Here is a 57,671-nt window from a genome sequence, read left to right as displayed (position 1 = left end):
GATGGGCAAACGCGCGCACCGCTTCGTCCGGGGTCTCGTAGGTCGGCACGCGGTGCGCGGTGAAGCTGCGGCGGGCATCGGCGACCGCGCTTTCGCCCATCCAGCAGGTCAGCACCGGCGCGCGGGGGCGCAGGGCGAGGGCGGCGATCACCGCTTCCGCCGCCTGGCCGCTGTCGGCCACCGCATTGGGGCTGTTGAGCACCAGCGTCGCGTCGGTGCCCTCGTTCTCCATCAGAACGGCGAGGGCGTCGGCATAGCGCTTGCCGTCGGCATCGGCGCCGATGTTCACCGGATTGGCATGGGACCAGGCGCGCGGCAGGCAGGCGTCGAGCTTCGCCAGGGTCTTCGGGTCGAGCGTGCCCAATTGGCCGGGCATGTCCTCCAGCGTGTCGGTGGCGATGATGCCGGCGCCCGCGCTGTTGGTGAGCACGCCCACCCGTTCGCCCCGCAGGCGGATGCCCGAGGAGAGGGTGGAGACCGCCTCGAACAATTCCCGCAATTCGTGCACCCGCAGCATGCCGGCGCGGCGGAAGGCGGCGTCATAGACCATGTCGGAGCCGGCGAGCGCGCCGGTGTGGGAGAGCGCGGCCTGCGCCCCCGCCGCGCTGCGCCCGGCCTTGATGACGATGACCGGCTTGGAGCGCGCGGCGATGCGGCCCGCCGACATGAATTTGCGCGCGTCCGTCAGGCATTCCACATAGAGCAGGATGGCGCGGGTGGAATTGTCCAGCGCCAGATAGTCCAGCAGGTCGCCGAAATCCACGTCCGCCTTCTCGCCCAGCGATATGACGTGGGAAAAGCCCAGCCCGCGCGCATGGGCCCAGTCCAGCACGGCGGTCGCCATGGCGCCGGACTGGCTGACGAAGGCGATATGGCCGCGCGCCGGCATCAGATGGGCGAAGCTGGCATTGATGCGCGGGCCGGTGGAGATGAAGCCGAGGCTGTTCGGGCCGATGAGGCGCAGCAGATGCGGCTTGGCCGCGTCCAGCACCTGCTGGCGCAGCGCGGCATCATAGATTCCGTCGGCCACGTCATAGCCGGCGGTGGTGATGATGGCGGCGCGGCAGCCCTTGGCACCGAGGTCGGCGATCGCCTGCGGCACCTTGCTCGGCGGGGCGACGATGACGGCAAGGTCCACCGGGATCGGCAGCGCCTCGATGGTGGGATAATTGAGCGAGGAGCGGATCGCCCGCTCGCCGGCCTTCACGGTGAGGATCGGCCCGTTGAAGCCGGCCTCGAACAGATTGCGGGCGATGACCGTGCCGATCGATCCGGCCCGGCTGCTGGCGCCCACCAGCGCGATGGCGGCGGGCGCGAACAGGGCGTCGAGATTGCGCATCGTCATGGGCGGGACCTTTGGGCAGGAACGCGGACAGAGCGATGGACGTTCGCGCCGATCATGACGCATTCCCGCGACGACCGGGAGACGGCGCGTGCGGGTTTGGACTGTGCGGCTCCAGATTGCGATGCGGCGTCAGGCGCCGCGGGCGAGGCTTTCGCGCACCGCATCGCTCAAGGCATTGCTCAGCAGCGGTTTTTCGATGATCGCGACACCGGCCGAGGAGGCGCGGCGCCGCACGTTGTCGGCGGGGTTGGTGGTGATGAGAATGGCGGGAAGGGAGACGTGACGGGCCTTCAGCTTGCCCAGCAGCTCCAGGCCGTCCTGGCCCGGCAGGTAATAATCCACGACGATGCAGCCGCGGCTCGGCAGGTCGGCGGCCAGAATCTCCTCCGGTCCAGCGAAGGTGCGCACATCGAAGCCTTCCAGCTCCAACGCGAACTTCAGCGAACTGCGGATCGCCGGATCGTCGTCCACGAGCAGAACCACATTGCCGGGAACGACCCGCATGTCCTGGTTTTCACCGGCCATCAACACCGCTATGCGCCTCTTCCATGAGACTCGTCAGCCGCGGCGACGGGCCCGTACCTCGCACTGTCGGCGGGTGAAGTATTCGGTATGGCGGCTCAAGGGCCTTGAGATAGATCAAGGCCGGGCGATGTCGCGCGCAGCCGGTTCAGTCCACCGCACCGCCGACCCCGGCGAGCAGCGCCATGCGAACCAGCTCGGAGAGGCTGGCCGCCTTCATCTTGGTCATCACATTGGCGCGGTACACCTCGACCGTGCGCGGACTGATGCCGAGATCGTGGGCGATCACCTTGTTGGCATGGCCCACCAGCAGCAGCTCCAGCACCTGCCGCTCGCGCTGGGAGAGCGCGGCGATGCGCTCCTCCACCTCACCGCGCACGGTATCTTGGTGCTGGTGCAACGCGGCCTGGGTGAGGCAGGTGCGCACCGCGGCGAGCAAAGCGTCGTCGTCGAACGGCTTCTCCAGGAATTCGGCGGCGCCGAGCTTCATCGCCTCGACCGCCAGCGGCACGTCGCCATGGCCGGTGACCACGATGACAGGGATCTTCGAGCCGCGCGTGTTGAGATATTGCAGCAGCTCCACCCCGCTGAGGCCGGGCATGCGCACGTCCGTGATGATGCAGCCGGCGGTCGCGGGCACGCCGCCGTCGATGAAGGCGCCGGCGGAGGTGTGCGCTTGCACCCTCAGGCCGGCGCTTTCCAGCAGGAAGCAGAGCGAATCGCGCACCGCGTCGTCATCGTCGATGACATGGATCGGCAAGGCATCCTGGGGAAAGGATTCAGGCATTGCCGACGGTCTCCTCTTGCACGGCGCGCAGGGTGAAACGGAAGATGCTGCCGCCCTCGGGGTTCGGTTCGGCCCAGATGCGGCCACCGTGCGATTCGATGATGGTACGGGAAATGGAAAGCCCCACCCCCATGCCATGCTGCTTGGTGGTGATGAAGGGCATGAACAATTGGTCGGCGATCTTCTTGGAGATGCCGTGGCCGGTGTCGGACACGGAAACGGCGACCATGTCGTCTTCCTCCGGGCTGGTCTGCACCATCAGCATGCGCCGCGGCGACTCCATCATCGCTTCCATGGCGTTGCGGATCAGATTGAGCAAGACCTGCTGCACCTGCACCTTGTCCGCCAGCACCAGGTCGCAGGACGGATCGAACCTGAAGCGTACCTCGATGCCATATTCCTTGGCGCCCACCAGGGCGAGGGCGCTCGCCTCTTCCACCATTTTCGACAGGCTTTCCACCCGGCGCTCGCTCTCCCCGCGTGAGACGAAGTCGCGCAGCCGGCGAATGATGTTGCCGGCCCGGAGCGCCTGTTCCGCCGCTTTGTCCAGCGCGCCCTGGAGCTGCGGCAGGTGCTGGGATCCGTCCTGCTCCAGCAGGCGCCGGCAGCCCTTGATGTAATTGGCGATGGCGGACAAGGGCTGGTTCAGCTCGTGCGCCAGGGTCGAGGCCATCTCGCCCATGGCGGTCAGGCGCGAGATGTGCACCAGCTCGGCCTGCAGTTCCTGAAGCCGGGCCTCGGTGGCCTGGCGCTCGGTCAGGTCGCGGATGAAGCCGGTGAAGAACCGCCCGGAGCCCGAGCGCATTTCGCCCACCGACAATTCCATCGGGAAGGTGGAGCCGTTCTTGCGCAGTCCCACCACCACGCGCCCGATGCCGATGATGCGCCGCTCCCCGGTGGTGAGGTAGCGTTCCAGATAGCCGTCGTGCGCCGCCTTGTGCGGATTGGGCATGAGCACCGAGACGTTGCGGCCGATGGCGTCGGACGCGGTATAGCCGAACAGGCGCTCGGCGGCGCTGGAGAAGGATTGGATGACGCCGCGCGCGTCGATGACGATCATGGCGTCGGGCACCGTGTCGAGGATCGAGGAGAGATGCGCCTCGCGCGCCAGCAGCGCCCGGTCGCGCGCGGCGGCATCGAGCTTGGTGCGCCGCAGCCGCTCGCCGAGCACGCTGGCGCACAGCCCGAGGAGCGCGAACAGCAGCGCCGCCGGGAGCGCCGCCGGGGCGGTGCTTGCGCCGGTGGAGGCCAGGGCCGCCTGCGCGCCGAGCGCGATCGCCACCGCCGGCAGGCTGGCGGCAAGGCCGCGCCCGCTGACCAGCACCACCGCGATGCCGCAGGCGAGCAAAGCCGCCGGGCCGAAGGCCGGCCAGCCCAGGAGGTCGCCGGCCACCACGGCGACCATGACCGTGAACGCGCCGGCGAACAGGCTGGTGAGCGCCTCGCCGGTGAAGCTGGCCATCTGGCCACCGCTCCGCGGCGGCGCCTCCGCGTGGGAGACAGGTTCGGTCTCGTTCTGGCTGGTCATCCCGCCCGTGGGTACCTCAGTTCGGAGCACCGCCGCGCGCCACGCGCCTGCCCGCTACCGCCGCCGCTTACATGCACTTTGGCCCACTCCGCGCCTCCGGGAAATCCCTTAGGGAGCCCTACTTAAGGGTTCGATCCGAATTTATTGATCGAGAGCAAAGACCTAAGCCTCTACTCGACCTTTTGGAGGCCTGTTCGATGTCCGCCACCGCCGCTGCTATCGTCGCGAACCGCGCCTTTCCCGCCCCCTTGCCCGCCGCCATCCGGGAGGAAGAAGACGTGCTCAACCCCGCCGCCGCCGTGGCGCGCATGGGAACCGTCGTCAGTTTCGCCCGCAATGCCGAGATTTTCGGCGAGGATGAGCCCGCCGACCACGTGTTCGTGGTGCTCTCGGGCGTCGTGCGCATCTGCAAGCTGCTCGGCGACGGGCGGCGCCAGATCGAGACCTTCTGCCTGAAGGGCGATGCCTTCGGCTGGGAAACCGCCGAGCGCACCCGCTTTTCCGCCGAGGCGGTCAGCGAATGCCGTCTGGCCCGCGTGAAGCGGTCGCTGCTGTTCAGCCGGGCCACCGACGACAGCGTGCTCGCCCGCGCCATCTGGAACCTCACCTTCACCGAATTGCATCGCGCGCAGGATCATCTGCTGCTTCTCGGCCGCAAGACCGCACAGGAGCGCGTGGCGACCTTCCTTCTCGACCTTGCCCGCCGCTCCAGCCCGACCGATGTCAGCGAAGTGCACCTGCCCATGTCGCGCCAGGATATCGCAGACTATCTCGGGCTGACCATTGAGACCGTCTCGCGCACCCTGACCCAGCTTGAGGGTTCGGCGACCATCGCCCTGCCGTCCTCCCGCTGCATCGTGCTGCGCGACCGCAATGCGCTGCGCCGCCTCGACAGCTGAGGCGGGGGACTTTCGCTTCCGCCGGAAAGGTGTAAGTTCGGCGCCAAGCTTGAGCTTGAGTTCGCCATATTGCCCCGCCGCCGTCTCGGCGGGACGCCGTGCATCAAGCATCGCTTTCTTCCCCGGGCGCGTCCCGGCAATCTGAGCCGCCTCGGGCACCGGGCCTCGCCGGCCGGCTGTCCGCCAGCGCTGGCGGGATGGCCGGGACACGCACGGGGATGGGGCGCTTGCACCGAACAGGCGCACGCGGGCGTTCCCGCTCTGGGGCCGCTCCCCCTTCAGGGGCCTGCGCGCGCCCGGCAGGGCATCCTTCTGCGCCGTCCCGATCCGTGCATGCATGCGGCACCGAGGGTGCCCGCCGATGGCCAGGACGTGGCTCTTCATTACGATCCCGACCGAAGAAATGGCACGCCCACCTGATTTCCGGTGCACCCGTGCGAATGACGATCCACCTCGGCCCTCACACCGCCGCCGCATGCCGGCGCGGCGGCGCGGCGGCGTCCGCCTGCGGGGCGAGATAGGCGTCGAACACTGCGCACACCGTGCGGGTGAAGGCCCGCGCGGGCTCCGGCACACGCACGCAGGCGCCATCCCGCACCGCCAGGCCGTCGGCGATCAGGGGATCGAGCGCGGCAAGTTCACCCGCGAACATTCCGGCCTCTGCGCCATGGGCCGCGCACACGGCATCCAGATCCACCGCGAGATCGCACATCAGCCGCTCGATCACCGCCCGCCGCAGCCGGTCGTCTGCCGTGAGGGCGCGCCCACGCGCAATCGGCAGCTCTCCCCGGGCGATCGTCTGGTGCCATTGGGGGGTCGCCGGCAGGTTCTGCACATAGCCCTGGGGCAGGGCGCCGATGGCCGAGGGGCCGAACCCCAGCAGCACCGGGGCGTCGTCGGTGGTGTACCCTTGGAAATTGCGCTTCAAGGTGCCGGCTTCGGCGCGGCGCGCCATGGCATCGTCAGGGCGGGCAAAATGGTCGAGGCCGATGGATACATAGCCGGCTTCATTCAATAGGCGCGCGATTGTTTCCGCCTGTTCCAATCGTGCGGCGGGGCCGGGCAAGGCGGCTTCCGGGATCAGCGACTGGTGCTTCTTCATCCAGGGCACATGGGCATAGCCGAACACCGCGATGCGGCTCGGCTCAAGGGCCAGAGCATCACCGAGGGTGCGTGTGACGGAGGCGACGGTCTGGTGCGGCAGGCCATAGATCAGGTCGAGATTGATGGCGTTGATGCCGGACTTGCGTAGGGCATCAGCGACGGCGGCGGTTTCGGCGAAACTTTGCCGGCGACCGATCGCCTCCTGCACCCGCGGATCGAAATCCTGCACCCCGAGGCTTGCCCGGTTGATGCCGGCGGCGGCGAGCGTATCCACCTTGGACTGATCCATCACGCGCGGGTCGATCTCGATGGCGATCTCCGCATCGGGCCGGAGCGCGAAGCGCTCACGCAGCAGCGCCATGATGCGCAGGAGGTCGGGATTGCCAAGCATGGTCGGCGTGCCCCCGCCCCAATGCAGGTGCCCCACCTTCAGCCGGCCCGGCAGATGCGCGGTCACGAGCTCGATCTCCTCGATCAGCCGCGCCGCATAGGCGACCAGCGGCGTCATGCCCCGCGCCACCGTGGTGTGGCAACCGCAATAGAGGCATAGCTCCGCGCAGAACGGCACATGCAGGTAGAGCGAGGCCGGCGTCTCTGCCGGGATCGCGCCAAGCCACCCGGCATAGGTGGCGGCATCGACCTCGGGGCCGAAATGGGGGGCGGTGGGATAGGAGGTGTAGCGCGGCACCGGGCGGCCGGCGCGCGCGAGCAGGTCTGCATTCATGATGCAGGGATCGTGCGCGAAATGCCGGCAAATCGCTTTGATTCACCGCAAGAGCACCCGGCGTGCCGGTCGCGCCGAAGTGCCACCGGAAAACGTGTGCCGAAAAGCGCGGAAATCGCTCCGGACCGTACGGAGAAGGCGCGGAGAAAGGCTCCTCCGCGCGATTCGTCAGTGCTTGAAATGGCGCACGCCGGTGAACACCATGGCGAGGCCGGCGGCGTCGGCGGCGGCGATCACCTCGGCATCGCGCATCGAACCGCCCGGCTGGATGACCGCCGTGGCGCCCGCCTCGACGGCGGCTAACAGCCCGTCCGCAAAGGGGAAAAAGGCATCGGAGGCGACCACGGAGCCCTTGGTCAGCGGCACCGTCAGCCCGGCCGCCTCGGCGGCGTCCTGGGCCTTGCGGGCGGCGATGCGGGCGGAATCCACCCGGCTCATCTGGCCGGCGCCGATGCCCACCGTCGCGAGGTCCTTGGCATAGATAATCGTGTTTGATTTCACATGCTTAGCCACGCGGAAAGCGAACCGCATGTCGGTCAGCTCGGCCTCGGTCGGCTCCCGGCGGGTGACCACCTTGAGGTCCAAATCGTCGATGGAGGCATTGTCCCGGCTCTGCACCAGCAGCCCCCCGGCGACGGTGCGCACATTGAGGCCGGGGCTGCGCGGATCAGGCAGGCCACCGGTCAGCAGCAGGCGCAAATTCTTCTTTGCGGCTATGAGGTTAATCGCTTCGTCGGTGGCGTCGGGAGCGACAATCACCTCGGTGAAGATCTCCACCATCGCCCGCGCCGCCTCGGCATCCAGGGTCCGGTTCACGGCGATGATGCCGCCGAACGCCGAGACCGGATCGCACGCCAGCGCCTTGGCATAGGCCTGCGCCAGCGAGCTTCCCTCGGCCACCCCGCAGGGGTTGGCATGCTTGACGATCACCACCGCGGCGGTACGGGCGGGGTGGAACTCCGCGACACACTCGAAGGCCGCGTCCGTGTCGTTAATATTGTTGAACGACAATTGCTTACCCTGCACCTGCCGGGCGGTGGCAACGCCCGGGCGCTGCTCGGAGGTGGCGTAGAAGGCCGCGCTCTGGTGCGGATTTTCGCCATAGCGCAGGGCCTCGATCAGCTTGCCGCCGACCGCGCGATAGGTGGGCGCCTCGGCCTTCACCTGGACCGCGAACCAGTTGGAAATGGCCGCATCATATGCGGCGGTGCGAGCATAAGCAGTCTGCGCCAGCTTCCGGCGCAGGGCGAGGGTGGTGCCGCCATGCAGCTCGATTTCCGCCAGCACGGCGGAATAGTCGGAAACATCGACCACCACCGCCACGTCATTGTGGTTCTTGGCTGCGCCGCGGATCAGGGCCGGGCCGCCGATGTCAATGTTCTCAATGGTTTCATCGAAGTCGGCGCCGCGCGCGACCGTGGCTTCGAAGGGGTAGAGATTGACCACCACAAGATCGATGGGGGGAATGCCGTGCTCGGCCATGGAGGCCTGATGGCCGGGATCGGTGCGGATCGCCAGGATGCCGCCATGAACGCGCGGATGCAGGGTCTTCACCCGCCCGTCCATCATCTCCGGGTAGCCGGTCAGCTCCGCCACATCCATCACGGCAAGACCCGCGTCCGCCAGGGCCTTGGCGGTGCCGCCCGTGGAGACCAGTTGCACCCCGGTCTTCACCAGCGCGGTGGCGAAGGGGATCAGGCCCGCTTTGTCGGACACCGAGATCAAGGCACGGGTGACGGGGCGCACGTCGGCGGGCATGGGGCAACTCCGGATCTGAATTGCGCTCGCCCTATCACGGAGTGGCGGTCGCCGTCACCGGGTGCGGGCGGAAGAGCTGCCCCCCACAGGAAGCGGGGGTTGGCGCTCGCGCGTGCGCACCAGGGTCCACAGCACGCGTCCGGTCTCGGCCAGAGATCCGGAAATCACCAGCTGGACCGTGCGGCGCGGGCCGTCCGGGGCCGCGAGATAAATGCTCTCTTCCAGCAGAACGCTTTGATTGGGCGCGAGAAAGGCCCAGGCTTCGCCACCGGGGAGGGCGAGCAGCACGGTGCTCGGATCGTCAAGCCGCTCCACCGTCACACTCGGGTGCAGGTGGAAGCGGATGGCGAAGGGCGTGGCGGGCAAGGTGGCCGGCGCGCCTTCCGCCGGCTTGAACAGATCCTCGCCATCGAGCCGCGCCCCCTCGCTCGCAAGGCGGAACGAACGCTGGTGGATAATGCCGAAGCTCGCGGCGTAGCCATCATGGCTTGCGCGCAGCATGAGGGCATCCTCCCGCTTGCCCCGTTGCACCGGCACCGCCGTGGGACCCGAGACGATGGGGAAGCCCACCAGCCTTCCGAGCCATTTCCATTGCAGGAACCGAGCGGAAGATGTGTCGCCGATCACAGCGGTGCAATGGGCGGCGGTGGCGCGCGCCACTTGCCACCAGGTCTCGCGGTTCATCGCGGTCATCCCGCAATTGACGAAGATGCGATTGCGCCCGCTGGAGAATTCAAACGCGAGGCAGCTCGCGTGCGCCTCCCAGCCGGCGGCCAGCGGCGGGGCGATACCAGTATCGGCAATCAGCACGCTGCCCTTGGCGTCGAGCCGCTGGAAACCGGAATGGGGCGCATTGGCGACCGGCGCGCCGCGCGCATCGTCATAAGCGAGAATGGTCGCCAGCTGGTCGGCGGCGGTGTGGCCCATGCCGTGGAAATGGGCGAAGGCACCGTCTCCATGCCGGAAGAAGCGCAGCATGGGCATCATGCGGTCGATGGCGTTCATCAGCGCCTGCGGGGCCGGCTGGTTGCGCGCGGCGAAGGCATGGCGCAGGGGCAGCAGGTCCAGCAGCAAAGCGATGAGGCTGTCGGGATTGCGCGTGATGATGCCGCCGTCCGGCAGGATCTGCCGGTCCAGCTCTTCTTCCAGGCGCCGCTGGGAGACCTTGAGCAGCCGGCTCTGGTCCGACATGCACAGGCCGGCGAACACCAGGGCGATCGCGGAGATGAGGCGCGGATAGCCATCCGGCGCGGCGATCGCGCTGCGCCGCAGATGGCGCACCTGCCGGGCGAGGCTGCGCATGAAGCGCCGATAGAATTCGTGGTCCGCATCCTGAAGGATGAACGGCGCCTGGGTGAGCCAGGAGATGATGCGGCGGGCCGTCACTTCCGGCTCGGCGGCGATGGCGCGGGCTTCACCGGGATTGCGAATCCAATCCCCGACGATGGCGCGGGCATTGGCGCGGGCGATGGTGGTGCTGGCCGCCCGCAGATGGCGCAGCCAGCCGAAGCCGTGCAGCGTCTGCGCCCATTCGTGCGAGGGCGGCTCCAGCTCGAACGGTGTGCGCCCGTCCAGCAGGGCGATCTTGCCGGCGAAGGCGAATCGCCCGGCATAAATCTCGCTGGCGCGGGTGGCGTCGCCCGTGCGCAGGTCTTGCGGCGCTATGAGCAGGCGCTCGGGCACCGGAATGCTGACGCGGCCGATGGACAGCGGCAGGCCGGGCAGGCGCGCAAGGAACATGCGCCAGCCCTGCCCCGCGACGAAGGCCGCGAGGCGCATGCGTTCTGCCAGGGCTCCGCGGGTCATGCCTGGTGACTACCCCCGACGGCGCGTGCCGCCTTTCACTATCCGTGCGGCAAAGAAGCCGTCGAGGCCGGACCGTTCCGGCTCTCCCCGCACCCAATCACTGGGCAGAGTGCGCAAATCACCTTGAGGAGTGATGAACGCGGCGATGCCCGGCACATCTTCTGGTGTCAGCGGGACTCTTTCCGCGTCGGGACGGGTGGAAAGCAGGCGGGCGATCTGCGCTTCGCCTTCCTCCGGCTCCAGCGAGCAGGTGGAATAGACCAGCACGCCGCCGGGTTTGAGCAGGTCGAGCGCGTGGTCCAGCAGCCGGCCTTGAAGCTCGGCGAGGCCGGCGATATCTCCCGGCCTCTTGTTCCAGGCGATATCCGGGTGACGGCGCAGGGTGCCGGTGGCGGTGCAGGGCGCATCGAGCAGGATCGCGTCATAGGGGCCGCCGGAAAATTCCGCCGCATCCGCCTCGACGACGTCGGCCGAAAGCTTCAGGCGCGCCAGATTCTCCGACAGGCGCATCAGGCGCTGGCCGGAGCGGTCGAGCGCGGTCACGCGGGCGCCTGCCGCGACGAGCTGGGCGGTCTTGCCGCCGGGCGCGGCGCAGAGGTCCAGGACATTCAGGCCCTTCACATCGCCAAGCAGCCGGGCGGGGAGGGCGGCTGCGGCGTCCTGCACCCACCATTCGCCATCCTCATAGCCGGGCAGGGCGCGCACCGGGCCGGCATGGAGAATGCGCACGGAGCCGGTGGGCAGCACCTCGCCGCCGAGTTTCTGCGCCCAGCCTTCGGGATCGGATTTCACCGTCAGATCAAGGGCCGGCTCGTGCGCGTGCATGGCGCAGATCGCGGCGGCGCGTTCGACGCCATAGGTCTTCGTCCAGCGCTGGCGCAGCCAATCGGGCGTGTCGGCCGCGAGGGCGTCAATCGCCGCGAGGCGCTCGGCGCCCTCTCGCGTCAGGCGGCGCAGAACCGCATTGATGAGGCCCGCGAAGCCCGAGGTGGTGCCGTCGCCGCGTGCGATCTCCACCGAGAGGCCGACTGCCGCGTGATCGGGTACGTCCATGAACAGGATCTGCGCCGCGCCCACCAGAAGCACGGTTTCGACCTTGGGCGCGGATTTCGGAAACCCGCGGTCCAGCATGGGGCCGACCACCGCGCGCAAGGTGCCGAGGCGGCGCAGGGCGGTGGCGACGATGCGGAAGGCGAGCGCCCGGTCGCGCGGTTCCAGGCCGGCGGCATTGTCGAGCGCGTCTTCCAGTGCGGTGCCGCCGCGCAGCACCCGGTCCAGGGCGTCGGCCGCGACCAGACGGGCGCGCAGGCCGGCAGCTTCCGGCGGGCGCCGCTCGGGCGAGCGGGGGGCGGTTCGGGTGGCGGATCTCGGGCGGGACGGGGTTTTCATTGCGCGCACCTAGAACCATGCGGCGCGCTTGGCAACCGTTCCAATGGTTTCCGTACCTTTCGAAGCGTCAATTCTGCCTGAATCGGGTGTTTCGACCCCGCCCCGTCACCCCCAGGGCCCGCGACGCTGCGCGCCGCCCCAGGGCCCACGCGGTGTGCCGCCAGCGGGCGCAGCGGCGGGTGCGCTCGCGAAGCTGCGGGAGCCCATCTCCTGCGCCAGCTGCCGCAGGGCGGCGATGCGGTTCTCGGTGGCCGGGTGGGTGGAGAACAGATTGTCCATCCGCTCGCCTGAGAGGGGATTGATGATGAACATATGGGCGGTGGCGGGGTGGCCCTCGGCCTCGTAGTTCGGAATCTGATGCGCGGCGCCGGAAATCTTGGCGAGCGCAGCGGCGAGCGCCATGGGATGGCCGCAGATTTCCGCGCCGGTGCGGTCCGCCACATATTCGCGCGAACGCGAAATGGCCATCTGCACCACCATGGCGGCGATCGGAGCCAGGATCGCCATGAGAATGGTGCCGACCATGCCGAAGGGCGAATTGTTCTCCCGGTTTCCGCCGCCGAAGAACAGCCCGAAATTCGCCAGCATGGAGATGGCGCCGGCGAACGTGGCGGTAATCGTCATGGTCAGCGTGTCGTGATGCTTCACGTGCGCCAGCTCGTGCGCCATCACGCCGGCGACTTCCTCGCGGGTGAGCATCTGCAACAGGCCGGTGGTGGCGGCGACCGCGGCATTCTGCGGATTGCGCCCGGTGGCGAAGGCGTTCGGCTGGGGATTGTCCATGATATAGACCTTGGGCATGGGCAATTGCGCCCGCGCCGCCAGCTCGCGCACCATGGACACCAGTTCCGGCGCGGTGCGATCGTCCACTTCCCGCGCGCCGTACATGCGCAGGACCATCTTGTCCGAATTCCAATAGCTGAACACGTTCATGGCGGCTGCCACCAGGAACGCGATGAACATGCCGCTGGTGCCCCCGAGGGCGAAGCCGACGGCCATGAACAGAGCGGTCAGGCCCGCCAGCAGGATCGCCGTCTTCAGATAATTCATTCTCTCCTCCGCGAGGCGACCCAGCCGCCTCTTCAACTCGTCCATAGGATGGGAATGGCCGCCATCTCCCGCAAGGTCATCAGGCTTAAGGGGAGAACAAAAGCATATCGGACGGCGGCAGCGATTCGGCCCCGGTTCGTTCGCTTCGCGTTCCGATCTGCCGCATGGGACCATCCCGATTTGGGACCCGCCCTTTTCGTTTGCCGCGCCACACCTTATCTTAGGGCCATATAAGCGGCTCTGCCGCGCCCCTTTCCCGCAAGGATGCGACCGATGTTTATCCAGACGGAGCCGACGCCCAATCCGGCGACGCTGAAGTTCCTGCCGGGCCGCGATGTGCTCGGCGAGGGCACGCTCGATCTGAAGACCTCCGACGAGGCCGGCCGGTCTCCGCTCGCCCAGCGCCTGTTCGACGTGGACGGCGTGGGCGGCGTGTTCCTCGGCTCGGATTTCATCACCGTGACCAAGACCGGCGGGGATTGGGCGCATCTGAAGCCCGCGATCCTCGGCGCCATCATGGAGCATTTCATGTCCGGCGTGCCGGTGCTCGCCGATGGCGCGGCGGCGGACGGCGACGATGCGGACGAATTCTTCGCCGAGGCGGATACGGACACGGTCGCGACCATCAAGGAGTTGATCGAGACGCGGGTGCGCCCGGCGGTGGCCAATGACGGCGGTGACATCACCTTCCGCGGCTTCAAGGAAGGCGTCGTGTTCCTGAACATGAAGGGCTCGTGCTCGGGTTGCCCGTCTTCCACCGCGACGCTGAAGAACGGCATCGAGAACCTGCTGCGCCACTTCGTGCCCGAAGTGGTCGAGGTGCGCCCGGTCTGAACTGTGCCCCGCTAATTTGCGGCGCGGACGGGGATTTGCCACTATCCCCTTCCGTCAGATGCGTTTTCGATGGATTGTGAGCGCGGGATTCGGGCGTCCACAATCATCATGCTAGTTCTTGCCATAGATACCGCACTGACCGCCTGCTCGGTGGCCGTGCTGGACGCGGAAAGCGACACCATTGTCGCGGGCGATTCGCTGCTTATGGAGCGCGGCCACGCCGAAGCGCTTATTCCCATCGTCGAACAGGTGATGGCGGACGCCGGTCTGGATTTTCCGAACCTCGACCGCATCGCCGTCACCGTGGGGCCTGGCAGCTTCACCGGTTTGCGGGTGGGGCTTTCGGCCGCGCGAGGGTTCGGGCTGACGGCGCGCCGCCCGGTGGTCGGTGTCACCACATTGGCGGCGCTCGCGGCGCCGTTCCTCGCCATGGACGACAGCCTTCCCGTGGTAAGCGCCATCGATGCCCGCCACGGCCATGTGTTCCTGCAGATGTTCGGTGCGGGCGGGCGCACCTTGATCGCGCCACGTATCATGGCGGCGAAGGATGCGGCCCGCTCCGCCGCGATCGGCGCCATCCGCCTCGTCGGCTCGGGTGCAGCATTGGTGGCGGAGACCTGGCCGCCTGGCGAGACGGCGCCGTTCAGCGTCGATGTGCAGCCGGCGCCCGATGTCGCCTGGGTGGCGCGGCTCGGCGCCGTGGCGGACCCGGCGCGGGCCGAGCCGCGCCCGCTGTATCTGCGCGCGCCCGACGCGAAGCCCCAGGACGGGGCGCGGATCGCACGCCGGTGAACCTGTTGGGCCTGTTCTCGCGGCGAACTCGGCCGCCTTATATCCGCGCCGCCGAAGCACGGGATAGCGAGCATCTTGCCCGCATCCATGCCGCCTCCTTCCATCGCGGATGGGGTGTGGACGAGTTCGAGCGGCTGCTCAGCGAGCGCGCGGCACGCGGACACCTGCTGTGCGCCGCCCCGAAAACGCCCCCGGTCGGCTTCGTCCTGTCCCACGTGGTGGCGCCGGAAGCGGAGATTCTCTCGGTCGCCATGCTGCCGTCCGCGCGGGGCAAGGGATATGGCGCGCTGCTGCTGGACCACCACTTGCGGCGGCTGGTCTGCGAGGGGGTCACGGTCTCCCACCTGGAGGTGGAGGAAAGCAACCAGCCCGCGTTGCGACTTTATCGTGCCCTCGGCTATGTGGAGCAGGGCCGCCGCAAGGGCTATTATGCCGGTGGGACGGATGCCTTGGTGATGCGCCGGGATCTGTGACCCAGGGTTGCAGGGGCGATCTCCGCCTTGCGGGGGCGGTCGCGGGCGGCGATAAGAGCGGCGATTTGAGTGAGGATTGGCTCTTGAGCGACACCATCAGTGCCATCGAGCACGCTTGCTCCGCCAAGGGCATGCGCATGACCGATCAACGCAGGGTGATCGCGCGCGTGCTGACGGCGGCGGAGGATCATCCCGACGTTGAGGAATTATATCGCCGCGCCAGCGCCATCGACGACAACATTTCCATTTCGACCGTCTATCGCACGGTCAAGATGTTCGAGGATGCCGGCATCATAGAGCGTCACGAGTTCGGCGACGGTCGCGCCCGCTACGAGCCGGTGCCCGAGGAACATCACGACCACCTCATCGATTTGCGCAGCGGCAAGGTGATCGAGTTCCGCTCCGAGGAGATCGAGCGGCTGCAGGAAGAGATCGCCCGTCGGCTCGGCTATCGCCTCGTCGGACATCGCCTGGAACTGCATGTTCTGCCGCTGGACGAGGAGCCGTCGTGACCGCTTCCAAGGATGACGGAAATATCTTCGATGAGCTGGCCGGCGGCCGCGCGAAGCGCCCGCGCAAGCAGCGCTCGTTCTTTGGGCATTCGGCAGAACCCATGCAGCGCTCCAGCTTCGATGCGGAGCCGATGCCGGATCTTGGGCCGGATCAGCCGCGCCTCGGCCGCTTCTTCGATACCGTGCGTGTGGGCGTGATCCTGACGCTGGTCGGTCTGGTCACGGCGATCGGCATTCCGCTCCAACGGCTTTCGCTGAAGCTGCATCTGCCCAGCCGACGCTCGATTCCCCTGCTTTATCATCGCATTGTCCTGTTCCTGATCGGCGTGCGCTGCCACGTGAGGGGCGCCCCCGCTGCGGGTCGTCCCCTGCTGCTGCTGTCAAACCACGCCTCCTGGCTCGACATCTGCGTTCTGGGTTCGCTGACGCCGCTGGTCTTCGTCGCCAAGAGCGAGGTTTCGCGCTGGCCCCTGATCGGCCTGCTGGCGGCCTTCCAGCGCACCATCTTCGTCGATCGCCAGCGCCGCCATGCCACCGGAAAAGTGAATTCTGCCATCGCCGCGCGCCTTTCGGAGGGCGATCCCGTGGTGCTGTTCGCGGAGGGCACATCGAGTGATGGCAACCGGATCCTGCCGTTTCGCTCGGCGCTGGTGGGCGCGGTGCGCGAGACCTTTGAGGCCAATGGGAAGGTGCTGGTTCAGCCCGTGTGCGTGGCCTATGTGAAGATTCAGGGCATTCCTATGGGCCGGTCGCACCGGGGCGTCGCCGCTTGGTTCGGCGACATGGACCTCGCGCCCCATCTGCTGGAAGTGCTGCGGCAAGGGGCCATCGACGTGGAGATCACGTTCGGTGAACCTGAGGATCTCGACGGCGCTGCGGATCGCAAGGCCGTGACCAGGGCGAGCGAAGAGGCCGTGCGCCGGCTCAGCGAGACGAGTTTGATGGGCCGTGCACCTGCGGTCTGAGTTCCCAAAACGCCAATTTGCCGGTAAGACGAACGTTCCAGGTTTTCAATCGGGGGCGGACTGCGCAGGCGTCACGGGAGCGTCGCGCCCATGCGCGATGGTGGAGTTGGCAGAACGCGAAACATGCACGAACCCCGCAAGCTTTATGTGAAGTCCTTCGGATGCCAGATGAACGTCTACGATTCCAATCGTATGGCCGACACGCTGGCGAACGAGGGCTATGTGGAGACGAACGATCCGGCCGATGCCGATCTCGTCATCCTGAACACCTGCCATATCCGCGAGAAGGCGGCTGAAAAGGTCTATTCCGAGCTGGGGCGCCTGCGCAAAGCCAAGGCCGAGGATGGTCGCGATACGCTGATCGCCGTCGCCGGCTGCGTCGCCCAGGCGGAAGGCGCCGAGATCATGCGCCGCTCGCCGGTGGTGGATCTCGTGGTGGGACCGCAGAGCTATCACCGCCTGCCCGAGCTGCTGGCGCAAGTGAAGGCCGGCGCGCGGGCGGTGGACACCGAATTCCCTGTCGAGGACAAGTTCGACCACCTTCCCGCGCCGAGCGATGCCGCCACCCGCAAGCGCGGGCCGACCGCCTTCCTCACGGTGCAGGAAGGCTGCGACAAGTTCTGCACCTTCTGCGTGGTCCCCTATACCCGCGGCGCCGAGGTCTCCCGGCCGGTGGCGAAGATCCTGGCGGAGGCGCAGCGCCTCGCCGACCAGGGCGTGCGCGAGCTGACGCTGATTGGCCAGAATGTGAACGCCTTCCACGGCCCCGGCCCGGATGGCGCCGTATGGACGCTGGCGCGCCTCGTCTATGCGCTGGCCGAGATTCCGGGCATCGCGCGGCTGCGCTACACCACCAGCCATCCGCGCGACATGGGAGAGGATCTCATCGCCGCCCATCGCGACCTGCCCGCGCTGATGCCCTATCTGCACTTGCCGGTGCAATCGGGCTCGGATCGGGTGCTGGCGGCCATGAACCGCAAGCACGGCAAGGACGTGTTCCTCGATATCGTCGCCCGCATGCGCGCCGCGCGGCCCGACATGGCGCTCTCGACGGACTTCATCGTCGGTTTTCCCGGCGAGACCGATGCGGAGTTCGAGGAAACCATGGACCTGGTGCGCGACGTTGGCTTCGCCGGGGCCTATTCGTTCAAATACAGCCCGCGTCCCGGCACGCCCGCCTCCGATCTGGAGGGCCAGGTGCCGGAAGAGGTGAAGACCGAGCGCCTCGCCCGCCTTCAGAAGGCGCTGGAAGCCTCTAAGCGCGCCTTTGATCGCTCGTGCCTCGGCCGCACCCTGGATGTGCTGCTGGAAAAGCCGGGGCGCCAGGAAGGCCAGTTCATCGGCCGCTCGCCTTATCTCCAGTCGGTGGTGGTGAGCAACCCGCCGGCCGGCATCGGCGATTTCGTCACCGTCACAATCACGGACGTGGGGCCGAACAGCCTCGCGGGCCGCGTCATTGCTGTTCCCTCGCCCGCGCACGCATCCGCGTTCGCTGCCATGGAGGCTTGAGCATTGCGAAGATCAGGCGCCGATAAAGACCGTCCTTCTCCTTCGGCGCAGGCCCCCGCGCGGGCAGCCATCAGCGATCCCTGGGCCATCAATGGCGAAGATACCCCCGCCCAGGTGGTACTCGCCTTCGATGATAACCGCTTGGCGACGCTGCTGTTCGGCCATTACGGGCGCAACCTCGCGCTGATCGAGCGCAAGCTCGGCGTGAAGGCGGATTCGCGCGGAAATCATGTCAGCCTGGAGGGCGGGCGCGAGGGCTGCGAGCAGGCGCGCAAGGTGCTGGAGCATCTCTACGAAACCCTCAAGCGCGGCCGCGACATCAGCGTCGGCGATGTGGAGGGCGCCATCCGCGAGGCGGTGGCTCAAGGCTCGCTGTTCGATTTCGACCCCGCCGAGGGCCAGGCGTTCGACGAGATCCAGCTGCGGCGCCGCCCGGTGCGGGCGCGCACGGCCGCGCAGGATGCCTATATCCGCGCCCTGAAGCGCAACACGCTGAACTTCGGCACCGGCCCGGCCGGCACCGGCAAGACCTGGATCGCCGTCGCTTACGCCGTCCACCTGCTGGAGCGGCGCATGGTGGATCGCATCATCCTCTCGCGGCCGGCGGTGGAGGCGGGTGAGCGGCTCGGCTTCCTGCCCGGCGACATGAAGGAGAAGGTCGATCCCTATCTGCGCCCGATCTATGACGCGCTCTACGACCTGATGGACCGCGCCTTCGTCGAGCGGGCCTTGCAGACCGGCGAAATCGAGATTGCGCCGCTCGCCTTCATGCGCGGGCGAACGCTCTCCAACGCGGCCGTGATCTTGGACGAGGCGCAGAACGCCACCTCCATGCAGATGAAGATGTTTCTCACCCGATTGGGCGAGAACTCGCGCATGATCGTGACCGGCGACGCCAGCCAGACCGATCTGCCCATGGGCCAGACCTCGGGCCTCGCCGAGGCGGTGCGGTTGCTGGAGGGGATCGAGAGCGTCGGCATTACCCAGTTCAAGGCCGCCGATGTGGTGCGTCACGAATTGGTGGGCCGCATCGTCGGCGCCTACGAGGCCCATGAGGCGGCGCGCATCGCCGCCAAGGCGGGCTGAGATGGCGCGCGCCGCATCGATCGCACCTGCGCCGGCGCCGGACCGGTTCGCCGTCGACGTGCTGGTCGAGGATCAGCGCTGGGATGGCGTACCGGACGCACCGGTGCTGGCCGAGCGGGCCGCCCAGGCGGCGCTTGCCGCCTGCGGGGATGCGTTCGAGCGTGCGGCTGAGATGAGCGTGACCCTGACCGACGATGCGCGCATCCGCGTGCTCAACCGGCAATGGCGCGACAAGGACAAGGCGACCAACGTTTTGTCCTTCCCCGCCGCCGAAGTGCCGGAAGATGTCACGCCGGAGCCATTGGGCGATGTCATCGTGGCGCTGGAGACGGTGCTCGTGGAGGCGCAGGCGGAAGACAAGCGCCCGCAGGATCATCTGGTGCATCTCGTCGTGCACGGCACGTTGCATCTGCTCGGCTTCGACCATGAGGACGACGCCGAGGCGGAAGAGATGGAAGAAATGGAGCGTGGCATCCTGGAGGGGCTCGGCATCTCCGACCCCTATGCGTTGCCCGCGGAAACTTGAGGCCGACCCCAAAGGGAGACCATGTCCAACATCGACCAGTCGAGCGACCCCGCCTCAGCGGAGCCGCAGAGTTTCATCGATCGATTGCGTGCCCTCCTCGGGACGTTCCGGCCCCATGGCTCCTTGCGCACCGACCTCGTCGAGGTGCTTGAGGAGGCAGGCGGAAGCTCCGGGGAGGTGAGCGAATTTTCGCCATCCGAGCGCAAGATGCTGCGCAATATCCTCCATCTGAAGGAGGTCGGGATCGGCGATATCATGGTTCCGCGGTCCGAGATCGTGGCGATCCAGAAGGACGTGTCGCTCGGCGAATTGATGGTGGCCTTCGCCAACGCCGCCCATTCCCGCCTCGTCGTGTTCGATGACGATCTGGACGACCCGGTCGGCATGGTCCACATCCGAGACCTTCTCTCCTTCATGACGGGTCCGCTGCCGGACGGCGCGGAAGACCATCCTGCCGACAAGGAAATCGACCTTTCGAAGGTCGATCTGCGCCAATCGCTGACCGACGCCGGCCTCGTCCGGCGGCTGCTTTATGTCCCGCCGTCCATGCCGGCGGTGGATCTGCTGGTGTCCATGCAGGCGGCGCGCACCCACCTCGCGCTGGTGATCGATGAATATGGCGGTACCGATGGACTGGTCTCGATCGAGGATGTGGTCGAGGAGATTGTCGGCGAGATCGAGGACGAGCATGACGACGAAGCCGCGCTGATTCAGCGCCAGGCCGACGGCAGCTTCGTCACGGATGCACGCACCCCGCTCGAGGATGTGCTCAACGTGCTGGGGGAGGACTTCGCCCCCGCCGACGTTGCAGATGAAGTGGACACCCTCGGTGGCCTCATCGTCACTCTCGCCGCGCGGGTGCCGTCCGTGGGCGAGATCATTTCCCTGCCCGGCGGCCACAGCGTCGAAGTGCTCGATGCCGACCCGCGCCGGGTGAAGATGCTGCGTATCATTCCGCCCGCGCACGAGGGGAACAACGTGGCAGAGGCTTCGGACGGCGAGCAGGCGTGACGCGCCTTGCCCTGACGCTCGACCACCTCGCCCGGAGGGTGAGCGCGCTTGAGGGGTGGCGCCGCCTTGCCGTGGCCTTTGCTGCCGGCGCGCTTGCCGCGCTCTCCACGGCGCCATTCGGCCTGTGGCCGGTGCTCGCGGTGAGCTTTCCCGTACTGGTGCTGCTGCTGGACGGAACACGGCGCGGCACGCGACGTCCCTGGCGCGTCTCGGCGGCCATCGGCTGGTGGTTCGGCTTCGGCTATTTCCTGTGCTCGCTATGGTGGATCGGTGCGGCCTTCCTGGTAGACGCCGATGTGTTCGCCTGGCTTTTGCCGGTAGCGGTGGTGTGCCTGCCAGCGGGCCTCGCCCTGTTTCCCGCCCTCGGTCTTCTTGCCGCGCGCCTCCTGTGGTCGCGCGGCCCGGCTCGCCTGTGCGCCCTTTCCGCCGGCCTCGGTGGCGCCGAATGGCTGCGCGGCCATGTGCTGACCGGCTTTCCCTGGAACACCTTCGGCTATGCCCTGGCGGAGAACCTCGCCCTGGCGCAGAGCGCGGCGCTCATCGGCATCGGCGGGCTGACATTTGTCACCATCCTCCTGCTCTCGGCGCCCGTGCTGGCATTTTCCGCAGCGATACGCCCGCGCCACCTGGCCTTTCTCGCTGTGGCGGTGATCGCGCTGGGTGCGATGTATGCCGGCGGCAGCCTGAGGCTTGCCCGCACCCACGTCGGCTCGGTGCCCGGCGTCAACCTGCGGGTGATGCAGCCGGCCCTGCAACAAGATGAGAAGTTCGCTTACGGTAGGCGCGAGGCGATCCTGGACGATTACCTGGCGTTGAGCGCCCAAACGAGCGCGAGATACCCCGGCGGTCTGACGGACGTCAGCTTGTTGATCTGGCCAGAATCCGCCTTTCCCTTCCTTTACGAGCGCGAACCCTGGGCGGCCCGTCGAATCGCCGAGAGCTTGCCGCGCAATCTGGTCCTGGTCACCGGCGCTGCGCGGTACGGCGCCCCGCCCGAGGGGCAGATCTCGCCCTATTTCAATTCCATCCGGGTAATCGCGGCGAACGGCACCGTTTTGCAGAGCGTCGACAAGGTTCACCTCGTCCCGTTCGGCGAGTACCTGCCGTTCCAAGCGTTTCTGGAGCGCATGGGGCTGGAGCAACTGACCCGGGTGAGGGGAGGCTTTTCGGCCGGGGACTCGCTGCGGGCGCTGAATATTCCCGGGGCGCCCCTGGCCGGCCCGCTGATCTGCTACGAGGCGATCTTTCCAGGCGCGGTCATTCCGCAAGGTCCACGCCCTGGTTTCCTGCTCAACGTGACGAATGATGCCTGGTTCGGTGAGACGCCCGGCCCCCACCAGCACTTTTTGCAGGCGCGTATTCGCGCGATCGAGGAAGGCTTGCCCCTGGTGAGGGCGGCAAATACGGGCATTTCGGCAATTATCGACCCACTGGGACGGATTGTCGCATATTTGGGATTGGACATTCGTGGCGTGGTGGATGGATACCTGCCTCAAGCCTTGGAGAATCCGCCACCCGCTGCGCGCGCCGGTAGTTCCATCGTCCTATCCATATTTCTTCTGATTCTTATACCCGCCGTCCTCAGTGTCGAAGGCTTGCGGATCCTGCAAGCTGCACGCAAAAGTTGATCGACGCGCCAACCATGTATGCGTATCTTCGCGCCGTCAGGGCAGCCTTCGCTATGCGAAGTGTGACACATTTCCGATCCAGCCGGAGAGAACATGGCCAAGAAGGCGCCAAATCCTATTGATAAATACGTAGGTAGCCGTGTGCGTATGCGACGCATGATGGTTGGGATGAGTCAGGAGAAGCTTGGTGAGAGCCTCGGCATCACCTTCCAGCAGATCCAGAAGTACGAAAAAGGCACGAATCGGATCGGCGCAAGCCGATTGCAGCAGATTTCCCTCGTACTCAGCGTGCCCGTCGCCTTCTTCTTCGAGGGCGCCCCATCCCTAGCCACCGACTCCGAAGGTTTCGGAGAAGCGCACTCGCCTGCCTATGTCTCGGATTTCCTCGCGACATCCGACGGCCTCGTCCTGACCCGCAATTTCATGCGCATCACCGACGCCAAGATCCGCCGTCGAATCGTGGAACTGGTGACCGCGATCGCTGGCGAGGAGGAGGCCGCGGAGCGGCCGGTCTGATCGTGCCAGATCTGCGAGCCGGTCTTGACCGGCTCGCGGGCCTTTGACACAAGGACCGCGAGCTCCGTCGGTGGGCGAGAGGAAGCAAATGTCGCGTCAATCCTATTTGTTCACCAGTGAGTCCGTGTCCGAAGGCCACCCCGACAAGGTGTGCGACCGCATCTCGGACGAGGTCGTCGATACCTTCTTCCGCGTGTCGGAAGAGCAGGGCTTCGATCCCTCCCAGGTGCGCGTGGCGGCTGAGACGCTTGCCACCACCAACAAGGTCGTGATCGCCGGCGAGACCCGCGGCCCCTCGACCATCACCAAGGACCTGATCGCGCACAAGGCCCGCCTTGCCATCAAGGACATCGGCTACGAGCAGGACGGCTTCCATTGGGAGAAGGCCGATATCGAAGTGGTGCTGCATGCGCAGTCCGCCGACATCGCCCAGGGCGTCGACATCGACGGCAACAAGGACGAGGGCGCGGGCGACCAGGGCATCATGTTCGGCTATGCCGTGCGCGAGACCCCCGAGCTGATGCCGGCTCCCATCTTCTATGCCCACAAGATCCTGAAGACGCTCTCGGAAGCGCGCCGCTCCGGCGAGACCCGCGCCCTCGGCCCGGACGCCAAGAGCCAGGTGACCGTGCAGTATGAGAACGGCAAGCCGGTCGGCGTGACGCAGATCGTGCTCTCCACCCAGCATCTGGACGAGCACCTCACCTCCCACGACGTGCGCTCGCTGGTCGAGCCCTACATCACCAAGGCCTTGCCGGAAGGGTGGATTTCGCCCGAGACGGTGTGGCACGTGAACCCCACCGGCAAGTTCGTGATCGGCGGACCCGATGGCGATTGCGGCCTCACCGGGCGCAAGATCATCGTGGACACCTACGGCGGAGCGGCGCCCCATGGCGGCGGTGCCTTCTCCGGCAAGGATCCGACCAAGGTGGACCGCTCGGCCGCCTATGCCGCGCGCTATCTGGCCAAGAACGTGGTTGCCGCCGGCTTGGCCGATCGCGCGACCATCCAGCTCGCCTATGCCATCGGCGTGTCGGACCCGCTGGCGGTCTATGTGGACCTGCACGGCACCGGCCAGGTGGAAGAAGCCAAGCTGGAGAAGATCTTGCGCGAGGTGGTGAACCTGCGTCCGCGCGGCATTCGCGAGCATCTCGGGCTCAACAAGCCGATCTATGCCCGCACCTCCGCCTATGGCCATTTCGGCCGGGCGCCGGATGCCGATGGCGGCTTCTCCTGGGAGCGGACGGACCTTGTGGATGCGCTGAAGTCCGCGCTCTGAGGTTTCACGTGAAACATTTTCGGTCGGCAGGCGGGGCGCTTTTCCCGCCTGCCGAACGCGTTTTTTCGGCACGTTTCGGCATGATCTCCGTCGGGTTTCTGGCCTTTTCTGCGTGAATTCGGCCGAATCTTTTTCCCGAACTTCGGCGCGGGGGTAAAATCCTGCCGCACCACCGCCGGTTTCAGAACGAAGACCATGATTGCCGATTATGACGAGAAGGGCGCCTTCTACGGGAGGCGGGTGGGCAAGCCGCTGCGGCCCAACCAGGCGGCGGCCCTGCGCGATGTTCTTCCGCGCTATCTGATCGACCTCGATACCATCGCCCCCGATATGTGCCTGCGCGATCTGTTCGCGGGCGCGGTGGATGAGGTGCGGCTGGAGATCGGCTTCGGCGGCGGCGAGCATCTGCTGGCCCGGGCGGCCGAGGCGCCGCGCACCGGCTTCATCGGCGTGGAGCCCTTTCTCAACGGCATGGTGAAGGCGGTGACGGTGCTGGAGGCGGCGCCGCGCGCCAATGTGCGCCTGTTCGATCGCGACGCGGCGCTGCTGCTGGCGCGCGTGGGGGAAGGATCACTCGCCGGCGCGAGCCTGCTTTATCCCGACCCCTGGCCCAAGCGCCGCCACTGGAAGCGCCGCTTCGTGCGCGCCGACAATCTGGACCTTCTGGCCCGCGCGCTCCCGCCGGGCGGCACCTTCCGCTTCGCCAGCGACGTGCCGGATTATGTGGACTGGACCCTGCGCGAGATCCGCGCCCACGGCGCCTTCACCTGGCCCGCCCGCACGGCGGACGATTGGCGCAAGCCCTACACCGGCTGGCCCGGCACCCGCTACGAGGCCAAGGCGCTTAGGGAAGGGCGCGTGCCGACGTATCTGGAGTTTGTGCGGGGGTAGGGGGGCTTTTGCGCTCGCTTATGTGCATTGACCTGCAACCGGGAGCGCATAAATTGTGTTCACGAATGTGCTCACATTCGCGCTGAGACCCAGGTGCCGTGATGACCGAGCATGATCTCAAGGAATTTCTCGACGCGATGAAGCGCGTGCGGGCGGAGCATGCCACCACCCCCAAGAAGGCGCGCAAATTCCTGATGAAGGAAGGCGTGGTCGATAAAGACGGCGAGCTGACGGGTCATTATGCCCGCAAGAACCGGCTCCGCCGCAAGAGCGCCGCCTGAGTGCATCGGCTGAATACCTCTTTTGTGCTGGGGTATCACGGCTGCGAACAAGCTGTCGCGGATCAGCTTCTTGCGGGTAATCCCTTTACGCCCAGCACGAATGCTTATGACTGGCTCGGACACGGCATTTATTTCTGGGAATCCAATCCCCAGCGCGGGCTGGAATTCGCCCGCGAGCGGCCGGGCCGCGCCTCCGCCGCGAGCGCGCCAGCCGTGGTGGGTGCTGTGATCGACCTCGGCTATTGCCTGGATCTTCAGTCTTCGACGGGCATCGCGGCCATTTCCGCCGCCTACGGGGATTATCTCGACTATTCGGAGCGCTCGGGCAGCAAGGTGCCGCAGAACAGAGGCGGCGAGGATTCGCTGATGCGGGACCTGGATTGCGCCGTTCTCAACCATCTTCATGCCGTGCGCGCGGCAGGCAAGCTTGAGCCCTTCGATACGGTGCGGGCGGTGTTTCTGGAGGGCAAGCCGCTCTATCCCAAATCCGGCTTTCGCGAGAAAACCCACATCCAGCTTTGCGTGCGAAATCCTAGCTGCATCAAAGGAGTTTTCCGGGTGGGAGTGGCTTGGGCTTAAGGGCAAGGGTGCGACCGCTGGCTTGCGCAATCTACACTTCCGGCGCCTTCACGTGGACCGCTCGCGCAGCGGACGATTGCGGAAGTCCTATGAAGACTGGCGGGCATAGGCTACGAGCCAAAAGCGCTTAGGGTCGGAGGGGCGCCGACCTACCTCGGTTTGCTTTGGGCGAATCTCTTTATTTTTGCACGCTATTACGAGGGCGGTAATGCACCTCCCTACCGCATCGCGATCACGATCATGATTTTACTGGATGGACGGATATAGGGATATGATACAAACTTATTCCCTTAGAGCTCTGTCCGGAAATTAAAAGATGGCGCGGCCTCGCATTTTTGTAAGTTCTACTTATTATGATCTGAAGCATATTCGGTCATCTCTTGAGCTTTTCGTCGAATCTCTGGGTTATGAGCCAGTTTTATCAGAAAGGGGCGACGTTACTTATCATCCGGATGTTGCATTGGATATTTCCTGCTATAGGGAGGCATCTTCAGCCGATATATTTGTTTTGATCATTGGAGGAAGATATGGATCTGAAATCAGTACGCCTGACTCGCAACGAGCAGATGTCCGTATTGGATATTATGAAAGTGTTACAAAAAAAGAATATGAGAGTGCGTGTAATTCCGACGTCCCAATTTTTATTCTGATTGAAAATTCAGTTTATACTGAATATCAGACATACTTAAAAAATAAAGAACACGAAAATATCTCATATGCCCACGTGGAGTCGATAAATGTATTTAAATTAATAGAGACTATTGTCTCAAGACCTCGCAATAATCCAATATTTTCTTTTGAAAGATCGTCGCAGATCGAGACGTGGTTGCGGGAGCAATGGGCTGGGCTATTTAGAGAAATGTTAAAAGCAAGGGCTCAGCAAAAGCAAATTGCGGCGCTGTCTGAACAGGTTTCTGATCTCAGATTAACAAATGAAACTTTAAAAAACTATCTAGAAGCCCTGATAAAAAAGGTGGATCCGGAGGAGTCTGGCCAGCTTTTCGCGAAAGAGACTGCCAGGTTTGAAGAAAATAAGCAAAATATTTTGCTAAAATCGAATAATTGGTTTTCATTCTTGCGCACTACATTCGACATCAATGAGCTTGATGCGGAGTCAATAATACGAAACTCAAATACCACAGATAATATAATTATCAATATTAAAAAATATTGCAAAAATAAAGAGGATCTAGATAAAAAAATATCTATCGTTGAAGACTTACTTCTTACCTCACTCGGTGCAAAGAGTGACTTTGATGATGCCCGGCGCGCTCTGGGGCTTCCGGCATTATTCGCAGACGTAGCCAAGCCAAAGTAGCGGCCCATTCACGATTCGCGAATCCGATGAATTGAAATGGTCTCTCTGGAGTCGATCCCCCATCCCCCGCCCTTGCATCCCCCGCCGTTCCGTCTATATTAGCGCTGTCCCCCAGTGGGGATACCTCAGAGCCATCGTCGTCGAAGGTGATGAGAGTGGGCCCCCGCCGGGACCCGCTCGATTTTCGTTTACGCGATCGTCCGCGGGGCGCACAAGGCGCCGCACGGTTGCGGTTTCGAAACGCTTCGATCTCGTCCGCGTCGCCGCCGCCTTAAGGTTGGCCGGTGCGGGGTGAAGGCGGCGAAAAGGCCAAGGTTCGGCGCCCACGCGCCGCACGACAAGGAAGGCGCAGATGCGCCGGTAAAAATTCGGCGCATCCGCGCCACAGGAAAAGAAAGACGTCCCGGAGGGACATGACCGATACGCAAGCGACCCACGGTGTGGACACCGCAGACCTGAACGAGCCCCGCCTCATCATCGAGACGGGTGTGGCCGCGCGCGTCGCCGGCATCGTCGGTCCCGTGCTCGCCGGCCTCGGCATGCGGCTGGTGCGCGTCAAGCACACGGCCCGCGACGGCGGCACGCTGCAGATCATGGCCGAGCGGCCCGACGGCTCCATGACCATCGACGATTGCGAGCTGGTCTCCCGCGCCATCTCCCCCGTGCTTGATGTGGAAGACCCCATCGCCAGCGCCTATCGCCTGGAAATCTCCTCCCCCGGCATCGACCGGCCTTTGGTGCGCCTCACCGATTTCGACCGCTGGTCGGGCCATGAGGTGAAGGTGGAAATGGCCGTGCCGCTGGACGGCCGAAAGCGCTTCCGCGGCATCCTGCTCGGCACCGAGGGCGGCCTGGCCCTGGTGCGCCGCCCCGATGCGCCCGCCGGCGAAGATCCGGTCTCGCGCCTGCCGGTCGCCGATATCGGCGATGCCCGCCTGATCCTCACGGAAGACCTCATCACCGAGGCGCTGCGCCGGGCGAAAGCCGCCGGCCGCGCGATGGAGGATGCGGACGAGGAATTGGCCGACGGCGCGCTCGACGATCTCGCCGCCGAAGCCGCCGAGGCTTCCGCCCCCGCCAAGGCGGCCAAACCCTTGCAGCCGCGCAAGCTCGCGAAGCCCAAGGCCGACAAGTCCCAATCGAAGCCGTCCGCCCGCAAGGCGAAGGGCGGCAATGCCAAAGCGAAGGAGACGCACTGATGGTTGCCGTCAGCGCAAACCGGCTCGAGCTTCTGCAGATCGCCGAAGCGGTCGCCCGCGAGAAGACGATCGATCGCAGCATCGTCATCGCCGCCATGGAAGATGCCATCGCCAAGGCCGCGCGCTCGCGCTACGGCCAGGAGACGGACATCCACGCCGACATCAATCCCAAGACCGGCGAATTGCGGCTCGCCCGCCATCTGCTGGTGGTGGACGAGGTGGAGAATTTCGCCACCGAGATCACGCTGGATGGCGCGCGCCGGCACAATCCCGCCGCCCAGGTCGGCGACACCATCGCCGATACGCTGCCCCCGTTCGATTTCGGCCGCATCGCCGCGCAGAGCGCCAAGCAGGTGATCGTGCAGAAGGTGCGCGAGGCCGAGCGCGATCGCCAGTATGACGAATACAAGGACCGCATCGGCGAGGTCTCCAACGGCCTCGTGAAGCGGGTGGAATACGGCAATGTGGTGGTCGATCTCGGCCGCGGCGAAGCCATCCTGCGCCGCGACGAACTGCTGCCGCGCGAAGTGGTGAAGACCGGCGACCGCGTGCGCGCCTATATCTACGACGTGCGGCGTGAGCCGCGCGGGCCGCAGATATTCCTCTCGCGCACCCATCCGCAGTTCATGGCGAAGCTGTTCGCCCAGGAAGTGCCGGAAATCTACGACGGCATCGTCGAGATCAAGGCGGTCGCCCGCGACCCCGGCTCGCGCGCCAAGATCGCGGTGATCTCGCGCGACCAGTCGGTGGACCCGGTCGGCGCCTGCGTCGGCATGCGCGGCTCGCGCGTGCAGGCGGTGGTGAACGAGCTGCAGGGCGAGAAGATCGACATCATCCCCTGGAACCCGGATATCGCCACCTTCATCGTCAATGCGCTCGCCCCGGCCGAAGTGGTCAAGGTGGTGCTGGACGAGGAGCGCGAGCGCATCGAAGTGGTGGTGCCCGACGCCCAGCTCTCGCTCGCCATCGGCCGGCGCGGACAGAATGTGCGCCTCGCTTCCCAGCTGACCGGCTGGGACATCGACATCATGACCGAGGCGGAAGAGAGCGAGCGGCGCCAGAAGGAATTCGCCGAGCGCACCACCATGTTCGCCGAGGCCCTGGACCTCGACGAGATGATGGGTCAATTGCTCGCGTCTGAAGGCTTCGCGAGCGTCGAGGAAATCGCCTATGTGCCGATTTCCGAACTCGCCTCCATCGAGGGCTTCGACGAGGAGACCGCCGGCGAATTGCAGGCGCGCGCTCTGAAGCATCTCGCGGACGTGGAAGAGGCGCTCGACAATGAGCGCAAGGAACTGGGCGTGGAAGACGCCCTCGCGACCGTGCCCGGCGTCACCTCCAAGATGCTGGTGGCGTTCGGCAAGCACGACATCAAGACCGTGGAAGACCTGGCCGGCTGCGCCACCGACGATCTGACCGGCTGGTCCGAGCGCAAGGACGGCGAGACCACCCGCTTCCCCGGCGCGCTCGACGGCTTCGAAGTGAGCCGCGAGGACGCGGAACACATCATCATGCAGGCCCGTGTCGTGGCCGGCTGGATTTCGCAGGACGATCTCGACACCCCCGCCGATGGCGCGGATGACGAGGACCCGTCCGACGAAGCCCAGACCTGAGAGAAGTGGAGATGACCCGGCGTGCTGGCAGCGAGTTTGATCGAGGAAGAGACCGATGGGGGGCCGCGCGGGCTTGTGTCCGCGCGTGCGCCGCTGGCGCGTCTGTGCCTCGCGACGCGCGCCGTCACGCCGGTTTCGCAGATGATCCGCTTCGTGGTGGGGCCGGACGGCACCATCGTCCCGGACCTCGCCGCTAAGCTTCCCGGCCGGGGCGCCTGGGTCACCGCGACCCGCGCCGCCCTCGCCGAAGCCTTGAAGCGCAAGGCGTTCGGCCGCGCGTTCAAGGGCAAGGGCACGATTGCCCCGGATTTGTCCGACCTCATCGAATCCCTGATGCTGACCGAAGTCCGCAGCGCCCTGTCCATGGCGAACAAAGCGGGCCGCGTCATCACCGGCACCACCAAGGTGGATGCCGCCCTCCATGCGGACCCTGTGCGCGTGCTGCTGCATGCTGCCGACGGCCGTCCGGACGGGAAACGCAAACTCGACGGCATCGCCCGTCAGAGAGAAGCCGCCGGCATGAGCCCGGTGGACATCGTCGACTGTTTATCGGGCCTCGAATTGGACTTGGCGCTCGGGCGGTCAAATGTGGTACACGCTGCGCTGCTCGCGCATCCGACGACCGCGGGATTTCTCGCGCGCTGCCGAAAGCTCGAGCGCTGGCGGATGGGAACATCCGCCCGCGCACCGGACGGGCATGGCCTGACGCTCGACCGGATGCCAGGAACGGATACGGAATGAACGACACTAAGACACCCGGCGACAAGACGCTCCACCCTGCCACCGGCAAGACGCTGACACTCAAGCGACCCGTGGAGCAGGGCACCGTGCGCCAGAGCTTCAGCCATGGCCGCTCCAAGGCGGTCGTGGTGGAAAAGGTGAAGCGCCGCGTCTTCGGCCCAGGTGACGCAGCGCCGGCGGGTGCAACTCCGGCTGCGCCGGCGGCCCCTGCGCCGCGCCCGGCCGCGCCTGCTGCGCCCGCCGCCTCTGCCGGAACCGCTCCGGCGGCGCCGCGCCCGGCTGCGCCTCCTGCGCCGGCCCCGGTTCGCGCCGAAGCGCCCGCCGCCGCGGTGGAAGCCAAGGCGCCCGAGCCGACCCCGGTTGCGCCCGCCGCTCCGGCGGCCAAGGCCCCGGCTGCGAAGGCACCTGCCGCTCCGGCCGAACCCGAGGCTGCGGCTCCCGCTCCGGTCGCGGCGCCCGCGGTCGAGGCCAAGGCGCCGGTTGAACCCGCTCCTGCCTCTAAGGCAACCCCGGAACCCGTCTCGCAAGCAAAGCCGATGGACGCAAAACCCGCCGAGGCAAAAGCCCCCGAATCGCGTCCCGCCGAGACGCGCCCCGCCGCTCCGGCCCGGACCGGCGAAGGCCGCACCGGTGCGTCCGGCTCCTCCTCGCGCCCTGCCGGCGCGTCCGGCGCCGGTGCCAACCGCGCGTCCGGCGCACCCCAGCGCGGCGGCCAGTCGGCCTCCGGCCAGGCCCAGCGCACCGGCCAGGGCGCGCCCCAGCGTGGCGGTGCCGCGCCGAGCGGCGAGCGCCGTCCCGGTACCGGTGGCGCTCCGGCCGGGCGTCCCGGTTCCAACCGCCCCGGCGGATCGGGCGTGGTGCTGCGCACCCTGACCGATGAAGAACGCAACATGCGCGCCAGCGCCCTCGCCGACGCCCGCGTCCGCGAAGTGGAAGAGCGGCGCATGGCGGAAGAGCGCCGCATCGCCGAGGAAGAGGCGCGTCGCCGCGCCGAGCGCGAGCGCATCGAACGTGCCGAGCGCGACGCCGCCGAAGCCCGCAAGCGCGAGGAAGAAAGCCGCCGCGCCAACGAGGACGAGAGCAAGCGCCGCGCCGAGCAGGAGGCGCGCAAGCGCTTCGGCGGCGAGGACCAGAGCGGCGCCGCCGCGCGTTCCGGCACCGCCACCCCGGCATCCACCACCACCGCCCGTCCCCTCACCGCGCGTCCCGCCGGCACCACCGCCACGGAGACGAGCGAGGAGGACGAGCGCAAGGGTGCAGCGGTCCGCCGCGGTCCCGCCGCGCCGCGTCCCGCCCCCCCGGCCAAGCTGCCCAAGGGCCCCGGCGCCGAGAAGAGCCGCGGCCGCCTGACCCTCGTGACCGCCTTGTCGGGCGACGAGGAACGCCAGCGCTCGCTCGCTTCGTTCCGCCGCCGCACCCAGCGCATGACCGGCCACCGGGTGCAGGAGACCAAGGAAAAGATCAGCCGCGAGGTGATCCTGCCCGAGACCATCACCATCCAGGAACTCGCCAACCGCATGTCCGAGCGAGCGGTGGACGTGATCCGCATGCTGATGAAGCAGGGCCAGATGGTGAAGATCACGGACGTGGTCGACGCCGACACCGCCCAGCTGATCGCCGAGGATCTCGGCCACACGGTGCGCCGCGTGTCGGAATCGGATGTGGAAGAAGGCCTGTTCGACACCGTCGACGCGCCGGAAAACCTGCAGCCGCGCCCGGCCGTCGTGACCATCATGGGCCATGTCGACCACGGCAAGACCTCGCTGCTGGACGCGATCCGCAAGACCGCCGTGGTCTCCGGCGAGGCCGGCGGCATCACCCAGCATATCGGCGCCTATCAGGTGACTTCGCCCTCGGGCAGCAAGATCACCTTCATCGACACCCCCGGCCACGCCGCCTTCACCGCCATGCGCGCCCGCGGCGCCAAGGTGACGGACATCGTGGTGCTGGTGGTGGCGGCCGACGACGGCGTGATGCCCCAGACGGCGGAAGCGATCGCCCACGCCAAGGCGGCGGGCGTGCCGATCATCGTCGCCATCAACAAGATCGATAAGCCCGACGCCAAGCCCGAGCGGGTCCGCAGCGAGCTGCTCCAGCACGAGATCCAGGTGGAAAGCCTGGGCGGTGAGACCTTGGAAGTGGAAGTTTCCGCCACCAAGAAGCTCAATCTCGACAAGCTGCTGGAGCTGATCGCCCTGCAGAGCGAACTGCTCGATTTGACCGCCGATCCCACCCGCCCCGCGGAAGGAACGGTGGTCGAGGCCAAGCTGGATCGCGGTCGCGGCCCGGTGGCCACCGTGCTGGTTCAGCGCGGCACGCTGCATATCGGCGAGATCGTGGTGGCGGGTGCCGAATGGGGCCGCGTGCGCGCCCTCATCAACGACACTGGCGCGAACGTGGACGAAGCCGGCCCCTCGGTGCCGGTGGAAGTGCTCGGCTTCAACGGCACCCCGGAGGCGGGCGACCGCCTCGCGGTGGTGGAAAACGAAGCCCGCGCCCGCGAGATCACCGATTACCGCCAGCGCCAGAAGCGCGAGAAGGCGGCGGCTCGCTCCGCAACCATGCGCGGCTCGCTCGAACAGATGATGAGCCAGGTCAAGTCGACCGGCCGGAAGGAATTCCCGCTCATCATCAAGGGCGACGTGTCGGGCTCGGTGGAAGCCATCATCGGCGCGCTGGAAAAGGTCGGCAACGACGAGGTTCAGGCCCGCGTGATCCACGCCGGTGCCGGCGGCATCAACGAGAGCGACGTGACGCTGGCGGAAACCTCCGGCGCCGCGATCATCGCCTTCAACGTGCGCGCCAACAAGGAAGCCCGCGATGCCGCCGCACAGGCCGGCATCGAGATCCGCTACTACAACATCATCTACGACCTGGTGGACGACGTGAAGAAGGCCATGAGCGGCCTGCTCGCCCCCATCAATCGCGAGACGATGCTGGGCAATGCCCTCATCCTGGAGATCTTCGCGGTCTCCAAGGTGGGCAAGGTCGCGGGTTGCCGGGTCACCGACGGCACGGTGGAGCGCGGCCAGCATGTGCGCCTGATCCGCGACAATGTCGTGATCCACGAAGGCAAGCTCGCCACGCTGAACCGGTTCAAGGACAGCGTGAACAGCGTGGTCGCGGGCCAGGAATGCGGCATGTCGTTCGAGAACTACCAGGACATGCGCGCCGGCGACGTCATCGAATGCTACCGCGTCGAGGTCATCCAGCGTTCGCTGTGATGATCGCCTGACACGGCCCGCGCTTTCGGCCTCCTTCCCCGTCCGGGGCGGGAGGCCGTGCGCGTCCCCGCCGGCCGGCGCCACGCGTTCGCCGGGTTTTCGGGGTTGATTGCCATCGAGGCCGGACGGTCCAAGCCCGCCGGCCTCATGTTTTCAATGGCGCTCAAGATCCGCGCAAAGCGGCGCGCCGAGAAGGTTTCGACAATGAAGACTCAAACTCGTTCTGGACCGGGCTCGGGCCCGAGCCAGCGCATGCTGCGCGTCGGCGAACTGGTGCGCCACGCCTTGGCCGACGTGCTCGCGCGCGGCGATGCGGTGGTGGACCCGGTGCTCTCCGGCCGCATCATCACGGTGCCGGAAGTGCGCATGTCGCCGGACCTGAAGATCGCCACCTGCTATGTCATGCCGCTCGGCGGACAAGACATCCAGCCGGTGCTGAAGGCGCTGGCGGCGCACCAGAAGGTGCTGCGCACCGAGGTCGGCCGGCGGGTGGAGCTGAAATCGGTCCCCTCCCTGCGCTTCATGAAGGACACCTCGTTCGAGGAAGGCGCGCGCATCGACGCGCTGCTGCGCAAGCCGGAAGTGCTGCGCGATCTGGAACACGAGCCCTTCACCCTCGACGACAAGACCAAGACGGAAAACGAATGATGCGGATCGAGGATGAAGCCGGCGCGGCGACCCTGGACGTGACCCTTGGCCTGAACCAGAACCCGGTCGCCGGCCCGCTGGTGAGCGAGGCGGATGCCCGCCAGAGCGAGTTCGGCGGCCGCGCTCCGCGCGAGGGCGAGCGCCCGCGCTACAAGAGCGCCGATCCGCGCCCCCGCACGCCGCGCGCGCCGGAAGATCCCCAGCGCCCGCGCCTGCCCAAGCGCGATATCGACGGCTGGGTGCTGCTGGACAAGCCGGTGGGCATGACCTCCACCCAGGCGGTTTCGGTGGTGAAGCGCCTGTTTAACGCCAAGAAGGCGGGCCATGCCGGCACGCTCGATCCGCTCGCGTCCGGCTGCCTGCCGATCGCCTTCGGCGAGGCCACCAAGACCGTGCCCTATGTGATGGACGGGCAGAAGACCTATCGTTTCACCGTGCGCTTCGGCACGGAGATGGACACCGACGATGCCGAGGGCTCGCCGGTCGCCACCAGCGACGTGCGGCCGAGCGACGACAACATTCTCGACGCGCTGGAGCACTTCCGGGGCGAGGTGATGCAGGTGCCGCCCGCCTATTCCGCCCTGAAAATCGCCGGCGAGCGCGCCTATGATCTCGCCCGCGAGGGTGAGCAGGTGGTGCTGGAGGCCCGCCCGGTGGTGATCCACCGGCTGGATCTGGTGGATCGGCCCGATGCCGATCACGCGGTGCTGGAAGCGGAATGCGGCAAGGGCACCTATGTGCGCGCCATCGCCCGCGACCTCGGCCGCATCCTCGGCACGCGCGGGCATGTCTCCATGCTGCGCCGCGCGGCCGTGGGGGCGTTCCTGGAGGAGCAGCTGGTGACGCTCGACGACCTGCGCGCCCGCGCCGATGCCGGCGAGGGGCCGCTGTTCGAGGCGCTCGACCCGGTGGACTGCGCGCTGGAGGAACTGCCGCAGCTCTCGCTTTCGCCGCAGGATGCCCATCGCCTGCGCTGCGGGCAGAACGTGTTCCTGCGCGGCCGCGACGCGCCGATCTTCGACGGCCACGTGGCGGTGAGCTGCCAGGGCAGCCTCGTGGCGATCGGCGATATGGTGGAAGGCGAGATCCGCCCGCACCGCGTGTTCAACTGGTCCCGCGCCATGCCGCGGGCCCTGCGCCGCACGGCGTGAGAGAGAGCCTTCTGCAGCGAACCTCCTGACCCCGGCGTGGGAGAGGTCGTTCCTGAACGCCCCATGCGCCGGAAGGGGCGCCGCCCCCTCCCCAACCCTCCCCCGCATGCGGGAGAGGGAGCCGATGGCGCTTTTCGTCCCTTCACCGCCTCCTAAGGCTGGCCGATCCCCTCTCCCGTTTACGGGGGAAGCGGATGGGGAGGGGCAGGGCACGTACGCCGGGGAGGGTGCCCGCTCTCAAGGGGCGGCAAGCCGTTCTGCGCCGGTTTCAAGAACCACTGGCGCTTGAGGGGCTTTCGTGTATGGTGCGCGCGTGCAGCTCCCCTGGGATTTTCCCGGGGCCTGCGCGCGCCCTTTTATTTGACCGCGCTGGACGACATCCCGGCCCGGCCGAATGGGCAAGGCCCCCACAGCACCCGTGTTCCGCGGCCTGTTTCGCAGCTGCGGCCCGTGCGCTTTGGCGGAGCCTTTGGTTTTCTTCTGACTGAAAGGATCATCCGATGTCGATCACGGTCGAGCGCAAGCAGGCGCTCATTCAGGATTTCGGTGCCAAGGCCGGCGACACGGGTTCGCCGGAGGTCCAGGTTGCGATTCTGTCCGAACGCATCGCCAACCTGACCGAGCACTTCAAGTCCCATAACAAGGACAACCATTCCCGCCGCGGCCTGCTGAAGCTGGTCTCCACCCGCCGCAGCCTTCTGGACTATCTGAAGCGCAAGGACGAAGCCCGTTACAAGGCGCTGATCGAGCGTCTGGGCCTGCGTCGCTGATGCCGGCGGAGCCTGTCGCGGTCGAAAAGGTCGGACCTTTTCCGTGGCAGGCTCCGGTGCACCGCCCGTGAGGCGGGGCACGACGTGTCGGGCATGGGGCCCGCCGCGCAAAAGCGAAGCTCAAGGGAAAGTCATGGCAGGATCGCCGGACGCAACCGTCGCACGCCTTCCCGATGCGGGAAGCGCAGGCGCGCGGTGCGTCCGGCCGTCTTGCTCATGGCTCTCCCGCTTCGAAGGACGAGAGAGATAATTCCATGTTCGATATTCATCGCGAGGAACTGGATTGGGGTGGACGTACCCTGATCCTTGAGACCGGCAAGATGGCCCGCCAGGCAGACGGCGCGGTTCTGGTCACCTATGGCGACACCAAGGTTCTCGCCACCGCCGTTTCCGCCCGTGAGGCGAAGCCCGGCATCGATTTCTTCCCGCTGACGGTCAATTACCAGGAAAAGACCTATGCGGCCGGCCGCATCCCCGGCGGCTATTTCAAGCGCGAAGGCCGCCCGAGCGAAAAGGAGACCCTGGTCTCCCGCCTGATCGACCGCCCGATCCGCCCGCTGTTCGCCGACGGCTATCGCAACGAGACCCAGGTGGTCATCACCGTGCTGGCGCACGACCTGGAGAATGATCCGGACATCGCCGGCATCGTCGGCGCTTCCGCCGCGCTCACGCTCTCCGGCGTGCCCTTCATGGGCCCCATCGGCGGCGCCCGCGTCGGCTTCATCGACAATGAATATGTGCTGAACCCGACCACCGACGAGCTGAAGGAAAGCGCCCTCGACCTCGTGGTCGCCGGCACCGGCGATGCCGTGCTGATGGTGGAATCGGAAGCCAAGGAACTGCCCGAGGAGATCATGCTCGGCGCGGTCATGTTCGGCCACCGCCACTTCCAGCCGGTGATCGAGGCCATCATCCGCCTCGCCGAGAAGGCCGCCAAGGAGCCGCGCCCGTTCGCGCCCGCCGACAATTCGGCGCTGGAAGCGAAGATCCGCGAGATCGCGGAAGCCGACCTGCGCGCCGCCTACAAGATCGTGCAGAAGCAGTCCCGCTATGAAGCGGTCGGCGCTGCCAAGTCCAAGGTGAAGAAGTATTTCGAGGAACTGGCCATGGACGGCCAGCCCGCACCCGCCAGCCAGCAGGTCGGCGAAGTGCTGAAAGAGCTCGAAGCCAAGATCGTGCGCTGGGCCATCCTCGACGACGGCATCCGCATCGACGGCCGCGACGTGCGCACCGTGCGCCCGATTGTGTCGGAAGTCGGCGTGCTGCCGCGCGCCCACGGCTCGGCTTTGTTCACCCGCGGCGAGACCCAGGCGCTGGTCGTCGCCACGCTGGGCACCGGCGAGGACGAGCAGTTCATCGACAGCCTGGAAGGCACCTATAAGGAGCACTTCCTGCTGCACTACAACTTCCCCCCCTTCTCGGTGGGTGAAGCCGGCCGCATGGGTTCGCCCGGCCGCCGCGAAATCGGCCACGGCAAGCTCGCATGGCGCGCCATCCGCCCCATGCTGCCGCCGAAGCATGAATTCCCCTACACCCTGCGCGTGGTCTCCGAGATCCTGGAATCCAACGGCTCGTCCTCCATGGCGACCGTCTGCGGCGCCTCGCTCTCGCTGATGGATGCGGGCGTTCCCCTGCGCCGTCCGGTGGCCGGCATCGCCATGGGCCTGATCCTGGAAGAGGGCAAGTTCGCCGTTCTTTCGGACATCCTGGGCGACGAGGATCACCTCGGCGACATGGACTTCAAGGTGGCCGGCACCGACCGCGGCGTGACCGCGCTCCAGATGGACATCAAGATCGCCGGCATCACCGAGGAGATCATGAAGGTCGCCCTCGGCCAGGCCAAGGAAGGCCGCGCCCACATCCTCGGCGAGATGGCGAAGGCGCTGACCTCCGCGCGTTCGGAACTCGGCGAGCATGCCCCGCGCATCGAGGTGATGAACATCCCGGTGGACAAGATCCGCGAAGTGATCGGGTCCGGCGGCAAGGTGATCCGCGAGATCGTCGAGAAGACCGGCGCCAAGATCAACATCGAGGACGACGGCACCATCAAGATCGCCTCCGCCAATGGCGAGTCGATCAAGGCGGCGATCAACTGGATCAAGTCCATCGCCTCCGAGCCGGAAGTCGGCCAGATCTATGACGGCACGGTCGTGAAGGTCGTGGACTTCGGCGCCTTCGTGAACTTCTTCGGTTCCAAGGACGGCCTGGTCCACATCTCCCAGCTCGCCAAGGAACGGGTGAACAAGACCTCCGACGTGGTCAAGGAAGGCGACAAGGTCAAGGTCAAGCTGGTCGGCTTCGACGAGCGCGGCAAGACCCGCCTGTCCATGAAGGTGGTCGACCAGACCACCGGCGAGGACCTGGAAGCCAAGGAAAAGGCGGAGCGCGACGCCGCCCGCGACGCGGCCAAGGAAGAGACCGAGGCCGGCGCCGCCGAGTGATCGGCCGGTTTCCACCGCATCTGAACGGAAAGGGCGGCCCTCGGGCCGCCCTTTTCATGTGTGCATGACGGTCTCGCGGTCACGCGAGGCTGCCGCCACCTGCTCTTAGGCGAAGCGTCGCGAGCCGGCGACGCAGAGCACCACCACGGCGGCCGCCGCTACCATGGTCCAGGCCACCGGCTCGCCGAGCAGCAGTGCTGCGAGCGCCAATCCGAAGAAGGGCTGTAGCAATTGCAGCTGGCCCACCCCAGCAATGCCGCCGAGCGCCAGGCCCCGGTACCAGAAAACGAAGCCGATCAGCATGGAGAAGACGGAGACATAGGCGAGGCCTAGCCACGCCGGGGCGCCGATGCCGTTCCAGGCCTGCGGCAAGGTCGCGCCGGCGATCGCGGCCATGACCGGCAGCGCCACCACCAGCGCCCAGGAAATCACCTGCCATCCGCCGAGGCGGCGGGAGAGGCGGGCGCCTTCCGCATAGCCGAGGCCGCAGACCAGGATCGCCGCGACCATCAGCAGATCGCCGGCCAGCGAAGCCGAACTGCTGCCCGCGAGGGCGAAGCCCGCGACGGAGCAGGCCCCGGCCACAGAGAACAGCCAGAACGCCGGCTTCGGCCGCTCGCCGCCCCGGATCACGCCGAACAGCGCCGTGGAGAGGGGCAGCAGGCCGATGAACACCATGGAATGGGCCGAGGTGATGTGCTGGAGCGCCAGGGCCGTCAACAGCGGAAAGCCGACCACCACCCCGAGCGCCACCACCGCCAGCGGCAGAAGATCGCCCCGCGCCGGGCGCTTCTGGCGCAGCAGCGCGAGCAGCGCGGCGCCGAGCAAAGCGGCGATCACCGCGCGCGCCGAGGTGAGGAATAGCGGCGAGAATCCGCCGATCGCCACCCGCGTCGCCGGGAGTGAGCCGCTGAAGATGATGACGCCGAGGAGGCCGCTGCCCCAGCCGTCCGTCGCATGCTGCATGATGGGTTTCCCGCTTCTCTCGCGGCGAATAGCCCATGCGCGATTGCGCCGACAGCAACACAGCCATACGGTGGAGCCGAACAGTACCGACCATGGAGCCCATACAGTTGGCGAACGGCGACGCCGGAACCGGCATCAGCGCGATGCGCACGGGCGCGGTCATGGCCGAGATCCGCCGCCGCATGGCCGGCCGGATCCTGACGGCGGGGGAAAAACTGCCCTCGATCCGCAAGTTCGCCCGCGACATGCAGGTGTCGCCCTCGACGGTGGTGGAGGCCTACGACCGGCTGGCCGCGGAAGGGCTGATCCGCTCGCGTCCCGGCTCCGGCTTCTATGTGGCCGGCGCCGTGCCGCAGGTCGCGCTGCGGGATGTGGAACCGAAGCTCGACCGCGCCATCGATCCCTTGTGGGTGTCCCGTCAATCGCTGGATGCCGCGCCGGACATCCTGCGCCCGGGGTGCGGCTGGCTGCCGGCCGACTGGATGCCTGAGGCGGCGCTGCGCCGGGCGATCCGGGCCCTGGCGCGGGCCGAGGCGAGCGTGCTCACGGATTATGGGTCCACGCGGGGATCGCTCGCCCTGCGTCGGCTCCTGGTCCGCCAGTTCGCGGCGGAGGGCATCGAGGCGGGATCGGACCAGATCCTGCTGACGCCCTCGGGGTCGCGGGCCATGGACCTGCTTTGCCGGTTCCTGCTGAAGCCCGGCGATACGGTGCTGGTGGACGATCCCTGCTATTTCAATTTCCAGGCGGCGCTGCGCGCCCATGGCGCGCGCATCGTCAGCGTGCCCTATACGCCGAACGGGCCGGATGTCGCGCGCTTCGCCGAGACGCTGGCGGCCCACCGGCCGCGCCTCTATCTCACCAATGCGGCGCTCCATAATCCCACCGGCGCGACGCTCTCGCCCCAGAGCGCCCATCGCATCCTCACGCTCGCCGCCGCGCACGACCTGACCATCGTGGAGGACGAGATTCTCGCCGATTTCGAGCCGGAGCCGTCGCCCCGCCTCGCGGCGCTCGACGGATTGTCCCGCGTGATCCGGATCGGCAGCTTTTCCAAGACCCTGTCGGCCTCCATCCGCTGCGGCTACATCGTCGCCCGGCCGGATTGGATCGAGGGCCTCATCGACCTCCAGGTGGCGAGCAATTTCGGCGGGCCGAGCCCGGTCGCGGCCGAGCTTGTGTTCGCGACCCTGAGCGACGGCAGCTATCGCAAGCATCTGGCCGGGCTGCGCAGCCGCCTGGCGAAGCGGCGCCGGGAGATGATTGGCCAGCTGGACGCGCTCGGCATCCGCCCCTGGACGCTGCCGCGCGGCGGCTTCTTCCTCTGGTGCCGCCTGCCGGACGGGCAGGACGCGGCGCAGCTCGCGACCGCCGCCTTGCGCGCGGGCGTCGTGCTCGCCCCGGGCAATGTGTTCAGCGTCGCCCAATCGGCCGGCGACCTCATGCGCTTCAACGTCGCGCAGATGAATAACGACGCCCTGCGGGTGATCGGGCAATCGCTGCGGTGACGGGGAGCCGGCGCGCGATCAGGCCGCGCGCACGGTGGTGAGGAAGGTGCGCACCTGCCCGCGCAGAAGCTCGGCCTGCTGCGACAGGCCGGTGGCGGAGGAGAGCACCTGAACCGCGGCATTGGAAGAGGCCTGGGCGGCCCGTTCCACGCCGGCGATGTTGGCGGTCACCTCATTGGTTCCGGTGGCCGCCTGCTGGATGCTGCGCGCGACCTCGCCGGTGGTGGCGTTCTGCTCGTCCATGGCGGCGGCGATGGCGCGTGAGCCCGCGTTCAGCTCGACGATGGTGCGGCTGAAGCCGGTGATGGCGCCGAGCACGTCGCCGGTCGAATCCTGGATGCCGGAGACCCGTTCGGAAATATCGGCGGTCGCCTTGGCGGTCTGCCCGGCGAGTTCCTTCACCTCCTGCGCCACGACCGCAAAGCCGCGCCCGGCGGCACCGGCGCGCGCGGATTCGATGGTGGCGTTCAGCGCCAGCAGATTGGTCTGCCCGGCGATGGTGTCGATGACGCTGACGATGGAGCCGATCTGGTCGGCGCAGGCGCGCAATTCGCCCATCTGGCCGTTGGTATTGTCCACTTCGCTGACCGCGCGCTCGGTCATCTGCGTGGAGTGGCGCAAGCGCTCGCCGATGGCCCGCGCGGAGGCGGAGAGTTCCTCGACCGCCGAGGCGACCGATTGCACATTGGTGGTGGCAAGGCCGGCTGCGGCCGCGACGGCGGCGGCCTGGGCCGAGGTTTCGTCGGCGGTGGAACTGAGGGTTTCCGCCGCCTGCTGCAATTCGGTCGCGGCCGAGGCCACGGTGTCGACCACGGCGCCGATGGCGCTTTCGAACTGGTCGGCGAGGGCGCGCATCTCCGCCTTGCGGCGCTCCTCGGCCGCCCGGTCCTCGGCCAGCCGGAGGCCGCGCTGGTGCTCGGCCTCCGCCAGGCTGTCGCGGAACACGGTGAGGGCGCGGGATTGGTCGCCCACCTCGTCGCCACGGCCGGCATAGGGAATGGCGGTCGTAAGGTTGCCGCCGGAAAGCCCCTCCATCGCTTCGCTCATGCGCTTGATCGGGGCGGCGATGCCGAGCGCCGAATAGGCCGCCGCCGCGATCGAAGCGCCGATGGCGATGATCGAGAAGATCAGGATCTGCGTCATGCCGCTGTCCAGCGCCTGGGCGGATTCCTGCTCCGCCTCCTCGGACTGGAGGCGGCTTTCGTGGGTCACGTGCTTCAGCACCGCCGTCGCAACGTTGAACGCGGGCTTGCTGCGCTGGCGGATGATCTCGTCGCGCGCTTGGATTTCGGCGATGCCGGCGCGGATCGAGGCCACATAAGCCTCGAACGCCTGGCCCGCGAGCACGAGCGTGTCGCCCGCGCGGTCGTCGTCGCCGATGGACGCCTTGATCTCGCCCAGCGTCCGCTGACCGGATTCCTCCATGGCCTTGATCATGGTGAGCTGCTTGGGATCCCCTTCGGTGACGTAGATCAGCGAGGCCAGGTTGATCTGGTCCAGCAGCAGGTCGAGGGTCTCGGCCTGCTGCGCGGCAGTGTTCTTTCCGGCATTGCCGAGGTCGAGCGCCAGCATGGAGAAGGCTGAGCGGGCGCGCAGGCGGATCGCCGGGCGGGCGTCCACGGCGTCCAGCTGCGCCGCCTCGGAACGGGCGATGTCCGCTACCGCCGCGCCGATCTCGTCGAACCGCCGCTTCAGCTGGCGAAATTCCTCGCGGTCGTCGTCATGGGTTTCCAGCACCAGCAGCCGGTCGAGGCCCGCCTGGGCGGCGCTTACATCCTTCAAGGTCTGCTTCAGCAAGGTGTCGTTGTCGATATTGGTGAACGACAGCATCAGCTCGGTCGCATTGGAGCGGATCGCGCTGAGCAGCGTACCGACCTTCTCCGCTTCCCTGAGGATCTCCGCCTGGAGGTGAACATCCGACGCCGCGGCGTCGATCCGCGACATGGCGATCTGCCGGCTGACGATGACACCCCCGGAAAGCAGGATCAGCAGGGTGGATGTGATCCCCAGTTTCAGGCCGATGCCCAGGCGAATGCCCATGTCTGTGACGTCCCGTTATGACTGAACGTCAAAACTAGGGCGCGACGCTTGCGTCGGGCTGTCGGGGCAAGGGTCGCGCGGTGCCTTGCGGGACCGGTGCGCGGCATGCCGGTCACTGCATCAAGAGGCTGGTCTGCGGCATGTATTTCAAGGCGTCCAGCAGCGGGGTGGGCTGGAGCTGGATTACCCCGTCGAACGGCCCTCCCATCTCCACGATCAGGAACAGCGCCCCGGAGATGGAGAGCGAGCACAGGAACATCGCCAACACCACCACCGCATTTCCCGGGGCGAACAGGCCGAAGCTGGCGAAGATCAGCGACAGCCAGACGATCAGCACCACGATGAACACGAACGGGATGGCGGTGACGCCTTCCTCCGTCACGGTCCAGCGGGTGATGACGATGGAATTGAGGCGGGCGATCGCCTCCTGCCGCAGTTCGCGCTGGTCTTCTGTGGTCGGCGAGAGCGCGCGGATCGCGGTGTCGAGCTTCAGCAGCAATTGGCCGGAGCTGTCGGTCCCGGACGGGCTGGGGGTGTCCTTGGCGTCCGGCCAGGTCTCCCGGATGATGGTCTTGGTATAATCATTGACCAGCGCCCGCGCCCCGACGGCGGCCGGACCGTAATGGCGCAGCGAAGAATCCAGCGCGATGATGTGCAGCGCGTATTGGTGCAGGTCCTTGTCGGTGGAATCATAGCCGCCCTTCACCGAGGCGGTCATGAGGCCGAGAATGAGGGAGGCCATGGCGGCGATCATGCCCACGCCCAGCTTCACCACGTCCTGCGTGTCCTTGGAGACGTGACGTTCGGGCAAGACGCGCGCAACCAGCAGGGCAATCAGCGAACCGAAGAACATGCACGCGAACGAGACGATCGCGATGGTCCAGGAATTCATAAGATTCCCCAAAGTAACGGTCGGATAACTGCTGCGCGGGAACACGCGCCGCCCCCGTTGCTTATCGGCAGTCGCCGCGCGCGACGCAATATGTTTTCGGTTTCACACCCCGATGACGCCAGGAAAGTGCGCGGCGGCCGCGCCGTGGCGGTTTACGACGCATCGCAAGTGAGTTGTACTGAAGAGGAAGGGCACGCCACAGTCGCGCGAAGACGGGCGCGCGCAAGACCGGCTCCGACAGCCGGCGAACAGGGGAGGCGCGGGTGACGCAGCGGATCATATTCCTCAATCTGGCGGACATGGAGCCGACCGGGCTGGTGCAGAAGAGCGCGCAGAATCTCGCGCAGAAATTCGTGCCGCGCACCTGCATGCAGCGTTTTACCCAGCTGATCTTCGGCGACGTGGTGGTGGACGTGGTCAATCTGTTCGAGCTGCTGGAGCATCGGCGGGCGGCGAACGACGCTTCGATATCCGTGCATGCGCGCCAGGAGAATCGCATCGCCTACGACACCCAGATGGCGCAGATCCGCGAGGCCTGCCGCACGGCCCGCAAGATCCTGCTGGGCGCGCACGGCAGCCACAAGGACACCGAGACCCTCATGAAGGGCCTGGGCTGGGAAATGGGCACGGGCCATGCCGGCACCTATGACGAACTGGCGCGGATGACGGCCGACTTTCTCTATCCCGACCAGAGCTACAAGCTCGCGCTCATCATCTGCTATGCGGCGCGCGCGGAAGATTATCGCAAGGACCACGAGGGCGCCCTGAGCGAAGCGGATATCAAGTCCAGCCTCGCCTATAAATTCTACAAGCTCTTGTGCGAGCACACGCGCGCCAATGTGGTGATGACCGCGCGCACCGGCGCGGTCCAATTCTTGGAGGACGGCTCGTCCTACGTGGAGACGGAGGAGGGCGTGCGGGCGGTGATCGAACTGGAAGATCTTTCGCGCGAGCTGGATGCGCCCGCGGTGCGCCAGAAATACCAGGAGATGATGGACCACTACGGCAACAGCGGGAAGATCAGGGATTTCTATGCCCTGGAAGAGCATATGTCCTTGCCACACACCCAGGCGACGACCGAGCACGAGAAGGTGCTGAAGGATCGCTGGCGGATCGACAATGCCAGCCGGCGCAAGGAGGATATTCTTCCCTCCCGCAAGTACGGCAAGTTCATCTATCGCCGCGAGCACGACGGAAACGTCTCCGTCTATCGCAAATATGCCGCTTTGGAGCCGCTGTACCACGGGCCGTTCTAGGCGCAGGGACGCTCATTTGGGGATTGCGGCGCGCAGGGCGCCGGCCAGGGCTTCCATATGCGCGCGCCCGGTGCCGCAGCAGCCGCCGAGAATGCGCAGGCGATAGTCGCGCCGCACCTCCATCATGGCTTGGGCGAAGGCCTCGGGCTGGCCTTCCTCCAGGCGGTCGAGATCGTTCAGCGCCTCAGGCGGCAAGGTGGAGGCATTGGCCTTCAGCCCGGCGAGCCGGCCCATATGCGCGCCGAGCGCGGGGGCGGCGCGTTCCGCCGCGGCGAAGCGGGTGGGATGGGTGCAGCCCACCATATAGTGCAGCGGCGGCGGGGCGAGCGTGGCATCGAGGCGGTCCATCACCTCGGCATAGGGCGTGCCGTCGCGCAGCGTGCCATCGGTATTCACCACCGGCGCCAGCACATAGGGCAGGCCGGTGGCGGCCATGGCGCGCGCGACACCCTCCAGCTCCGCCGCGCCGGCGAAGGTGGGGGCATAGAGCAGGTCCACGCCCAGCCCGGCGAGGATCCGTGCCTGTTCGCCATGATAGGCGGCGGCGGTGGCGACGTCCGGGGCGTGGGCGGCGTCATAGCCGTCGCCGCGCGGGCCGATCACGCCGGCGATCATCGCGCTGTCCTCAAGGCCCTTTTCGGCGCGCAGCTCTTTGAGCAGGCGCACCGCTTCCCCATTCACCCGCGCCACATCGCCCGGCGCCGTGAAGCCGAGGCGGGCGAGGCAATCGCGATGGGCGCGCCAGGTGGGCGTGCCGATCTGGATCGGCAGGTCGTGCCGGGCCGCGATGTCGAGATATTCCCCATAGATACGGGCGAGCACATGCCGCTCGCCATCCCGGAACAGGGGCAGGAACGCGGCGAATTCCGGCAGGTCGAGATGCGCTTCGAAGATCAGCCGGGTTTCCAGGCCGCCGTCGGCGAGAATGGCGGGGGCGGTGCGCAGCAGGTGTTCGAAACGCGCCGCCATGCCTGCCTCCCGGTTGCGGCCGCTATTCGGCGGCCTTGGCGGAAAGATCGCCGGCGAGCTTCGCTTCGGCGTCTTCCTGGGTCTTCAGCACGTCGGGATGCGGCATGGAGATGATGTTGTAGCCGCTGTCCACGAAATGGGTTTCACCCGTGACGCCGGTGGACAGGTCCGACAGCAAATACAGCGCGGAATTGCCCACTTCCTCGATGCTCACCGTGCGGCGCAGCGGGGCATGGCGCTTCTGGTAATTGAACATCAGCCGCGCGTCGGCGATGCCGGCGCCCGCCAGAGTCCGCACCGGGCCGGCGGAAAGGGCGTTCACGCGGATGCCGGCCGGGCCGAAATCGGCGGCCAGATAGCGCACGCTCGCCTCCAGCGCCGCCTTCGCGACGCCCATCACATTGTAATTGGGCATCACGCGGGTGGAGCCGCCGAAGGTCAGGGTCAGCAGCGCGCCGCCCTTGGGCATGAGGTCCGCCGCCCGCTTGGCGATCTCGGTGAAGGAGAAGCAGGAGATGATCATGGTGCGGGAGAAATTCTCCCGGCTGCTGTCGGCGTAGCGGCCCTTCAGCTCCGATTTGTCGGAGAAGGCGACGGCATGGACCACGAAGTCCAGCGTGCCCCATTCCTCCCGCAGGCGGGCGAACAGCCCGTCCACGCTGGCGAGGTCCTCCACGTCGCAGGGCGCGATGATGGAGGAGCCGAGGCTCTCCGCCAGCGGGCGCACCCGCTTGGCCATGGCCTCGCCCTGATGGGTGAAGGCCAGTTCGGCGCCCTGACCGGCCAAGGCCTTGGCGATGCCCCATGCGATGGAATGGTCGTTGGCCACCCCCATCACGAGGCCGCGCTTGCCTTTCATCAGGTCCTGCATTGCCTGCTACCCCAGGTGCGACCCGTCGGGTCGGAAACATTTCAAACGGCGATTATCAGACCTTGCCGTCAGAAACCATCGCCAAGTCGCCGAGGCGGCTCCGAACCCGATCACCTGGCATTTCAGAACATGACGGCTGCGCCTTTGCCGTGGCCGACCGTCGCATCCCCAGGCAGGCTCAGGCGTCGAGATGCTTCAGCACGAGGCTCGCATTGGCGCCGCCGAAGCCGAAGCCGTTCGACAGCACATGGCCGAGCTTCGCATTGTCGACCCGCTCGCGCACGATCGGCATGTCGGCGAAGGCCGGGTCGATCTCGTCGATATGGGCGCTCTTGGTGATGAAGCCGTTCTGCATCATCAGGATGGAATAGATCGCCTCGTGCACGCCCGTGGCGCCCTGGGAATGGCCGGTGAGCGACTTGGTGGCGGAGATCGGCGGACATTTGTCGCCGAACACCGCGCGGATCGCCTCGATTTCCTTCAGATCGCCGATGGGCGTGGAGGTGGCGTGCGGGTTGATATAGTCGATCGGCGCCTTGATGGAGGAGAGCGCCAGCTTCATCGCCCGCTCGGCGCCTTCGCCCGAGGGGGCCACCATGTCCGAGCCGTCGGAGGTCGCGCCATAGCCGGCGATTTCCGCATAGATGCGGGCGCCGCGCGCCTTGGCGTGCTCCAGCTCCTCGAGCACCAGAACGCCCGCGCCGCCGGAGATGACGAAGCCGTCGCGGTCCTTGTCATAGGCGCGCGAGGCGACCGCGGGGCGGTCGTTGAAATTGGAGGACATGGCGCCCATGCCGTCGAACAGCACGGAGAGCGTCCAGTCCAGGTCCTCGCAGCCGCCGGCGAAGATCATGTCCTGCTTGCCGAACTGGATCAGCTCGTAGGCATTGCCGATGCAGATGTTGGTGGTCGCGCAGGCGGCCGAGATGGAATAGCTCAGGCCCTTGATCTTGAACCAGGTGGAGAGCGTCGCCGATGCGGTGGAGGACATGGCCTTCGGCACCGCGAACGGGCCGACGCGCTTGGGTCCCTTGGTCCGGGCGATGTCGGCGGCTTCCACGATGGTCTTGGTGGAGGAACCGCCGGAGCCCATGATGAGGCCCGTGCGCTCGCTGGAAATCTCGGCCTGTTCCAAGCCCGCGTCACGGATCGCCTGGTCCATGGCCACGTGGTTCCACGCAGTACCGCCGCCGTGGAAGCGCATGGCGCGCCGGTCCACGACCTCGTCGGCCTTCAGCGTCGGCGCGCCCTGCACCTGCGAGCGGAAGCCCAGCTTGGCATAGTCTTCCGCGAACGTAACGCCGCTGCGGGCTTCGTGCAGGCTGGCCAGGACTTCCTGGGTGGAATTACCGATGGACGATACAATGCCCATACCGGTCACGACGACGCGACGCATGTCACCTCCCTAAATCGGACCGGCACCTTGGCCGGCAATCGTGGCGGAGCGGTGTCAGCCGCCCACCGGCGCCGCCGCGTCCGCCTGGAACAAACCGACCTTCAGATCCTTGGCGCGGTAGATCACCGTGCCGTCGGCTTCCAGCCAGCCGTCGGCGATGCCGAGCACCAGCTTGGAGCGCATGACGCGCTTGAACTCGATGCCATAGACCACCTTGGAGATGGTGGGCAGCACCTGGCCTGAGAATTTCAGTTCGCCGAGGCCGAGCGCCCGCCCGCGCCCGGTGGAGCCGAGCCAGCCGAGATAGAAGCCCACCAGCTGCCACATGGCGTCCAGCCCCAGGCAGCCCGGCATCACCGGATCGCCCTTGAAGTGGCAATCGAAGAACCAAAGGTCCGGACGCACGGCGAGTTCCGCGCGCATGAAGCCCTTGCCGAATTCGCCGCCGGTCTCGGAGATCTCCGCGATACGGTCGAACATGAGCATGGGAGGCAGCGGCAACTGGGCGTTGCCGGGACCGAACAGTTCGCCGCGTCCGCATGCGAGGAGGTCTTCATACTCGAAGCTGGTCTGCCGCTCGGCCATTCTAACGGGTATCGCCATTCTGCCCACGAAGGGGTGAGTTTCGTTATACCTCAAGGTCCGGCAAGGCCAGGCTCGAGGTTGCGCGCGTTGTGAGCGCGGGCACTCCCTATCATAGGAGGGGGCGCGCTCAAAGTCATGAAAGCGTCACGCCGTCCCCTGTGGCGCGCGGCCGCCCCGCGCGTGGGCTCGTGCCTGTGGTGCGAGCGGCCATTCGCCGCTGGCCTCGCGTCCAATCGAGGCCGTGTCGCGCCTCAGCGCCCGCCAAGCGGTGAAAACCGGCGCAGAAGCGGCCAGCGGTCGGAAGCCGAGGGCACCAGCCCGAGCACCAGCGTCAGCAGCGCGCCGAGCGCCAGCACCGGTCCCGCCAGCAGGAACAGGGCCAGCGGCCCGGCCCAGGCGTGCGCCGCGACCACCGCCGCGAGCAGGAACAGCGCCACCAGAGCGAGCCGGCCGAACGGATAGGCGATTCGCGCGTAATGGTAGGAAATCGCCAGCGTGAGGACGAAGCGCAGCACCTGTGCGGCCAATGTCGCGCCGATGGCGCCGGCGACCCCATAGCGCGGGATGCACACGAAATAGAGCGCGATGACCACGCCCGCCGCCACCAGATTGATGGCCAGCGGGGCGAAGCCGTCCTTGCGGAGGAAGCAGCCCACCGCCACCAGGGATGTGGATTCCTGCACCACATAGATCAGCGCCAGCCACGGCACGTAGATTGCGGCGGCATGGAAGGCCGGCGGCGTCATGACGGTGATGACGAACGGGCCGGCGAACGCGACGCCCGCCGCCGCCAGAAGCGTGATGATGATGCCCACACCAACCATGCTGGCGCTGCGGTCCGCGCCGTGGGGTTCCTCCAGCACGATGAAGCGCTTGGGCATCCACCACATGTGGAACGGCTGGAGCAGGACGGCGGTGAGCACGCCGATGCGCACCGCGACGCCGTAAAGGCCGAGTTCGGCCGGGTCTACCGTGTCGGCCAGGATCCAGCGGTCGAAGGTGCCGAGCGCGAATGCGGCGATGCCCGAGAGCAGCAGCGGCACCACATAGAGCGCCAGGCCCGGCCAATCGATGCCGCGCAGGCGGATGCCGGTGTCCTTCACTACCAACCACACCATGGCCAGCGTCTGTGCCGCAGCCGAAACGGCGGTGGCGATCAGGATGCCGATGACGCCGAAACCCGCGAACAGCAGGCTGATGGAGAGCAGCGCGAACAGCACCGTGCGGCCGAGGCTGAGGGCGAGGAAGGTGCCCGCCTGTCCGCGAATCCGCAGCCAGGTGAGGCCCACCGCCAGCAACCCCTCGGTGCACAGGGCGATCAGCAGCATGCGCACTTCCCAGGCCGTGGGGGTGCCGGGCAGAACCTTGGCGAGCGGCACGGCGCACAGCAGCCCGGCGGCGCCGAACACAAGAGCGGTCAGCAGCGCCACGCCGAACATTTCGGCGCACACGCGCCGCCGCTCGTCCCAGCCCGCCGCTGCGCCGACGAACCGGCTCAGCGCCGTGGGCAGCGCCAGCGCGAACAATTGCGAGCCGACGTCCGCGAAGGCGAGCAGCACTTCCAGATGGCCGTAATCGTCTGCGGAGAGAAAGCGCGTGTTGACCGGCAGCAGGATCAGGCCGATCGCCCGCACCATGATGATGCCGGTGGCGTAATACAGGCTCTCGCGTACCCCGGCCGGCAGTCGCTGGAGGCTGAAGCGGGTCCAGAACGTCATTGCGCCTCTATCCGCCCGCGATCCGTTCCGGCGATCGCGCGGAAGATTCCCTTTTCCCCGATTCCGCGCAAGCCATTTCGGCCGCCTGCAACGGCCTAAACCGTGGCGGGTGCGGCGCGAGCGCCGCTATGGACGGGGCCGGGGGCCGTGCTAAGGCAGGCGGGAAGTTCGGGGGGACCATGCGGCCGATCTGTTCCATCGTCATACCGACGCGCAATTGCCTTGCCTATCTGCCCAAGGCGCTCGAGAGCATTCGCCTCCAAGGGGTGGACGGGCTGGAGATCCTGGTGGCCGACGACGGCTCCACGGACGGCACCGACGCCTTTCTCGCGCAGCAGGCGGGCCGCTGGCCGGCGCTGCGGGTGCTGTCCACCGGCGGCATCGGCCCGGCGCGGGCGCGCAACCACGCCATCGATCGTGCCGAAGGCGAATTGATCGCCTTTCTCGACGCCGACGACGTGTGGCTGGAGAACAAGCTGGCGCGCCAGCTCGCCTTCCACGCGGCCAATCCCGATGTGGCGTTGACCGGCACCGACTATCGTTTCGTCAACGAGTCGGGCCAGACCTTCAGCACTTTTTTCGATCTGGTGAAGCCGGACGAATTCTTCTTCGGCGCGCCCGCGTTCCAGCGCATCGCGGACCCCTGCGCGGCGCTGCTCGGCTGCAATCTCATCGGCACCTCCACTGCCGTGGCGCGCACGGCGGCGCTGAAGGAGGCCGGCGGCTTTCCCACCGACGTGCCCTCCGCCTCCGACTGGGCGCTGTGGCTCAGAATAGCCGACCGCCACCCGGTGGCCATCTCGGGCGCGATGCTGGTGGACTATCTCGACCGGCCGGGCAGCGTTTCCAAGAATGTGGCCGCGCGCATCGCGGCGCTGCATGCCATCGTCGATGCCTATGCGGACCGCACCAGCCCGGCGATGGTGAAGGCGATCCGCCGGGCGCGCACCCAGATCACCCTGGTGGAGGCGGAAGCCGACCTTTCGGCCGGCCGGGCATGGGCCTCGCTGGCCGGGCGACTCAAGGCATTCGCCGGCGATCCCTCGCCGGAAATCGCGCGCGGCATCGCGGCAAGCCTGCTGGTGAGCATCGGCGCGCGCTCGGTCTGACCACGTTTTGCGCGTTCGCCTGCCTGTTTGGCGGGCGCGGAGGTCGCAAAGCGGGCCGGACCGCGGGAAAGGCGCCCGGCGTTGCGCGCGGGGCTTGCATCGTGGCGCGCTGGCGGCGAATCTCTTCGCGCAGAAGTGAGATCCTCATGTCCGACAGCGCAGTGATCGTCCGCCGCAGCCTTCATGGTGCCCTGGTGCCCCTGGTGCGCGATTTGATCCTCGGCGGCGAGCTTCAGCCCGGCGACAAGATCGCCGAGCAGGCCCTGTGCGCCCGGTTCGGCGTGTCGCGCACGCCGCTGCGGGAGGCGTTGAAGGTGCTGGCCGCCGAGGGATTGCTGACGCTCACGCCCAATCGCGGCGCTATGGTCGCGCGCCTCTCGGACGGCGAGATCGACGCGCTGTTCCCGATCATGGGGGCGCTGGAGGCGCTGGCGGGGGAACTGGCCTGCGCGCGAATCACCGACCTCCAGCTCGCCGAGCTGAAGGCCATGCACGAGGCCATGGTGGCGCATTATCGCGCCGGCCAGTCGGCGCCCTATCTCAATCTCAACCGGGCGTTCCACGAGGCGCTGTTCGAGATCGCCGACAATGCGCCGCTGACCCAGCTCTATAATTCCATGATGGTGCGCATCCACGCCATCCGCTTCGTCGCCCGCAAGTCGCCGGCGCGCTGGCGGGAGGCGGTGGAGGATCATGAGCGCATGATGGAGGCGCTGATCGCCCGCGACGGGCCCACACTCGGCGCGATCCTGCGCGAGCACCTGCGCCACAAGGCGCAGATGGTGCACGAATCCCTCGCCGGCCGGCCCGCCTCGGAAGAGGAAGCGGAAACCGCCACGCGTCAGCGCAAGTCCGCGCCGACGGCTTCTGCGACCGAGGAAAAGCCGTCCGCGCGCAAATGGGCGGCGAGTTCGTCGCGCACCCGCACCACCAAGCCCGGCCCCTTGAACACCAGCGCGGAATAGAGCTGCACCAAGCTCGCCCCGGCGCGGATCTTGGCATAAGCGTCGGCACCCGAGGCGATGCCGCCGCAGCCGATCAGCGGAATGCGGCCCTGCGTGAGGCGCGCCAGCGCGGCGAGCCGCTCTGTGGAGAGCGCCATGAGCGGCTTGCCGGAGAGGCCGCCGGTCTCGGTCTTTTGGATGCTGCGCAGGCTCGCGGGCCGCGACAGCGTGGTGTTGCCGAGGATGATGCCGTCGGCACGGGTTTCCAGCACCACTTCGACGATGTCGGCGAGCGCCGCGTCGTCGAGGTCGGGGGCGATCTTCACCAGCAGCGGCGGCCGGCCGGCGGGATCGGGAATGCTCTCGTTGCGGGCGGCGATGGCGTGGCCGATCAGCCGTCCCATCTCGGTGCGTGCCTGCAGGTCCCGCAGGCCCGGTGTGTTGGGCGAGGAGAGGTTGCACACGAGATAGTCGGCGAGGCGGCAGGTGGCCGAGATGCCGGCGGCATAATCCTCGCTCGCGTCCTCGGTTTCCTTGTTCTTTCCCACATTGGCGCCGACGATTCCGCCGGAACCGAGCCGCTTGCCCAGCCGGTAGATGAAGGGGGCGAGCCCCTCCGAATTGAACCCGAAGCGGTTGATGACGCCGTTATCCTCGTCCAGGCGAAACAAGCGCGGCTTGGGGTTTCCCGGCTGCGGGCGGGGCGTCACCGACCCTGCCTCGACGAAGCCGAACCCCATGCGCAACAGCGGGTCGAGCACTTCGGCATGCTTGTCGAACCCGGCGGCGAGGCCGATCGGATTGGGAAAATCCAGGTTCCACACGCGGGTCGCGAGAATGGGGTCGGCCGGCGTCCGCACGGTCGGCCCGAAACCCGCGCGCAAGGCGCGGATCGCGAGGGCATGGGCGGTCTCGGGCGAGATGCGGCTCAGCGCCGGACGCAGGAGCGGGTAGAGATCCATCGCGCGGCGACTATTCGGCCATCTGCGCGACGCCGCCATGGGCTTTCGACCAGGAATGGGGATCGTTCAGGAAGGATTCGATCTCCGCCACCTGGGCTGCGGGGAACAAATTCTGCCGCTTCACCTCGGCCAGGATATCCCACCAGGTGAGCAGGCGATGCAGCGACAGGCCGGATTCGGCGAACACGCCGGCGGCCTCGGCGAAGATGTCGTAATAGAAGAACACGAAGCAATGCTGGCATTCCGCGCCGGCGGTGCGCAGGGCGTTGACGAAATTGACCTTGCTGCGCCCGTCGGTGGTGAGATCCTCCACCAGCAGCACCCGCTCGCCGGGCGACAAATGCCCCTCGATCTGGGCATTGCGGCCGAAGCCCTTGGGCTTCTTGCGGATATATTGCATCGGCAACATCATGCGGTCGGAGATCCAGGCCGCGAACGGGATGCCCGCCGTCTCGCCGCCGGCGACGCTGTCGAACTTCTCGAAGCCGATCTCGCGATAGAGGGTGGAGACCGCGAAATCCACCAGGGCCTGCCGCACGCGCGGAAACGAGATCAGCCGGCGGCAATCGATATAGACCGGACTCGCCCAGCCCGAGGTGAAGATGAAGGGCTCGCCGGACGAGAAGCGCACCGCCTCCACTTCGAGGAACATGCGCGCCGAAAGCTCGGCAATGGTGGCCTTATCCGGGAAAGCTGTGACATTGGCCATGATCGGCGGCGCCCCTGGTTCGTTCGTGTGCGGAAAACGCATATATCAGAGCCGGCGTCCATGGGCACCCGGCCGTGTGCCAGTGAAGATGTGCGCCCCGTGCAGGGCTGGCGGCGTACGGCCGCAGGGGCAGGCTGGCGGGTCGGGCGGCCGGGTTCAGCGGCGGAAACGGGGGCGGCGTGGCGGGCGGGGACATCTGGCAATTGGTGGATTCGCGTGGCATCGGCGGCATCGAGCGCCATGTGGCGATCCTCACGCAGGCGCTGAATGACGCAGGGCGGCCGGCGCGCGCCGTGCTGCTGGCGGACCATGGGGAGCATGATTTCCTGCGCCAGCTGCGCGCCGCCCACGTGCCTTTCACGGTATTGCCGGGCGGCTTCCAGCCGCTGCGCGCGGCGCTGGCGGACGGGCGGCCCGCTTTGCTGCACACGCACGGCTACAAGGCGGGCATTCTCGGCCGGTTCGCAGCCCGCCTTGCCGGAATCCCCTGCCTGTCCACCTTTCATGCGGGCGAGAAGGGGCGCTTTCCGGTCTCGCTCTATCAGGCGATCGATGCCGCCACCGCGCGCCTTGGCCCGCGTATCGCCGTGAGCGAACCGATCGCGCGGATCTTACCGCAACCGGTGTCGGTGATCGGCAATTTCGTGCCGGTGCCGGACCAAGCGCCCGCGCCGCCGGTCTCCCGCGTCATCGCTTTCGTCGGCCGGCTGAGCGCGGAGAAAGGGCCGGACCTGTTCTGCGCGCTCGCGGAGCGATTCGCCGGCGCCCTGTCGTTCGAGATGTTCGGCGACGGGCCGATGCGCCCGGCTCTCGAAGCCGCCCATGGCGGGCGGGTGCGGTTCCACGGCATGGTGAGCGATCCCGCCGCCATCTGGCCGGGCATCGGCCTTTTGCTCATGCCCTCGCGCGCGGAGGGCCTGCCCATGGCTGCCATCGAGGCCATGGCGGCCGGGGTGCCCGTGGCGGCAAGCCGGCTCGGCGCCTTGCCGGAGCTGATCGGCGATGGCACGAGCGGCTATCTGTTCGCGGCCGGCGATCTCAATGCCGCCTCGGCGGTTCTGGAACGCTGGGCGGGCGCGGACGATGCAGCGCGCGCCGCGCTCTCCCACCGCGCGTGGGAGCGGGTGCATGCCGCCTATGGCCCGCGGGCGCGGCTGCCTCAAATTCTCGCGCTTTATGATGCCGCTCTCGCAGCGCGGGACGGGCGCGTGTAGACTCGCGTCATTCCCTGCTGCGCCGCGAGTCCCCGCGTGACCGAACGCCTTTTCGATCCTCCCGCCGATCCGCGCCCGCGTCCCTGGCGCGAGATCGCCATAGCGGTGGGCGCGGTGCTTGCGGTGTTCGCGGCGTGGCTCAGCGTGACCGAACCGGTGGTGCCGATCGCCCTGGCGTTCGGGCTGATCTTCCTGATCTTCGCGTTCCGCTGGCCGTTCGTGCCGTGCATCCTGTTCATCATCTTCTCCTTCCTGCGCATTCCCGAGGTGTTCCCGGTCCTGCTCAATCTGAAGATTCCGCTGCTCCTGGCCGTGCTCACCATCGCGGTGATCGGCTGGCACCTGTTCTTCCTGCGGACCATGAAGGTGTTCTGGACGCGCGAATTGAAGATCTTCGCGCTGTTCTTCTTCTTCTGCACGGTGTCCGTGGTGTTCGCGAAGAGCAAGGATCTCGCCTTCACCTTCTGGTCGGACGTGTTCGTGAAGATCGGGCTGATGACCTTCGTCGTGGCCTGGGCGACGCGCAAGCCGGAGGATTTCAGCCTGATCAGCCGGTCGTTCTGCGTGTTCGGCTCGGTGGTGGCCATGGTCGCGATCTATAATTGGATGAACGGCATCGGCCTCGTGGAGGGCACGCGCGTGACCATTGGGCGCGACATCCGCTCGCTGCTCGGCGACCCCAACGATCTCGCGCTGGCGCTGCTGTTTCCCTTTTCGTTCGCCGCCGCCTTGCTGATGGGGCGCTGCGGCTGGCCCGACCGGCTGCTCGGCGCCATCGCGTGCGGCACCATCTTCTGGGGCATCATGTGCACGCAGAGCCGCGGCGGGCTGCTGGGGCTCGCGGCGGTGGCGGCGGTGATCGGCAGCCGGTTCGTGAAGAGCAAGCTGGTGCTGATCGGCGGGGGCCTCGCCTTCCTCATCATTCTGTTCGCCGCCGCCGGCATTTCCGGGCGCTCGTCGGGTGGGGCGAGCGAAGGGGCGATCGTGGACGAATCGTCCGAGGGCCGGCTCACCGCCTGGCGCGCCGCCACCAGCATGGCGATCCACAATCCGCTCACCGGCGTCGGCATCGCCAATTTCACGGCGAACTATTTCGAATATTCCGACACCTGGGACGGCAAGCCCCATGCCGTGCACTCCACCTGGTTCGGCATTCTCGGCGAGATCGGCGTGCCCGGCTTCGTCACACTGATGGTGCTGGTCGCCTGTATGTGGCGCATGTGCTTGCACTCGTTGAAGGCGGCGCAGGCGCCGGAGGTGGACGTGCGATTGAAAATGTCCTCGGTGGCGTTGTTGGCCGGCCTCGCGAGCTTCTGCGTTTCGGGCACATTCCTGACCCAGGGCACCACCTGGCCGCTCTATGTCATCCTTGCCCTCAGCGTCGCGCTGGACCGCGCGCTCGCGCCGCCGGAGGTGGAGGGTGAAGCGGATTTTCTCCCCCCGCCGCGCCCCGCGCCACGGGCGGAAGTGCTTCATGCCCACGCGGCCGCTGCCGCCGCGTCCGGCCATGGCGAACGGGCCGATCATGGCGGCTGATCTGATCGTCTTCGGCGAGGATTGGGGCGGCCATCCCTCCTCGACCCAGCACCTCATCGGCCATCTGGCGCGCACGCATAAGATCGTGTGGGTGAAT

Annotated in this window: 50 protein-coding genes and 1 pseudogene (2 of these 51 running past the window's edge); 32 read left to right on the top strand and 19 right to left on the bottom strand. The window is 67.0% G+C overall.

The window, feature by feature from the left end; genetic code table 11:
* The 4 genes from V5F68_RS20865 to V5F68_RS20850 form a co-directional block, all read right to left on the bottom strand.
* On the bottom strand, nt 1-1,345 hold the 5' portion of the coding sequence (locus V5F68_RS20865) for a bifunctional acetate--CoA ligase family protein/GNAT family N-acetyltransferase (RefSeq protein WP_394015476.1). It extends 1,325 nt beyond the left edge of the window; 1,345 of the gene's 2,670 nt are visible here — the first part of the coding sequence; it begins with the start codon at nt 1,343-1,345; its stop codon lies beyond the left edge, outside the window.
* A gap of 129 nt (nt 1,346-1,474) precedes the next feature.
* Nucleotides 1,475-1,870, bottom strand: coding sequence for a response regulator transcription factor (locus V5F68_RS20860; RefSeq protein WP_394015477.1), 396 nt, complete (start codon nt 1,868-1,870; stop codon nt 1,475-1,477).
* A 145-nt stretch (nt 1,871-2,015) separates the two neighbouring features.
* Nucleotides 2,016-2,654, bottom strand: a complete 639-nt coding sequence (fixJ, locus tag V5F68_RS20855; RefSeq protein ID WP_394015478.1) for a response regulator FixJ — start codon at nt 2,652-2,654, stop codon at nt 2,016-2,018.
* Entirely contained in the window at nt 2,647-4,116 is a 1,470-nt protein-coding gene (locus V5F68_RS20850; RefSeq protein WP_394015479.1) for a sensor histidine kinase, read from the bottom strand. Before V5F68_RS20850 ends, fixJ begins: the two co-directional genes overlap by 8 nt.
* Before the next feature lie 263 nt (nt 4,117-4,379).
* Between V5F68_RS20850 and V5F68_RS20845 the strand changes: the two genes are divergently transcribed.
* A complete protein-coding gene (locus V5F68_RS20845) occupies nt 4,380-5,081 on the top strand; it encodes a helix-turn-helix domain-containing protein (protein ID WP_394015480.1) in 702 nt (233 codons plus the stop codon).
* A gap of 460 nt (nt 5,082-5,541) precedes the next feature.
* Here the strand turns inward: V5F68_RS20845 and hemN are convergent, their stop codons facing one another.
* From hemN to htpX, 5 genes are all read right to left on the bottom strand, one after another.
* Complete coding sequence (gene hemN, locus V5F68_RS20840; RefSeq protein WP_394015481.1) at nt 5,542-6,909, bottom strand: oxygen-independent coproporphyrinogen III oxidase; 1,368 nt, start codon at nt 6,907-6,909, stop codon at nt 5,542-5,544.
* Between the two features lie 168 nt (nt 6,910-7,077).
* Nucleotides 7,078-8,667 (bottom strand): bifunctional phosphoribosylaminoimidazolecarboxamide formyltransferase/IMP cyclohydrolase, encoded by a 1,590-nt coding sequence (gene purH / locus V5F68_RS20835; protein WP_394015482.1) that lies wholly within the window; start codon nt 8,665-8,667, stop codon nt 7,078-7,080.
* A 54-nt stretch (nt 8,668-8,721) separates the two neighbouring features.
* Entirely contained in the window at nt 8,722-10,473 is a 1,752-nt protein-coding gene (locus tag V5F68_RS20830; RefSeq protein WP_394015483.1) for a heparinase II/III family protein, read from the bottom strand.
* A 9-nt stretch (nt 10,474-10,482) separates the two neighbouring features.
* Nucleotides 10,483-11,862: a 16S rRNA (cytosine(967)-C(5))-methyltransferase RsmB gene (gene rsmB, locus V5F68_RS20825; RefSeq protein ID WP_394015484.1), complete on the bottom strand. Its 1,380-nt coding sequence runs from the start codon at nt 11,860-11,862 to the stop codon at nt 10,483-10,485.
* Nucleotides 11,863-11,967: 105 nt separating this feature from the next.
* Nucleotides 11,968-12,912 (bottom strand): zinc metalloprotease HtpX, encoded by a 945-nt coding sequence (gene htpX / locus V5F68_RS20820; protein ID WP_394015485.1) that lies wholly within the window; start codon nt 12,910-12,912, stop codon nt 11,968-11,970.
* 273 nt (nt 12,913-13,185) lie between these two features.
* Between htpX and V5F68_RS20815 the strand changes: the two genes are divergently transcribed.
* From V5F68_RS20815 to pnp, 24 genes are all read left to right on the top strand, one after another.
* Entirely contained in the window at nt 13,186-13,746 is a 561-nt protein-coding gene (locus V5F68_RS20815; RefSeq protein WP_394015486.1) for a NifU family protein, read from the top strand.
* Between the two features lie 108 nt (nt 13,747-13,854).
* Nucleotides 13,855-14,538, top strand: coding sequence for a tRNA (adenosine(37)-N6)-threonylcarbamoyltransferase complex dimerization subunit type 1 TsaB (gene tsaB / locus V5F68_RS20810; RefSeq protein WP_394015487.1), 684 nt, complete (start codon nt 13,855-13,857; stop codon nt 14,536-14,538).
* The gene (locus V5F68_RS20805; RefSeq protein ID WP_394015488.1) at nt 14,535-15,011 is read left to right on the top strand and encodes a GNAT family N-acetyltransferase; all 477 of its coding nucleotides are present in this window, start codon (nt 14,535-14,537) and stop codon (nt 15,009-15,011) included. Before tsaB ends, V5F68_RS20805 begins: the two co-directional genes overlap by 4 nt.
* Before the next feature lie 131 nt (nt 15,012-15,142).
* The gene (locus tag V5F68_RS20800) at nt 15,143-15,523 is read left to right on the top strand and encodes a Fur family transcriptional regulator (RefSeq protein ID WP_348845949.1); all 381 of its coding nucleotides are present in this window, start codon (nt 15,143-15,145) and stop codon (nt 15,521-15,523) included.
* Entirely contained in the window at nt 15,520-16,488 is a 969-nt protein-coding gene (gene olsA / locus V5F68_RS20795) for a lyso-ornithine lipid O-acyltransferase (RefSeq protein WP_394015489.1), read from the top strand. The genes V5F68_RS20800 and olsA overlap by 4 nt, the downstream gene beginning before the upstream one ends.
* Nucleotides 16,489-16,611: 123 nt before the next feature.
* Nucleotides 16,612-17,997, top strand: a complete 1,386-nt coding sequence (miaB, locus tag V5F68_RS20790) for a tRNA (N6-isopentenyl adenosine(37)-C2)-methylthiotransferase MiaB (protein ID WP_394015490.1) — start codon at nt 16,612-16,614, stop codon at nt 17,995-17,997.
* A 69-nt stretch (nt 17,998-18,066) separates the two neighbouring features.
* A complete protein-coding gene (locus tag V5F68_RS20785) occupies nt 18,067-19,083 on the top strand; it encodes a PhoH family protein (RefSeq protein ID WP_348845950.1) in 1,017 nt (338 codons plus the stop codon).
* A 1-nt stretch (nt 19,084) separates the two neighbouring features.
* Nucleotides 19,085-19,609, top strand: a complete 525-nt coding sequence (ybeY, locus tag V5F68_RS20780) for an rRNA maturation RNase YbeY (protein WP_394015491.1) — start codon at nt 19,085-19,087, stop codon at nt 19,607-19,609.
* Between the two features lie 21 nt (nt 19,610-19,630).
* A complete protein-coding gene (locus V5F68_RS20775; RefSeq protein ID WP_394015492.1) occupies nt 19,631-20,620 on the top strand; it encodes a hemolysin family protein in 990 nt (329 codons plus the stop codon).
* Nucleotides 20,621-20,751: 131 nt separating this feature from the next.
* On the top strand, nt 20,752-22,248 hold the full coding sequence (gene lnt / locus V5F68_RS20770) for an apolipoprotein N-acyltransferase (RefSeq protein ID WP_394015493.1): 1,497 nt from the start codon (nt 20,752-20,754) through the stop codon (nt 22,246-22,248).
* A 93-nt stretch (nt 22,249-22,341) separates the two neighbouring features.
* On the top strand, nt 22,342-22,764 hold the full coding sequence (locus V5F68_RS20765) for a helix-turn-helix domain-containing protein (protein WP_348845825.1): 423 nt from the start codon (nt 22,342-22,344) through the stop codon (nt 22,762-22,764).
* Between the two features lie 88 nt (nt 22,765-22,852).
* Entirely contained in the window at nt 22,853-24,043 is a 1,191-nt protein-coding gene (gene metK, locus V5F68_RS20760; RefSeq protein WP_394015494.1) for a methionine adenosyltransferase, read from the top strand.
* Between the two features lie 195 nt (nt 24,044-24,238).
* Nucleotides 24,239-24,934 (top strand): tRNA (guanine(46)-N(7))-methyltransferase TrmB, encoded by a 696-nt coding sequence (trmB, locus tag V5F68_RS20755; RefSeq protein WP_394015495.1) that lies wholly within the window; start codon nt 24,239-24,241, stop codon nt 24,932-24,934.
* 101 nt (nt 24,935-25,035) lie between these two features.
* A complete protein-coding gene (locus tag V5F68_RS20750; RefSeq protein ID WP_348845828.1) occupies nt 25,036-25,215 on the top strand; it encodes a hypothetical protein in 180 nt (59 codons plus the stop codon).
* On the top strand, nt 25,216-25,794 hold the full coding sequence (locus V5F68_RS20745) for a hypothetical protein (protein WP_394015496.1): 579 nt from the start codon (nt 25,216-25,218) through the stop codon (nt 25,792-25,794).
* Nucleotides 25,795-26,110: 316 nt separating this feature from the next.
* The gene (locus V5F68_RS20740) at nt 26,111-27,112 is read left to right on the top strand and encodes a DUF4062 domain-containing protein (protein ID WP_394015497.1); all 1,002 of its coding nucleotides are present in this window, start codon (nt 26,111-26,113) and stop codon (nt 27,110-27,112) included.
* A 413-nt stretch (nt 27,113-27,525) separates the two neighbouring features.
* Nucleotides 27,526-28,311, top strand: coding sequence for a ribosome maturation factor RimP (gene rimP, locus V5F68_RS20735; protein WP_394015498.1), 786 nt, complete (start codon nt 27,526-27,528; stop codon nt 28,309-28,311).
* Entirely contained in the window at nt 28,311-29,924 is a 1,614-nt protein-coding gene (gene nusA / locus V5F68_RS20730) for a transcription termination factor NusA (RefSeq protein WP_394015499.1), read from the top strand. The genes rimP and nusA overlap by 1 nt, the downstream gene beginning before the upstream one ends.
* Before the next feature lie 21 nt (nt 29,925-29,945).
* Complete coding sequence (locus V5F68_RS20725; protein WP_394015500.1) at nt 29,946-30,665, top strand: RNA-binding protein; 720 nt, start codon at nt 29,946-29,948, stop codon at nt 30,663-30,665.
* A complete protein-coding gene (gene infB / locus V5F68_RS20720; RefSeq protein ID WP_394015501.1) occupies nt 30,662-33,889 on the top strand; it encodes a translation initiation factor IF-2 in 3,228 nt (1,075 codons plus the stop codon). The genes V5F68_RS20725 and infB overlap by 4 nt, the downstream gene beginning before the upstream one ends.
* A gap of 204 nt (nt 33,890-34,093) precedes the next feature.
* Nucleotides 34,094-34,537 (top strand): 30S ribosome-binding factor RbfA, encoded by a 444-nt coding sequence (gene rbfA, locus V5F68_RS20715; RefSeq protein ID WP_348845834.1) that lies wholly within the window; start codon nt 34,094-34,096, stop codon nt 34,535-34,537.
* Between the two features lie 38 nt (nt 34,538-34,575).
* On the top strand, nt 34,576-35,688 hold the full coding sequence (gene truB, locus V5F68_RS20710) for a tRNA pseudouridine(55) synthase TruB (RefSeq protein WP_394015540.1): 1,113 nt from the start codon (nt 34,576-34,578) through the stop codon (nt 35,686-35,688).
* Nucleotides 35,689-36,188: 500 nt separating this feature from the next.
* Nucleotides 36,189-36,458: a 30S ribosomal protein S15 gene (gene rpsO / locus V5F68_RS20705; RefSeq protein ID WP_348845836.1), complete on the top strand. Its 270-nt coding sequence runs from the start codon at nt 36,189-36,191 to the stop codon at nt 36,456-36,458.
* A gap of 254 nt (nt 36,459-36,712) precedes the next feature.
* Nucleotides 36,713-38,899 (top strand): polyribonucleotide nucleotidyltransferase, encoded by a 2,187-nt coding sequence (gene pnp / locus V5F68_RS20700; protein ID WP_394015502.1) that lies wholly within the window; start codon nt 36,713-36,715, stop codon nt 38,897-38,899.
* A 105-nt stretch (nt 38,900-39,004) separates the two neighbouring features.
* Here pnp and V5F68_RS20695 read toward each other — a convergent pair whose 3' ends face one another.
* On the bottom strand, nt 39,005-39,865 hold the full coding sequence (locus tag V5F68_RS20695; RefSeq protein ID WP_394015503.1) for a DMT family transporter: 861 nt from the start codon (nt 39,863-39,865) through the stop codon (nt 39,005-39,007).
* Between the two features lie 161 nt (nt 39,866-40,026).
* On the opposite strand from V5F68_RS20695, the gene V5F68_RS20690 reads away from it, so the two are divergent.
* Complete coding sequence (locus V5F68_RS20690) at nt 40,027-41,373, top strand: aminotransferase-like domain-containing protein (RefSeq protein ID WP_394015541.1); 1,347 nt, start codon at nt 40,027-40,029, stop codon at nt 41,371-41,373.
* 18 nt (nt 41,374-41,391) lie between these two features.
* Here V5F68_RS20690 and V5F68_RS20685 read toward each other — a convergent pair whose 3' ends face one another.
* Together V5F68_RS20685 and V5F68_RS20680 are read right to left on the bottom strand one after the other, a co-directional pair.
* A complete protein-coding gene (locus V5F68_RS20685) occupies nt 41,392-43,413 on the bottom strand; it encodes a methyl-accepting chemotaxis protein (protein WP_394015504.1) in 2,022 nt (673 codons plus the stop codon).
* A 112-nt stretch (nt 43,414-43,525) separates the two neighbouring features.
* Complete coding sequence (locus V5F68_RS20680; protein ID WP_394015505.1) at nt 43,526-44,305, bottom strand: bestrophin-like domain; 780 nt, start codon at nt 44,303-44,305, stop codon at nt 43,526-43,528.
* Nucleotides 44,306-44,568: 263 nt separating this feature from the next.
* On the opposite strand from V5F68_RS20680, the gene V5F68_RS20675 reads away from it, so the two are divergent.
* The gene (locus V5F68_RS20675; protein ID WP_394015506.1) at nt 44,569-45,561 is read left to right on the top strand and encodes a hypothetical protein; all 993 of its coding nucleotides are present in this window, start codon (nt 44,569-44,571) and stop codon (nt 45,559-45,561) included.
* A gap of 12 nt (nt 45,562-45,573) precedes the next feature.
* Here the strand turns inward: V5F68_RS20675 and V5F68_RS20670 are convergent, their stop codons facing one another.
* The 5 genes from V5F68_RS20670 to V5F68_RS20650 form a co-directional block, all read right to left on the bottom strand.
* A complete protein-coding gene (locus V5F68_RS20670) occupies nt 45,574-46,530 on the bottom strand; it encodes a homocysteine S-methyltransferase family protein (protein ID WP_394015507.1) in 957 nt (318 codons plus the stop codon).
* A 22-nt stretch (nt 46,531-46,552) separates the two neighbouring features.
* A complete protein-coding gene (gene fabI / locus V5F68_RS20665) occupies nt 46,553-47,401 on the bottom strand; it encodes an enoyl-ACP reductase FabI (protein ID WP_394015508.1) in 849 nt (282 codons plus the stop codon).
* 178 nt (nt 47,402-47,579) lie between these two features.
* Nucleotides 47,580-48,797, bottom strand: coding sequence for a beta-ketoacyl-ACP synthase I (gene fabB, locus V5F68_RS20660; RefSeq protein WP_394015509.1), 1,218 nt, complete (start codon nt 48,795-48,797; stop codon nt 47,580-47,582).
* Between the two features lie 54 nt (nt 48,798-48,851).
* Nucleotides 48,852-49,382, bottom strand: coding sequence for a 3-hydroxyacyl-[acyl-carrier-protein] dehydratase FabA (gene fabA / locus V5F68_RS20655; RefSeq protein ID WP_394015510.1), 531 nt, complete (start codon nt 49,380-49,382; stop codon nt 48,852-48,854).
* Between the two features lie 251 nt (nt 49,383-49,633).
* Nucleotides 49,634-51,100 carry a lipopolysaccharide biosynthesis protein gene (locus tag V5F68_RS20650; RefSeq protein WP_394015511.1) on the bottom strand — a complete coding sequence of 489 codons (1,467 nt, stop codon included), beginning with the start codon at nt 51,098-51,100 and terminating at the stop codon, nt 49,634-49,636.
* 179 nt (nt 51,101-51,279) lie between these two features.
* Between V5F68_RS20650 and V5F68_RS20645 the strand changes: the two genes are divergently transcribed.
* Nucleotides 51,280-52,209: a glycosyltransferase family 2 protein gene (locus V5F68_RS20645; protein ID WP_394015512.1), complete on the top strand. Its 930-nt coding sequence runs from the start codon at nt 51,280-51,282 to the stop codon at nt 52,207-52,209.
* Nucleotides 52,098-52,916, top strand: a pseudogene (locus V5F68_RS20640) (GntR family transcriptional regulator); the annotation flags it as partial. The gene V5F68_RS20645 and the pseudogene V5F68_RS20640, both read left to right, overlap by 112 nt.
* A gap of 134 nt (nt 52,917-53,050) precedes the next feature.
* Here V5F68_RS20640 and V5F68_RS20635 read toward each other — a convergent pair.
* Complete coding sequence (locus V5F68_RS20635; protein WP_394015513.1) at nt 53,051-54,115, bottom strand: quinone-dependent dihydroorotate dehydrogenase; 1,065 nt, start codon at nt 54,113-54,115, stop codon at nt 53,051-53,053.
* A 10-nt stretch (nt 54,116-54,125) separates the two neighbouring features.
* Entirely contained in the window at nt 54,126-54,824 is a 699-nt protein-coding gene (locus V5F68_RS20630; protein WP_394015514.1) for an orotate phosphoribosyltransferase, read from the bottom strand.
* A gap of 179 nt (nt 54,825-55,003) precedes the next feature.
* Here V5F68_RS20630 and V5F68_RS20625 point away from each other — a divergent pair, with 179 nt between their 5' ends.
* The 3 genes in view from V5F68_RS20625 to V5F68_RS20615 are tightly spaced (at most 36 nt apart) and all read left to right on the top strand, a layout consistent with a single transcriptional unit that may run on beyond the window.
* Entirely contained in the window at nt 55,004-56,038 is a 1,035-nt protein-coding gene (locus tag V5F68_RS20625; protein WP_394015515.1) for a glycosyltransferase family 4 protein, read from the top strand.
* A gap of 36 nt (nt 56,039-56,074) precedes the next feature.
* Entirely contained in the window at nt 56,075-57,574 is a 1,500-nt protein-coding gene (locus tag V5F68_RS20620) for an O-antigen ligase family protein (protein WP_394015516.1), read from the top strand.
* Nucleotides 57,513-57,671, top strand: partial view of a glycosyltransferase gene (locus V5F68_RS20615; protein ID WP_394015517.1) — the 5' portion only. It continues 1,017 nt past the right edge of the window; the window shows 159 of its 1,176 coding nt (coding positions 1-159); it begins with the start codon at nt 57,513-57,515; its stop codon lies off the right edge, out of view. The genes V5F68_RS20620 and V5F68_RS20615 overlap by 62 nt, the downstream gene beginning before the upstream one ends.

The sequence above is a fragment of the Roseixanthobacter pseudopolyaromaticivorans genome (genome assembly GCF_043195145.2).
Classification (GTDB): domain Bacteria; phylum Pseudomonadota; class Alphaproteobacteria; order Rhizobiales; family Xanthobacteraceae; genus NCEH01.
This window is presented reverse-complemented; position numbering and strand designations above follow the sequence as displayed.

What these genes read in the sequence shown, in the direction of transcription:
- V5F68_RS20860 (WP_394015477.1), bottom strand. Translation starts at nt 1,870, where the DNA reads ATGGCCGGTGAAAACCAGGACATGCGGGTCGTTCCCGGCAATGTGGTT.
- V5F68_RS20685 (WP_394015504.1), bottom strand. Translation starts at nt 43,413, where the DNA reads ATGGGCATTCGCCTGGGCATCGGCCTGAAACTGGGGATCACATCCACC.
- V5F68_RS20850 (WP_394015479.1), bottom strand. Translation starts at nt 4,116, where the DNA reads ATGGCCAGCTTCACCGGCGAGGCGCTCACCAGCCTGTTCGCCGGCGCG.
- rsmB (WP_394015484.1), bottom strand. Translation starts at nt 11,862, where the DNA reads ATGAAAACCCCGTCCCGCCCGAGATCCGCCACCCGAACCGCCCCCCGC.
- V5F68_RS20680 (WP_394015505.1), bottom strand. Translation starts at nt 44,305, where the DNA reads ATGAATTCCTGGACCATCGCGATCGTCTCGTTCGCGTGCATGTTCTTC.
- V5F68_RS20740 (WP_394015497.1), top strand. Translation starts at nt 26,111, where the DNA reads ATGGCGCGGCCTCGCATTTTTGTAAGTTCTACTTATTATGATCTGAAG.
- V5F68_RS20775 (WP_394015492.1), top strand. Translation starts at nt 19,631, where the DNA reads ATGTCCAACATCGACCAGTCGAGCGACCCCGCCTCAGCGGAGCCGCAG.
- V5F68_RS20630 (WP_394015514.1), bottom strand. Translation starts at nt 54,824, where the DNA reads ATGGCCAATGTCACAGCTTTCCCGGATAAGGCCACCATTGCCGAGCTT.
- V5F68_RS20670 (WP_394015507.1), bottom strand. Translation starts at nt 46,530, where the DNA reads ATGGCGGCGCGTTTCGAACACCTGCTGCGCACCGCCCCCGCCATTCTC.
- fabI (WP_394015508.1), bottom strand. Translation starts at nt 47,401, where the DNA reads ATGCAGGACCTGATGAAAGGCAAGCGCGGCCTCGTGATGGGGGTGGCC.
- hemN (WP_394015481.1), bottom strand. Translation starts at nt 6,909, where the DNA reads ATGAATGCAGACCTGCTCGCGCGCGCCGGCCGCCCGGTGCCGCGCTAC.
- V5F68_RS20765 (WP_348845825.1), top strand. Translation starts at nt 22,342, where the DNA reads ATGGCCAAGAAGGCGCCAAATCCTATTGATAAATACGTAGGTAGCCGT.
- V5F68_RS20815 (WP_394015486.1), top strand. Translation starts at nt 13,186, where the DNA reads ATGTTTATCCAGACGGAGCCGACGCCCAATCCGGCGACGCTGAAGTTC.
- V5F68_RS20635 (WP_394015513.1), bottom strand. Translation starts at nt 54,115, where the DNA reads ATGGATCTCTACCCGCTCCTGCGTCCGGCGCTGAGCCGCATCTCGCCC.
- nusA (WP_394015499.1), top strand. Translation starts at nt 28,311, where the DNA reads ATGGTTGCCGTCAGCGCAAACCGGCTCGAGCTTCTGCAGATCGCCGAA.
- V5F68_RS20645 (WP_394015512.1), top strand. Translation starts at nt 51,280, where the DNA reads ATGCGGCCGATCTGTTCCATCGTCATACCGACGCGCAATTGCCTTGCC.
- V5F68_RS20845 (WP_394015480.1), top strand. Translation starts at nt 4,380, where the DNA reads ATGTCCGCCACCGCCGCTGCTATCGTCGCGAACCGCGCCTTTCCCGCC.
- V5F68_RS20650 (WP_394015511.1), bottom strand. Translation starts at nt 51,100, where the DNA reads ATGACGTTCTGGACCCGCTTCAGCCTCCAGCGACTGCCGGCCGGGGTA.
- V5F68_RS20695 (WP_394015503.1), bottom strand. Translation starts at nt 39,865, where the DNA reads ATGCAGCATGCGACGGACGGCTGGGGCAGCGGCCTCCTCGGCGTCATC.
- V5F68_RS20800 (WP_348845949.1), top strand. Translation starts at nt 15,143, where the DNA reads ATGCGCATGACCGATCAACGCAGGGTGATCGCGCGCGTGCTGACGGCG.
- fixJ (WP_394015478.1), bottom strand. Translation starts at nt 2,654, where the DNA reads ATGCCTGAATCCTTTCCCCAGGATGCCTTGCCGATCCATGTCATCGAC.
- rpsO (WP_348845836.1), top strand. Translation starts at nt 36,189, where the DNA reads ATGTCGATCACGGTCGAGCGCAAGCAGGCGCTCATTCAGGATTTCGGT.
- V5F68_RS20830 (WP_394015483.1), bottom strand. Translation starts at nt 10,473, where the DNA reads ATGACCCGCGGAGCCCTGGCAGAACGCATGCGCCTCGCGGCCTTCGTC.
- rimP (WP_394015498.1), top strand. Translation starts at nt 27,526, where the DNA reads ATGACCGATACGCAAGCGACCCACGGTGTGGACACCGCAGACCTGAAC.
- purH (WP_394015482.1), bottom strand. Translation starts at nt 8,667, where the DNA reads ATGCCCGCCGACGTGCGCCCCGTCACCCGTGCCTTGATCTCGGTGTCC.
- V5F68_RS20750 (WP_348845828.1), top strand. Translation starts at nt 25,036, where the DNA reads ATGACCGAGCATGATCTCAAGGAATTTCTCGACGCGATGAAGCGCGTG.
- metK (WP_394015494.1), top strand. Translation starts at nt 22,853, where the DNA reads ATGTCGCGTCAATCCTATTTGTTCACCAGTGAGTCCGTGTCCGAAGGC.
- pnp (WP_394015502.1), top strand. Translation starts at nt 36,713, where the DNA reads ATGTTCGATATTCATCGCGAGGAACTGGATTGGGGTGGACGTACCCTG.
- V5F68_RS20690 (WP_394015541.1), top strand. Translation starts at nt 40,027, where the DNA reads ATGGCCGAGATCCGCCGCCGCATGGCCGGCCGGATCCTGACGGCGGGG.
- rbfA (WP_348845834.1), top strand. Translation starts at nt 34,094, where the DNA reads ATGAAGACTCAAACTCGTTCTGGACCGGGCTCGGGCCCGAGCCAGCGC.
- htpX (WP_394015485.1), bottom strand. Translation starts at nt 12,912, where the DNA reads ATGAATTATCTGAAGACGGCGATCCTGCTGGCGGGCCTGACCGCTCTG.
- fabB (WP_394015509.1), bottom strand. Translation starts at nt 48,797, where the DNA reads ATGCGTCGCGTCGTCGTGACCGGTATGGGCATTGTATCGTCCATCGGT.
- miaB (WP_394015490.1), top strand. Translation starts at nt 16,612, where the DNA reads ATGCACGAACCCCGCAAGCTTTATGTGAAGTCCTTCGGATGCCAGATG.
- fabA (WP_394015510.1), bottom strand. Translation starts at nt 49,382, where the DNA reads ATGGCCGAGCGGCAGACCAGCTTCGAGTATGAAGACCTCCTCGCATGC.
- infB (WP_394015501.1), top strand. Translation starts at nt 30,662, where the DNA reads ATGAACGACACTAAGACACCCGGCGACAAGACGCTCCACCCTGCCACC.
- ybeY (WP_394015491.1), top strand. Translation starts at nt 19,085, where the DNA reads ATGGCGCGCGCCGCATCGATCGCACCTGCGCCGGCGCCGGACCGGTTC.
- tsaB (WP_394015487.1), top strand. Translation starts at nt 13,855, where the DNA reads ATGCTAGTTCTTGCCATAGATACCGCACTGACCGCCTGCTCGGTGGCC.
- trmB (WP_394015495.1), top strand. Translation starts at nt 24,239, where the DNA reads ATGATTGCCGATTATGACGAGAAGGGCGCCTTCTACGGGAGGCGGGTG.